The 57671-nt window shown below is 61.0% G+C and carries 49 protein-coding genes and 1 pseudogene (2 of these 50 cut by a window edge); 40 read left to right on the top strand and 10 right to left on the bottom strand.

Features of this window, described 5'->3' with window-relative positions:
• On the bottom strand, positions 1 to 1569 hold the 5' portion of the coding sequence (gspD, locus tag AYM40_RS20265; RefSeq protein WP_063497740.1) for a type II secretion system secretin GspD. The gene continues 777 nt to the left of window position 1, outside the view; 1569 of the gene's 2346 nt are visible here — the first part of the coding sequence; the start codon lies at positions 1567 to 1569; its stop codon lies beyond the left edge, outside the window.
• Between the two features lie 516 nt (positions 1570 to 2085).
• Between gspD and AYM40_RS20260 the strand changes: the two genes are divergently transcribed.
• Positions 2086 to 2532 (top strand): lytic transglycosylase domain-containing protein, encoded by a 447-nt coding sequence (locus AYM40_RS20260; RefSeq protein ID WP_063497739.1) that lies wholly within the window; start codon positions 2086 to 2088, stop codon positions 2530 to 2532.
• 159 nt (positions 2533 to 2691) lie between these two features.
• Entirely contained in the window at positions 2692 to 4008 is a 1317-nt protein-coding gene (locus AYM40_RS20255; protein ID WP_063497738.1) for a GTP-binding protein, read from the top strand.
• Between the two features lie 122 nt (positions 4009 to 4130).
• Here the strand turns inward: AYM40_RS20255 and AYM40_RS20250 are convergent, their stop codons facing one another.
• The gene (locus tag AYM40_RS20250; RefSeq protein ID WP_006050811.1) at positions 4131 to 4409 is read right to left on the bottom strand and encodes an HU family DNA-binding protein; all 279 of its coding nucleotides are present in this window, start codon (positions 4407 to 4409) and stop codon (positions 4131 to 4133) included.
• Between the two features lie 415 nt (positions 4410 to 4824).
• Between AYM40_RS20250 and mnmC the strand changes: the two genes are divergently transcribed.
• The 7 genes from mnmC to AYM40_RS20215 all read left to right on the top strand — a co-directional run bounded on the left by mnmC (position 4825) and on the right by AYM40_RS20215 (position 14042).
• Complete coding sequence (mnmC, locus tag AYM40_RS20245; RefSeq protein ID WP_063497737.1) at positions 4825 to 6792, top strand: bifunctional tRNA (5-methylaminomethyl-2-thiouridine)(34)-methyltransferase MnmD/FAD-dependent 5-carboxymethylaminomethyl-2-thiouridine(34) oxidoreductase MnmC; 1968 nt, start codon at positions 4825 to 4827, stop codon at positions 6790 to 6792.
• 850 nt (positions 6793 to 7642) lie between these two features.
• On the top strand, positions 7643 to 8848 hold the full coding sequence (locus AYM40_RS20240) for a cation:proton antiporter (RefSeq protein ID WP_063497736.1): 1206 nt from the start codon (positions 7643 to 7645) through the stop codon (positions 8846 to 8848).
• Between the two features lie 130 nt (positions 8849 to 8978).
• Positions 8979 to 10094, top strand: a complete 1116-nt coding sequence (locus AYM40_RS20235) for a YbdK family carboxylate-amine ligase (protein ID WP_063497735.1) — start codon at positions 8979 to 8981, stop codon at positions 10092 to 10094.
• 535 nt (positions 10095 to 10629) lie between these two features.
• Positions 10630 to 11268, top strand: coding sequence for a MarR family winged helix-turn-helix transcriptional regulator (locus AYM40_RS20230; RefSeq protein ID WP_063497734.1), 639 nt, complete (start codon positions 10630 to 10632; stop codon positions 11266 to 11268).
• Between the two features lie 130 nt (positions 11269 to 11398).
• On the top strand, positions 11399 to 12112 hold the full coding sequence (locus AYM40_RS20225; RefSeq protein WP_063497733.1) for a glutamine amidotransferase: 714 nt from the start codon (positions 11399 to 11401) through the stop codon (positions 12110 to 12112).
• A 72-nt stretch (positions 12113 to 12184) separates the two neighbouring features.
• Positions 12185 to 13297, top strand: a complete 1113-nt coding sequence (locus AYM40_RS20220) for an NADH:flavin oxidoreductase/NADH oxidase (protein ID WP_063497732.1) — start codon at positions 12185 to 12187, stop codon at positions 13295 to 13297.
• 220 nt (positions 13298 to 13517) lie between these two features.
• Positions 13518 to 14042, top strand: coding sequence for an SET domain-containing protein (locus AYM40_RS20215; protein ID WP_063497731.1), 525 nt, complete (start codon positions 13518 to 13520; stop codon positions 14040 to 14042).
• Positions 14043 to 14124: 82 nt separating this feature from the next.
• Here the strand turns inward: AYM40_RS20215 and AYM40_RS20210 are convergent, their stop codons facing one another.
• Both AYM40_RS20210 and AYM40_RS20205 read right to left on the bottom strand, forming a co-directional pair.
• On the bottom strand, positions 14125 to 15627 hold the full coding sequence (locus AYM40_RS20210) for a sensor histidine kinase (RefSeq protein WP_063498129.1): 1503 nt from the start codon (positions 15625 to 15627) through the stop codon (positions 14125 to 14127).
• Positions 15628 to 15770: 143 nt separating this feature from the next.
• A complete protein-coding gene (locus AYM40_RS20205; protein WP_006050820.1) occupies positions 15771 to 16457 on the bottom strand; it encodes a response regulator transcription factor in 687 nt (228 codons plus the stop codon).
• Positions 16458 to 16651: 194 nt separating this feature from the next.
• Between AYM40_RS20205 and AYM40_RS20200 the strand changes: the two genes are divergently transcribed.
• Positions 16652 to 16876 (top strand): DUF3717 domain-containing protein, encoded by a 225-nt coding sequence (locus tag AYM40_RS20200; protein ID WP_063498128.1) that lies wholly within the window; start codon positions 16652 to 16654, stop codon positions 16874 to 16876.
• 94 nt (positions 16877 to 16970) lie between these two features.
• Here the strand turns inward: AYM40_RS20200 and AYM40_RS20195 are convergent, their stop codons facing one another.
• Together AYM40_RS20195 and phhA are read right to left on the bottom strand one after the other, a co-directional pair.
• Positions 16971 to 17261 carry a 4a-hydroxytetrahydrobiopterin dehydratase gene (locus AYM40_RS20195; protein ID WP_063497730.1) on the bottom strand — a complete coding sequence of 97 codons (291 nt, stop codon included), beginning with the start codon at positions 17259 to 17261 and terminating at the stop codon, positions 16971 to 16973.
• 103 nt (positions 17262 to 17364) lie between these two features.
• Complete coding sequence (phhA, locus tag AYM40_RS20190) at positions 17365 to 18255, bottom strand: phenylalanine 4-monooxygenase (protein ID WP_063497729.1); 891 nt, start codon at positions 18253 to 18255, stop codon at positions 17365 to 17367.
• Between the two features lie 148 nt (positions 18256 to 18403).
• Here phhA and AYM40_RS20185 point away from each other — a divergent pair, with 148 nt between their 5' ends.
• On the top strand, positions 18404 to 18895 hold the full coding sequence (locus tag AYM40_RS20185; protein ID WP_054042727.1) for an Lrp/AsnC family transcriptional regulator: 492 nt from the start codon (positions 18404 to 18406) through the stop codon (positions 18893 to 18895).
• Between the two features lie 92 nt (positions 18896 to 18987).
• Here the strand turns inward: AYM40_RS20185 and AYM40_RS20180 are convergent, their stop codons facing one another.
• Positions 18988 to 19524 carry a class IV adenylate cyclase gene (locus AYM40_RS20180; RefSeq protein WP_063497728.1) on the bottom strand — a complete coding sequence of 179 codons (537 nt, stop codon included), beginning with the start codon at positions 19522 to 19524 and terminating at the stop codon, positions 18988 to 18990.
• 384 nt (positions 19525 to 19908) lie between these two features.
• Positions 19909 to 20808 carry a LysR family transcriptional regulator gene (locus tag AYM40_RS20175; protein ID WP_063497727.1) on the bottom strand — a complete coding sequence of 300 codons (900 nt, stop codon included), beginning with the start codon at positions 20806 to 20808 and terminating at the stop codon, positions 19909 to 19911.
• 132 nt (positions 20809 to 20940) lie between these two features.
• Between AYM40_RS20175 and AYM40_RS20170 the strand changes: the two genes are divergently transcribed.
• From AYM40_RS20170 to AYM40_RS20045, 26 genes and pseudogenes are all read left to right on the top strand, one after another.
• Positions 20941 to 22479, top strand: a complete 1539-nt coding sequence (locus AYM40_RS20170; RefSeq protein ID WP_063497726.1) for a CoA-acylating methylmalonate-semialdehyde dehydrogenase — start codon at positions 20941 to 20943, stop codon at positions 22477 to 22479.
• Between the two features lie 200 nt (positions 22480 to 22679).
• Entirely contained in the window at positions 22680 to 24395 is a 1716-nt protein-coding gene (locus tag AYM40_RS20165) for a GMC family oxidoreductase (RefSeq protein ID WP_063497725.1), read from the top strand.
• Between the two features lie 241 nt (positions 24396 to 24636).
• The gene (locus AYM40_RS20160; RefSeq protein ID WP_063497724.1) at positions 24637 to 25416 is read left to right on the top strand and encodes an ABC transporter ATP-binding protein; all 780 of its coding nucleotides are present in this window, start codon (positions 24637 to 24639) and stop codon (positions 25414 to 25416) included.
• Between the two features lie 85 nt (positions 25417 to 25501).
• The gene (locus AYM40_RS20155; RefSeq protein WP_063497723.1) at positions 25502 to 26260 is read left to right on the top strand and encodes an ABC transporter ATP-binding protein; all 759 of its coding nucleotides are present in this window, start codon (positions 25502 to 25504) and stop codon (positions 26258 to 26260) included.
• 52 nt (positions 26261 to 26312) lie between these two features.
• Positions 26313 to 27527, top strand: coding sequence for an ABC transporter substrate-binding protein (locus tag AYM40_RS20150; protein ID WP_063497722.1), 1215 nt, complete (start codon positions 26313 to 26315; stop codon positions 27525 to 27527).
• A gap of 196 nt (positions 27528 to 27723) precedes the next feature.
• The gene (locus AYM40_RS20145; RefSeq protein ID WP_054038594.1) at positions 27724 to 28608 is read left to right on the top strand and encodes a branched-chain amino acid ABC transporter permease; all 885 of its coding nucleotides are present in this window, start codon (positions 27724 to 27726) and stop codon (positions 28606 to 28608) included.
• Positions 28608 to 29579, top strand: coding sequence for a branched-chain amino acid ABC transporter permease (locus tag AYM40_RS20140; RefSeq protein ID WP_063497721.1), 972 nt, complete (start codon positions 28608 to 28610; stop codon positions 29577 to 29579). Before AYM40_RS20145 ends, AYM40_RS20140 begins: the two co-directional genes overlap by 1 nt.
• A gap of 521 nt (positions 29580 to 30100) precedes the next feature.
• Positions 30101 to 30286, top strand: a pseudogene (locus tag AYM40_RS42550) (branched-chain amino acid ABC transporter substrate-binding protein); the annotation flags it as partial.
• A gap of 579 nt (positions 30287 to 30865) precedes the next feature.
• Positions 30866 to 32026 (top strand): ABC transporter substrate-binding protein, encoded by a 1161-nt coding sequence (locus AYM40_RS20130; protein ID WP_063497719.1) that lies wholly within the window; start codon positions 30866 to 30868, stop codon positions 32024 to 32026.
• 209 nt (positions 32027 to 32235) lie between these two features.
• Entirely contained in the window at positions 32236 to 33291 is a 1056-nt protein-coding gene (locus AYM40_RS20125) for a branched-chain amino acid ABC transporter permease (protein ID WP_063497718.1), read from the top strand.
• A gap of 4 nt (positions 33292 to 33295) precedes the next feature.
• Complete coding sequence (locus AYM40_RS20120; protein WP_063497717.1) at positions 33296 to 35080, top strand: ATP-binding cassette domain-containing protein; 1785 nt, start codon at positions 33296 to 33298, stop codon at positions 35078 to 35080.
• An 11-nt stretch (positions 35081 to 35091) separates the two neighbouring features.
• Positions 35092 to 35844, top strand: a complete 753-nt coding sequence (locus tag AYM40_RS20115; protein ID WP_181448392.1) for an ABC transporter ATP-binding protein — start codon at positions 35092 to 35094, stop codon at positions 35842 to 35844.
• A 176-nt stretch (positions 35845 to 36020) separates the two neighbouring features.
• Positions 36021 to 37979 (top strand): tRNA uridine-5-carboxymethylaminomethyl(34) synthesis enzyme MnmG, encoded by a 1959-nt coding sequence (mnmG, locus tag AYM40_RS20110; RefSeq protein WP_063497715.1) that lies wholly within the window; start codon positions 36021 to 36023, stop codon positions 37977 to 37979.
• Positions 37976 to 38659, top strand: coding sequence for a 16S rRNA (guanine(527)-N(7))-methyltransferase RsmG (rsmG, locus tag AYM40_RS20105; RefSeq protein ID WP_063497714.1), 684 nt, complete (start codon positions 37976 to 37978; stop codon positions 38657 to 38659). The genes mnmG and rsmG overlap by 4 nt, the downstream gene beginning before the upstream one ends.
• A 93-nt stretch (positions 38660 to 38752) precedes the next feature.
• On the top strand, positions 38753 to 39544 hold the full coding sequence (locus AYM40_RS20100) for a ParA family protein (RefSeq protein ID WP_063497713.1): 792 nt from the start codon (positions 38753 to 38755) through the stop codon (positions 39542 to 39544).
• Positions 39545 to 39562: 18 nt separating this feature from the next.
• Positions 39563 to 40450, top strand: a complete 888-nt coding sequence (locus tag AYM40_RS20095) for a ParB/RepB/Spo0J family partition protein (protein ID WP_063497712.1) — start codon at positions 39563 to 39565, stop codon at positions 40448 to 40450.
• 766 nt (positions 40451 to 41216) lie between these two features.
• Complete coding sequence (locus tag AYM40_RS20090; protein WP_063497711.1) at positions 41217 to 41762, top strand: ATP synthase subunit I; 546 nt, start codon at positions 41217 to 41219, stop codon at positions 41760 to 41762.
• A 161-nt stretch (positions 41763 to 41923) separates the two neighbouring features.
• Entirely contained in the window at positions 41924 to 42775 is an 852-nt protein-coding gene (gene atpB / locus AYM40_RS20085) for a F0F1 ATP synthase subunit A (RefSeq protein ID WP_063497710.1), read from the top strand.
• A gap of 93 nt (positions 42776 to 42868) precedes the next feature.
• Complete coding sequence (atpE, locus tag AYM40_RS20080; protein WP_007180033.1) at positions 42869 to 43138, top strand: F0F1 ATP synthase subunit C; 270 nt, start codon at positions 42869 to 42871, stop codon at positions 43136 to 43138.
• Between the two features lie 138 nt (positions 43139 to 43276).
• The gene (locus AYM40_RS20075) at positions 43277 to 43747 is read left to right on the top strand and encodes a F0F1 ATP synthase subunit B (protein ID WP_063497709.1); all 471 of its coding nucleotides are present in this window, start codon (positions 43277 to 43279) and stop codon (positions 43745 to 43747) included.
• A 2-nt stretch (positions 43748 to 43749) separates the two neighbouring features.
• The gene (locus AYM40_RS20070; protein ID WP_054038574.1) at positions 43750 to 44289 is read left to right on the top strand and encodes a F0F1 ATP synthase subunit delta; all 540 of its coding nucleotides are present in this window, start codon (positions 43750 to 43752) and stop codon (positions 44287 to 44289) included.
• A gap of 58 nt (positions 44290 to 44347) precedes the next feature.
• Positions 44348 to 45889 carry a F0F1 ATP synthase subunit alpha gene (atpA, locus tag AYM40_RS20065; protein WP_063497708.1) on the top strand — a complete coding sequence of 514 codons (1542 nt, stop codon included), beginning with the start codon at positions 44348 to 44350 and terminating at the stop codon, positions 45887 to 45889.
• Positions 45890 to 46028: 139 nt separating this feature from the next.
• Positions 46029 to 46913 (top strand): F0F1 ATP synthase subunit gamma, encoded by an 885-nt coding sequence (atpG, locus tag AYM40_RS20060; protein ID WP_054038570.1) that lies wholly within the window; start codon positions 46029 to 46031, stop codon positions 46911 to 46913.
• A gap of 102 nt (positions 46914 to 47015) precedes the next feature.
• Positions 47016 to 48410 carry a F0F1 ATP synthase subunit beta gene (gene atpD, locus AYM40_RS20055; RefSeq protein ID WP_063497707.1) on the top strand — a complete coding sequence of 465 codons (1395 nt, stop codon included), beginning with the start codon at positions 47016 to 47018 and terminating at the stop codon, positions 48408 to 48410.
• A 203-nt stretch (positions 48411 to 48613) separates the two neighbouring features.
• Complete coding sequence (locus AYM40_RS20050) at positions 48614 to 49039, top strand: F0F1 ATP synthase subunit epsilon (RefSeq protein WP_063497706.1); 426 nt, start codon at positions 48614 to 48616, stop codon at positions 49037 to 49039.
• Between the two features lie 238 nt (positions 49040 to 49277).
• Positions 49278 to 51008, top strand: a complete 1731-nt coding sequence (locus tag AYM40_RS20045; RefSeq protein ID WP_063497705.1) for an AMP-binding protein — start codon at positions 49278 to 49280, stop codon at positions 51006 to 51008.
• Positions 51009 to 51883: 875 nt separating this feature from the next.
• Here the strand turns inward: AYM40_RS20045 and AYM40_RS20040 are convergent.
• Positions 51884 to 52681, bottom strand: coding sequence for a transporter substrate-binding domain-containing protein (locus tag AYM40_RS20040; RefSeq protein ID WP_063497704.1), 798 nt, complete (start codon positions 52679 to 52681; stop codon positions 51884 to 51886).
• Between the two features lie 218 nt (positions 52682 to 52899).
• Here AYM40_RS20040 and hemE point away from each other — a divergent pair, with 218 nt between their 5' ends.
• Positions 52900 to 54000, top strand: a complete 1101-nt coding sequence (hemE, locus tag AYM40_RS20035) for a uroporphyrinogen decarboxylase (protein WP_063497703.1) — start codon at positions 52900 to 52902, stop codon at positions 53998 to 54000.
• 464 nt (positions 54001 to 54464) lie between these two features.
• On the top strand, positions 54465 to 56711 hold the full coding sequence (locus tag AYM40_RS20025; RefSeq protein ID WP_181448391.1) for a primosomal protein N': 2247 nt from the start codon (positions 54465 to 54467) through the stop codon (positions 56709 to 56711).
• A 211-nt stretch (positions 56712 to 56922) separates the two neighbouring features.
• On the opposite strand, the gene AYM40_RS41945 is transcribed toward AYM40_RS20025, so the two are convergent.
• Positions 56923 to 57090: a hypothetical protein gene (locus AYM40_RS41945; protein WP_181448390.1), complete on the bottom strand. Its 168-nt coding sequence runs from the start codon at positions 57088 to 57090 to the stop codon at positions 56923 to 56925.
• 313 nt (positions 57091 to 57403) lie between these two features.
• On the opposite strand from AYM40_RS41945, the gene putA reads away from it, so the two are divergent.
• A protein-coding gene (gene putA, locus AYM40_RS20015; RefSeq protein ID WP_063497700.1) for a trifunctional transcriptional regulator/proline dehydrogenase/L-glutamate gamma-semialdehyde dehydrogenase crosses the window boundary here: on the top strand, positions 57404 to 57671 show its beginning. Its footprint extends 3677 nt past the window's final position; only the first 268 of its 3945 coding nucleotides appear in the window; the start codon lies at positions 57404 to 57406; the stop codon falls past the right edge of the window.

The raw sequence follows: 57671 nt of genomic DNA, 5'->3' as shown, positions 1-57671 counted from the left end.
CTTGGCTTCCTCGTTGTCGAGCGTGATGAGGTTAGGCGTCGACAGCACGTTCGCGTCGGCAGTCTGCGACAGCGCCTGCAGCAGCGCGCCGAGCCCCTGCACACCGAAAATGTTATGCACCCACCCGACGTTGAGCCCCTGCTGGAGATTCTGGGTTGCGAGCGCCCCGGCGAGACCGCCAGTGGCCGCACCCGCCGCGGCGGCCGCCGTCAGATTGACGATGCTGTTGCCGGAGCCGGTCGCCAGATTGGTGCCGGCAAAGATCGAACCGTTGGCGACCTGCCATTGAATGCCAAGATTCGCGTTCGTGTTCGAGTTCAGCTCGACGATCAACGCCTCGATATAGACCTGCGCGCGCCGCGCGTCGAGCTGGTCGATCACCGCCCGCAGGTTGCGGTACACCGGCTCGGGTGCCGTGATGATCAGCGAGTTGGTCGCAGCGTCCGCCTGGATCATGCCGCCCGGCTGATTGTCGTCGCTCTTGTCCTTGTCGCCGCCGAGCAGGCCGGCTGAACCCGAACCGCCGCTCGAACCATATCCGCCGCCCCCGCCACCGCCCAATGGTGACGCCCCCGAGCTGCTATTGAGTCCGCCCGACGGCAGCGGCGGCGTACCCGACGTGCCCGTCGAATTGCTGCCCAACCCGCCACCGCCGTTCTGGTTGAACGAATTCGCTTCGCTCGAGCCGCCCGACGAGCCGGTGTCGCCGCCCTTGCCGAGCATCCCGCGCAGGGTCTTTGCGAGCTTCGTCGCGTCCGCGTTGCGCAGCGCCACGACGTGCATGTTGCCGGGCATGGTGGTCGGCGTGTCGAGTTGCTTCGCCAGCTGCCTCGCGGCCGCGAGCCGGCCGCCGTTCGACGCGCGGATCAAAAGCGAGTTGGTGCGCGGGTCCGCGGTGACGAAGACCTTCAGCGTCGCGTCGGTGCTGCCGATCGCGCCGGGATCGAGCATCTTGGTCAGTTGCGCGGCGATGTCGATCGCGTTGGCGTTCTTCAACTGCACCACCGACACCGACTGGCCCGCGGCCGTATCGATACCCGCGATGATCTGGGCAATACGCCGCACGTTGTCGGCGTAATCGGTCACGACAATCGTGTTGTTGGCCGGGTAGGCCGCCACGGTATTGTTCGGCGAGATCAGCGGACGCAAGACCGGCAGCAGGTTATTGGCCGATTCGTTCTTCAGCACGAACACCTGCGTGACCACCTGATCGCCGCGCGCAACAGGCGCATTGCCGACGTAGGTCGGCACGCCTTGCAGCTTGGCATCGGCCTCGGGCACGACCTTCAACACGCCGTGATCCTGCACCAGCGAGAAGCCCTGCATCCGCAAAGCGGATTGCAAGGTCTTCAGCGCCTGATCTTCAGGCACCGCGTTCTCCGACACGAGGTTCAACTGACCTTTCACGCGCGGGTCGACGATGATCGTTTTGCCGGTTGCCGCCCCGATCGCCTTGGCCACCTGGTCGATATCGGCGTTCACGAAGTTGAGTGTCACCTGGGCCTGTGCTGTCTGGGCGGTGATCAATCCAGCCACCAGCAGCGCCGTTGCGACGCGACGCAATGCCATACGATTTCTTCTCATGGAATATGGGATCGATGCCGACGGCCGCAGCCGCCGACGGTCATGCAGTGCGAACATTTGAGCAGGCCGCCGCCCTGTCGGTCTGCCAGCCAGTGCCAAGGGCGATCGAGGCCCCGGATGCCGAACATCTAGTGTCCAAAAAAAATGAACAGTAACAGTTTTTCATGTCGTATTTGTCACAAAACAAACGGCTCCGTGCGATTACTCTAAAGATCGTCACAAACTGTCAAGCTATTGAAAGCAAATGTGCTTCTGTGCGCCGAACCGCAGACACGCTTTGTTTTACGCTCGATTATGTCGATTAGCCAACTTGACGCGTAGGGGCCTGCCGGTATGATACGAGCCGTTCGCGGTACTGGTTGCGACTTACCGACACGGGTTTTCCCCGATGCCCGCCAACGGCGCGGCTTGCGAGCCTCACCGGCTCCGAACGGCTGAAGTATGGCGGATACATTGCCTTACCAAAATTTACTCTTGCGATTTATTTAGTCATCTTGACTGATGAAACGAACCTTTGTCACCGTCGCCGCAGGACTTGCCGTGCTGATCGCAGCAGGGCAGGCACGCGCCGATTGCTTTGACGAAGCGGCGAAGTATCAGAAGGTCAACCCCTTGATTCTGCGCGCAATTGCGTGGCAGGAGTCACACAATCGGCCGGACGCGCAGCATAAGAACGCCAACGGCTCGACCGACTATGGCGTGATGCAGATCAATTCGGTCCATCTGCCCGTACTCGCGCAATATGGCATCTCGCAAGGCACGCTGATGGAGCCTTGCAAGAACGTCTATATCGCGGCGTGGCATCTGCGCCGCCAGATGAACAAGTATGGCAATACCTGGCAGGCGGTCGGCGCGTATCACTCCGAGACGCCGGCACTGCGTGATAAGTACGCAATGCAGATCGCTGCGATCCTTCGCAAGTGGAATCTGATGCCCGCTGGACACTGACTCACGCACTTCCCGATCCGGCCCGTCGCGCGGCCGTCACCCGTTTTGATGCACAATGCGGCTTCGTGCTGCCGTCGGTGCTCGGCCATCTTCTGGCCCCGGAGTCACGCGCCCCCTGGCCCGGCACGCCCTCCAATCCTCTTGTCTTTCCGTACTGCGATGAACCAGCCGCTACTGCCCGTCACCGTGCTCTCCGGTTTTCTGGGCGCCGGCAAGACCACGCTTCTGAACCACATCCTCGCGAATCGTTCCGGTTTGCGCGTCGCCGTGATCGTCAACGATCTGGCCGCCGTCAATATCGATGCCACGCTCGTGCGCGACGCCGCAGCGCTCTCGCATGTCGAAGAGCAGCTTGTCGAACTGTCGAACGGCTGCATCTGCTGCACGTTGCGCGACGACTTGCTGGTCGAGATCAAGCGGCTTGCCGGCGAAAAGCGCTTCGATGCGATCCTGATCGAGTCGACCGGGGTGGCCGAGCCGATGCCGATTGCCGAAACCTTCACCTTCGTCGACGAGGACGGCGCGTCGCTATCCGATCTCGCGCAGCTCGATACGATGGTGACGGTGGTCGACGCGTTCAACTTCCTGCGCGACTACGGTTCAGCCGAGGCGCTCTCCGAACGGGGCATCGCCGCGACGGAAGAGGACGATCGGACGCTGGTGGAATTGCTGATCGAGCAGATTGAATTCTGCGACGTGCTGGTGGTGAACAAGGCCGATCTGGTGAGCGCCGATGAACTCACTCGCCTGCAGCGCATCCTCGCCCGCATCAATCCACGCGCCGTGCAGGTGGTGAGCCGTTTCGGCGAGGTGCCGCTTGCCGACGTGCTGAACACCGGGCGTTTCGATTTCGACGAGGCGTCGAGCGCACCGGGCTGGCTGGCATCGCTTAATCATGAAAATGAGCACGGCCATGCCCATCATGGAGAAGCGGACGAATTCGGCATCGGCAATTTCATTTACCGCGCGCGCCGGCCGTTTCACCCGGAGCGCCTATGGGCGCTGCTGCATCAGGAGTGGAAGGGCGTCTTGCGCAGCAAGGGCTTCTTCTGGCTCGCAACGCGTAACGACATCGCCGGTTCGCTGTCGCAGGCGGGTGGCGCTTGCCGGCATGGTCCGGCCGGGATGTGGTGGGCCGCTCAGGATCGCAGCGAATGGCCGGACGGCGACGACGAGCTAGCCGCCGAAATTGCCGCCGACTGGTACGGCGATCCGGACGATCTGAGCATCGGCGATCGCCGCCAGGAACTGGTGATGATCGGCGTTGGCATCGACCCGGCTGTCTGGAAAGCGAAGTTCGACGCATGCCTCGTGACGGACGAGGAATACGCAGCGGGACCGCAAGCGTGGCAACGATTCGCCGATCCGTTCCCGGCATGGGACTTCGACGAAGACGACCATGACCATGACCACGATCATCATGGCGATGGCCACGACGCCCATGGCCACGGCGAAATCGTGCATCGGCACGATTGAGCCTGGCGGCCCTTGCGCCGCTTGCTGAGTGTTTAGCCGCGACGCCCGTCGCGGCTAAACAAAAATCGCAGACGAAAAAAAACCCGCCGTTGGCGGGTGTCAACTGCCAGGCAGCAATCTGCTTAGCGCTTGTTGACCGCGTCCTTGAACGCCTTGCCAGCCGTAAACTTGACGGTCTTGGCAGCCGGGATCTTGATAGTTTCGCCGGTCTTGGGGTTACGACCCGTACGTGCTGCGCGCTTGCCCGAACCGAAGCTGCCGAAGCCGATCAACTGAACCGCGTCACCCTTCGACACGGACTTCTTGATCACTTCAAGCAACGTGTCCAGCGTCTCACCGGTTTGAGCCTTGCTGGCGCCGGTCTGTCCTGCGACGGCGTCGATCAGTTCCTGTTTGTTCATTAAGGTTCCTTTCTGAGTTTAGGTTGACACGAACAGCGCGAACGCGCCGATTATACGTGCGCGGGCCGCGCCGTCGAGCAGCGGCGGCTCCGGATCCCCTCCGGACAAATAGCGCCGGGCAGTTGACTGCCCGTCTGCCGTGCTGCCGCGCCCTTCGCGGCGCTTGCTATGATAGCGCAGCGCAAACCCAATCAGGATAAGGGTTTCAAAGAATTAAGCGGTTCCGGAGCCGATATCGAGGGGAAACCCTTCTTTTTCCTCTTCGCGGACCTCAATCGAAGGCTGAAACCCAGTATGGACGTGGCTTGGCGTTGGTTTTTGCCAACGTTATGCGCGTCTTTTTCGCCGCCCGGCGAGCTGCGCGCGCTGGCGGTAACGTCTGACCCGCTCTTTCGAGTGTCATTTTCCGCCGCGCATGACCGATCCGCTGATCCCCGCCGTCCTCGCATTCCGCGACAACGGCACGCCTTTTTCGCCGCTCTACGACGACATTTACCACAGCGCCGTCGGCGGTCTCGAACAGGCTGAATACGTCTTCCTCCGCGGTAACGGGCTGCCGGAGCGGTGGCAGGGACGCCGCGTCTTCACCGTGCTCGAAACCGGTTTCGGCATGGGTATCAACTTTCTGATGAGCTGGGCCGCCTGGCGAGCCGATCCGGCGCGTTGCGAGCGGCTGCACTTCGTCTCGACCGAGAAGCATCCGTTTACTCAAGCCGATTTGCGCAGCGTCTATGCGGCGACGATTTCAGATCCGCAGATTGCCGCGCTGGCGGAAACACTGGCCGCCGAATGGCCGATGCTCGTCCCCGGCACGCACCGGCTCGAATTCGAGGGCGGACGGATCACGCTGACGCTCGTGTTCGCCGACGCGGTAGACAGCTTGCCGGCATTGAGGCTGCGCGCCGATGCGTTCTATCTCGACGGTTTCGCACCGGCCAGGAACCCCGAAATGTGGACACCTGCGATCTTCAAAGCGCTGGCTCGGCTGGCCGGCGAGGGCGCTACGTTCGCGACCTACAGCAGCGCCGGCGACATCAAACGTGCGTTGACGCAAAACGGCTTTGTGTACCAAAAAATTGACGGCTTCGGCTGGAAACGCGCGATGCTGGTCGGCCATTTCGCGCCACGCTGGCGCGTACGCCGCTATGAGCCGCCCGCACCGCTTGAAGTCGACGAACGGCATGCGATCGTGATCGGCACCGGGCTCGCCGGCTGCGCGACGATCGAGCGTCTGGCCTCGCGTGGCTGGCGCGTCACATCGCTGGAACGGCACGCGTCGGTGGCCGAGGACGCTTCGGGCAATCCGGCCGGCGTGTTCCATCCCATGATCTCGCGCGACGACAGCGTCGCTTCGCGTGTCACGCGTGCAGGCTTTCTCTACACGCTCAGACGCTGGGCAGCGCTCGAACGGCTGGGTCACCGCCCAATGCGCGGCGCTCCCGGCCTGTTGCAGATCGCCGCAGACGACGAAGAAGCGCGCTCGATGAGCGAAGCAATCGCGGCGTTCGGTTACCCTTCGGACTATGTGACGCCCGTATCGCTTGGCGAAGCGCAAAGACTTGCGGGCATGCCGCTCGCGCGCGGCGGCTGGCTCTTTCCGGAGGGCGGCTGGATCGACCCGGCGTCGCTTTGTGCCGCGCAATGCGCGGCGGCAGGCGGGCTGCTCGACCGCCGCTTCGGCGTGGACGTGGCGCGCCTCGCGCGGTCCGGCAATCAATGGACCGTCTTCGACGCAGCAGGGCAGGCCATCGCGCGCGCGCCGGTGGTCATTGTCGCAAGCGCACACGAGGCCGCGCGCATCGCCGGTTTGCAGCATGCACCGACCCGCAGCATCCGCGGCCAGCTGACTTTGCTGCCGCCAGGCACCGTACCGCCGCTTGGGATGCCGGTGATGGGCGTTGGCTACGCGGTGCCACTCGCCGACGGCGTCACGCTGACCGGCGCGACCTACGAACTCGACGACCCTGATCCCTCGCTGCGACCAGATGGCCATCTGGAAAACCTCGAGCGTGTCGCGCAGATGCTGCCGGCCTTTGACGGCATCGTCGCTCCGGCACGCGCGGCGGCGCTTGCGGGACGCGTCGCGTTTCGCTGCGTGACGAGCGACCGGATGCCGATGATCGGCAACTTTGCCGACGAAGCCGCATCGGCGCGCGATGCCCAGCGCCTGCGTGGCGCATGGCCGCTCGATTTGCCGCGCGTCGACGGCTTGTACGGCGCATTCGCGTACGGGTCGCGCGGTCTGGTATGGGCGGCGCTGGGTGCCGAGTTGATCGCCTCGCAAATCGAAGGTGAGCCGTGGCCGCTCGAACGGGAGTTGGCCGAAGACATCGATCCTGCCCGCTTCCTCTTACGCGCGTTGCGCCATGGCACAGCGAGTTAACCGCGCGCGCGGAACATTGGTGACGAGTGACGAGAAAAGTTATCCACTGAAATGTGTGGATAACCGCGCGGTTTACCGGCGCAACTCATGTGGAACCGTTGTGGACGTAAACGGGGTAACTTTGCTGCAGCCGAAAACCGCCAAAAGTTACCCTTGTATACCCGCCGTTGCCGCACACGCTGTGCATCCTGTTATGCGAGCGGCAACCCGATGAATTGATTCGGTAAACGGGAGTTATCCACAGAAAACAGGGCACCTTGTTAACTGTTACTACGTATACATACAGTAAACCTGTAAACAGCAGAACCATCTCGAGATCGACCGTGATCGTCGGACCCAAACCATCGGCAATGGGTAGAAAAACACCTCGGACAGTGTCCCGAAGAACACATCTGCAACGTGGAATCTGTACCCTATGAGAGCCCGACCCGTTTTTAAAACGGTCGCTTTTTCCTCATCTTGCGAAGATAACGTACGTTTTACCGTTTTACCTGCATGTTCCTGTCTTTTCGGTCGAGTCTGAAAAAGCTATGGCACAATCGCCGTTCTTTTCCGCGTGGTGCCCCGCCTCTGGCGGCACACGCAGCAATGGAACGGTGCCGCTCAATCAGAATCTGATTCAAAGTCGACGGCGTTCTTTCACCGTGCCAGGCCGGCTGCAACGGCCGCACCCCAGAATGCGCCGCGCCCTCCGCGGCTTCGGTGCGTTCAGATCATCCGATCGTTGAAAACTCGCAACGCGGGTCACGCGAAGCGATCGCAACAGTGAGCGCCTCATGCGCCCACCCGCTCGCCGGTGTTTGCGCCGGTTCGTGTCGTCTGCCGTTGCTGCCAAGGAGAACCCATCACGATGAAGTCGGCGTTTTCATTTTTTCCAGCGTGGCCACTCACACCCGACGCCATTTTTTGGGCTGGTCTCGCATTGCTCGCGGCGGGCCTGTGCGGTGAACTTTGCTATCGCGCATGGCGCTTGCCGCGCATTTCCGGGTATGCGGTCATCGGTCTGGTCGCGGGGGCCGCCGGTTTTGGCGTGATCGATGCGGATTCCGCGAGCGCCGCGCGGCCGCTGCTCGATGTGGCGCTCGGTTTGTTGTTATTCGAACTGGGCAGCCGGCTCGATCTGCGCTGGATTCGCCGCAATCCCTGGCTGATTCTGTCGAGCGTTGCCGAAGCCACGCTCACGTTCGCGCTGGTTTTGCCGGTTTTGTTGTTTCTGAAGGTGCCGCTGATGGTGGCAACGGTGCTCGCCGCGATTGCCATGGCAACTTCGCCGGCGATGGTGATCCAGCTCAAAACCGAGCTGCGCGCGGAAGGTCAGGTTACCCAACGGTTGTTGACCCTTACCGCACTGAACAGCATGTACGCGGTGGTGATCGAAAAACTCGTCTCGAGCTGGTTGCATCAGGAGGTTTACGGCAACGTATACGCCACGATTCTGCAGCCGCTGTATCTGCTGGCCGGCTCGCTGGTGCTGGCCTATCTTCTCGCGCGCACCTGCACGTTTTTTTATCGCCGTCTGAACATGCAGGACGAGCATTCGTTCGTCGCGTTGTTCGGCCTCGTGCTGCTGGCGATTGCGGTGGCGCATGTGTTCAAGCTTTCCACCATTCTTGCGTTGCTGGCCGCGGGCATCATCGTGAAGAATCTTGAAGCGCGTCCGCAATTGTGGCCCGAACATTTCGGTACGGCCGGCTGGTTATTGACCGTGATTCTGTTCGTGCTTACGCTGACCTCGTTCGAATGGAAAGACATCGCACTTGGCGGGGTCGCGGCGCTGGGCCTGATTGTTGCGCGCCTGGCTGCGAAACTGGTGGGCGTGATGGCCTTCGCCAAGCCGAGCGGCTTGAACTGGAAGCAGGGCATGGCCCTCGGTTTGTCGCTATCGCCGATGTCGGCGCTGGCGTACCTGCTTGTCGACGATACCTACACCCTCTATCCGAATTTCGATCCGCAACTGCGCGCGATCGTGATGTGTTCGATTTTCGTGCTGCAGATTCTCGGGCCGTGGCTCGTGTATCGCAGCCTGGCGCTGGTGGCCGAACGGCGCGAAGAGTAAACGCAGCACCGCTCTTCGATGCTTCAGGCGCTTGATTCGCGCGCTTTATCCGACTTATTTGCTTCAAAAACGGCCAGGTGTGTGACACAGGTATGTGACGCACACCAGCCGACCTCACTCTGGGGACGCCATGTCACTCGAACCCTTCATCGATTCGAAACCGTTCACTTTCGGCGTCGAACTCGAAATGCAGATCGTGAATACGCACGACTATGATCTGACCAAAGCCGGCTCGGATCTGATGCGCCTCATCAAGGATGAAAAAATCCCCGGCAACATCACGCCGGAAATCACCGAAAGCATGATCGAGTTGTCGACCGGTATCTGCACGACGCACGAACAGGCCGTTACCGATTTGCGCAAGATCCGCGATACGCTGGTTTCCGCGGCTGATCATCTGAACGTCGGCTTGTGCGGCGGCGGCACGCACGCATTCCAGCAATGGAGTGAAAGGCAGATCGTCGATACGCCGCGCTTTCAGTATCTTTCAGAGTTGTACGGCTACCTTGCCAAGCAATTTACGGTGTTCGGCCAGCACGTGCACATCGGCTGTCCTGATCCGAACAGCGCGCTGTATCTGCTCCATTCCATGTCGCGCTTCATTCCGCATTTCATCGCGTTGTCCGCTTCGTCGCCGTTCGTACAAGGTGTCGACACCGGTTTTCATTCGGCACGACTGAATTCCGTGTTCGCGTTTCCGTTGTCGGGCCGCGCGCCGTTCGTGTTGACGTGGGATAGCTTTGAGGAATACTTCTCGAAGATGGTTCATACGGGCGTGGTCAACAGCATGAAGGATTTTTACTGGGACATCCGCCCGAAGCCCGGTTTCGGCACGATCGAAGTGCGCGTGATGGATACGCCGTTTTCAGTGGATCGCGCCGCGGCGATTGCCTGCTACATCCAGACGCTTGCACGGCATCTGTTGCTCGACAAGCCGATCACGCCGAAGGAAGACGATTACCTCGTCTATACCTTCAACCGCTTCGAGGCATGCCGCTTCGGTCTGGCCGGCAACTGCATCGATCCGCAAACGAGCGAACGCAAGACGATTTCCGAAGACATCCTCGAAACGCTGGATCTGATTGCACCGCACGCCGAAGCATTGGGTTCGGGCAAAGCGCTCGCCGAAATCGGGGCGATCGCGCGCGGTCAGGTCAATGACGCGACGTGGTTGCGCGGGGTTTTCGAGCAGGAAAAGTCCTTGCACGAAGCTGTAAGGCAGCAGTGTCTGCAGTGGCGAGCCTAGCTGGATCCAGGATTGTTTACGTTAAACCGTAAGGAAGACCCGCTTCGTGCGGGTTTTTTTCGCAAATAAATTTCCAGCTCGGGGGCCTTCAGATTTTTCTAAAATTTTCGTATACAAACGTAGTAGTAGTTAACAAGCATTGCATCTGCCTGTGGACAACTGAATAATTCCCTGAAAAGTCAAAGCACTATGTAGACTATAAGTGGGCTGATCCGAGGCGCATAGGCGCCGGTATACGGGGACAACTTTGGTAAGGGCTGAGGCGGCTGGCTACTTATCAAGAATCGGCACACACGCCATCCGCGGTGTTTTCCCGTGGTTATCCACAGCTTACGTTGGATAACTTAGCTGTACGATTGGCCGGTCTCGCATAGAATGTCGTTTTCGCCGCTTTGGCTTGCAAGGCGGTAAATTTTTGAGATAGTAGAAACCGTCTCGTCTGCTGTTGGGCGAGGCTACCCCACACAGGCTACGGGCGTGTTCGGCGGCGGTTTGCCGGCATTGCACGCAAGCTTTAATAAACCAAACGAAGATTATGAGCGAAGGCGTATACGGAGAAAAGGCAGCTGGGCGAGTGACCCACAGCCTATTGCGATTGAGCACGGCCATGCGGAGCCAGGCTTGGGAATGGGCGGAGGGCGCAGGCCTTACGCCGACTCAGGGCGAAATCCTGGTCTTGCTGATGCAGCGTAAAGGCCCGATGCGTCTCGGCGAAATTGCCCGTGAAACGGCGTTGACCGCCGCGACCACGAGCGATGCCGTGAGCACGCTCGAGACCAAAGGCCTGGTCGAAAAGCGCCGTGCCCTCGACGACGGCCGCGCCCTCGCGGTCCGTCTGACGGCGCGTGGCCGCACCGCCGCGAAACGCGCTGCGCAATGGCCGGACTTCCTGGCCAAAGCGGTCGGCACGCTGCGCGACGAAGAGCAGACGCTGTTCTATCGCACGCTGCTCAAGACCATCCACCAGCTGGAAGCGCAAGGCACCATTCCGCCGCACCGCATGTGCCTGAGCTGCACGCACTTCGAGCCGAGCAAGAATCCGAAGAAGACGCCGCATCACTGCGCGCTGCTCAATATGAACATGTCGGACACGGATTTGCGTCTCGATTGCTCGGTCTACGAAGCGGCCGACATCGCTACCCAAAAGAAGACCTGGAAGATCTTCGCCCAATAAGGCGGCTTCTTCCCGGACAATCCGCTACACTGCGAAGCCGTGTTCCGGCGGGCGGCGATTGCCGTCCGCCGGCCGGTTCGCGCCGCGCGTAGCGGCAAGTCTTTAGTCAACCTGAAGGTGGGACAGGCTGATGAATCACGAAGTTCTGGCCATTCGCCATGTGCACTTCGAAGATCTGGGCAGTCTTGAACTGGAGCTCGGCGAGCGTAGTCGGCCGGTGCGTTATCTCGATGTCGGCTTTGCCCGTATCGAAGCACCCAACCCTGTTGCCGCGTCGCTCATGGTCGTACTCGGCGGCCCGATCAGTGCAACCGACGACGCCCTTTACCCGACGCTCGTCCCGTTGCTCTCCATGATCGAAAAGCGCATTGCCGCCGGTTTGCCGACGCTCGGCATCTGCCTCGGCGCGCAATTGATCGCCCGTGCGCTCGGCGCGCGCGTTTATCCCGCGGGTCATACCGAACTCGGCTGGACACCGCTTACGCTCACCGATGCCGGCCGTGCTTCGCCGGTGCGTCATCTGGATGGCGCGCACACGTCGATGCTGCATTGGCACGGCGACACCTTCGATCTGCCCGACAACGCCACGCGTCTCGCCTCGACGCCCGCCTGCGAAAACCAGGCGTTCGCCTGGGGCGGCCACGTGCTGGGTCTGCAATGTCATCCGGAGATTCGCGCTGACCGGTTCGAACCCTGGCTGATCGGCAACGCCGGTGAGATAGCCGGACACGGTATCGATGTACGTCAGTTGCGGGCCGAGACTGCGCAGTTCGGTCCGGCGCTGGAAGCCGCCGCGCGCCGGATGTTCGGCGAGTGGCTCGATCAGGTCGAGCCGAAACCCTGATCTGCGCGTGCCTGCAGACAATCACCCGCAGTGCTATGCTCGTTCGCTCCTGGTTTTTAGTGGGCGTAATCCATGAGCGCGCTTTTTTCTCCGCTCACGCTGCGTAGCGTGACGCTTCCCAATCGTATCGTCGTCTCCCCGATGTGCCAGTATTCCGCCGAACGTGGCGAGGCTACGGCGTGGCACATGATCCATCTCGGCAGTCTCGCGTTATCGGGCGCCGGCATGTTGTGCATCGAGGCGACCTCCGTCGAGCCGGACGGCCGGATTACGCCGAACGATCTTGGACTGTGGGACGACGCCACCGAAGCCGCACTGGAGCCGGTCCTGGCCTCGATCCGCAAGCATTCGCAGATTCGCGTTGCCATGCAGTTGTCACATGCAGGGCGCAAGGCGTCGAGTCGTGTGCCTTGGGAAGGCGGTCAACTGATTCCAGTTTCGCAAGGCGGCTGGCTGCCGCATGCACCGTCGGCGTTGCCGCACAAAGCGGGTGAAGAGCCGCCGCTCGCCCTCGACACACCCGCACTGAACCGGATTCGCGAAGCGTTCGCGGCTTCCGCGCGCCGCGCCGCGCGCCTCGGCGTCGATGCGCTGGAAGTGCACGCGGCGCACGGCTATCTGCTGCATCAGTTTCTGTCGCCGATCGCCAATCAACGCAGCGACGACTACGGCGGCTCGATGGAAAACCGTATGCGCTTCCCGCTCGAAATCTTCGATATCGTGCGCGCTGCGTTTCCCGCCGACAAACCGGTTGGCGTGCGGGTCTCGGCGACCGACTGGGTCGAAGGCGGCTGGACGCTAGAGGACACGATTGCGTTTGCGCAGGAGTTGAAAAAGCGCGGCTGCGACTGGATCGACGTGTCGTCCGGAGGTGTCTCGCCGTTGCAGAGGATTCCGCTTGAGCCGGGTTACCAGATTCCTTTCGCACGGGCCGTCAAACAGGCAACCGGCCTCACTACCATCGGCGTGGGCCTGGTTACGGATCCGCTCCATGCCGAACAAATCATCGAAGAAGGGGATGCCGATCTGATCGCGCTGGCCCGCGCGTTGCTGTACAACCCGCGTTGGCCGTGGCACGCCGCGGCGCAACTCGGCGCAACGGTCGAAGCGCCGCCGCAGTACTGGCGTTCGCAACCGCGCGACCAAAAGGCACTGTTTGGCGAGATTTCGTTCGGACAACGGTGAACCTGCCCATGCGCCCCATGCGCACACGTCTTTTTGACGGTTGAACGAAGCCGTCTTGAGCGTGTAGGATGCCGGATGTGGCGCATGAGCGTCGCAGGTCGACGCGGCGCTCGCAAGGCGCCGCGTTTGCTATCCGCGTCAGGAAAAGCAGCGCGTTAGACGTGGGCGTTTCTGCCGGCTGCCGGATCTTCACCCCCAGTTCTTCACAAGGATTCATTCAATGAGTTCACGCAGGATCGCCGTGCGCCGTTCGGGTGTGCACGGCAAAGGCGTGTTTGCCATCGAGCCGATTGCGGCGGGCGAGCGGCTGATCGAATACAAGGGTGAGCGAATCTCCTGGAAAGAAGCGTTGCGCCGTCATCCGCATAATCCGGACGAACCGAATCACACGTTCTATTTCGCGCTCGACAGCGGCAAGGTGATCGACGGCAAAGTGGACGGCAACAGCGCGCGCTGGATCAACCATTCATGTGCGCCGAACTGCGAAGCCGAAGAGATCGACGGTCACGTCTACGTACATGCGCTGCGCGACATCGCCGAGGGGGAGGAAATCTTTTACGACTACGGCCTCGTCATCGACGCGCGTCAGACCAAGAAGCTCAAGAAGGAATACGAATGCCGTTGCGGCACGCGCAAGTGCCGCGGCACGATGCTGGCGCCGCCGGAGAACGCGAAGGGCGCTTCCAGGTCCGACAAGACGGTGAAGAAGGCGAAAACGTCTGCGAAAAAAGCGAAGAAGAAATGAAGCGGGCCGCCTTGGCTGGACCCTGAGTTGAACGCAATTGAACTCAAGGCAGCCCGTGGCAGCGCATTGACCCACTGCAGAGTCACATATCGATCGGCGCCGAGTGCGCCGATTTTTTTGCCGGACGCCGTGTCTCGGGATCGACGTCGTGCCGAACGCTGACTGGTATAAGCGGAATACGCACGATAAAGCGCGCACCGCCTTCCGGCGCATCTTCGTAATGGACGCTGCCGTGATGCAGCACCATGATGTCGTGAACGATCGCGAGACCGAGACCGGCGCCGCTATCCACACCGGCGTCGCTTTGACCGTCGCCGCGGAAGAACCGTTTGAACAGATCGGCTTGCTGCGTGAGCGGCACGCCCGGCCCGTTGTCTTCGACGATGATCTCGGCCATGCGCAGATCGTCGATCACCGTTTGCGACACCGTCACGGTGATGCGGCCGCCATCGAAGCGCGAAGGCGGCACGTACTTGAGCGCGTTATCCAGCAGATTGGCGATCACTTCGTGCAGCAGCACCGGATTGCCGCGCGCCATCAGCGGGTGATCGTTGGCCGGATCGTCGAGGCGCTGGAAGCCGAGGTCGACGTGGAAGGTCAACGCGCGCGGCACCCATTCCGCACCCGTGTCGAACGCGAGTGCGGCCATATCCACGTTGACGAAGCGTGCCGCCTGTTCGCCTGGCTCCGCGCGCGCAAGCGAAAGCAGCTGGTTTGATAGCCGCACGGCGCGGTCGGCCGCCGCGCGCAGTTCACGGACTGCGGCGAGTGTCTGCTGCGGGTCACGCGCGACCGCGGCCTGTTCCGCATGCAGTTTGACGGCAGTGAGCGGCGTGCGCAGCTGGTGCGCGGCGTCGGCGATAAATTTGCGCTGGCCGTCGAGGGCGGTTTTCAGACGATCGAGCAGCGCGTTCAGGGCGCCGGTGAGCGGCCGGATTTCAACTGGTACAAAGGTTTCGTCCACCGGTTCGAGCGACGTGTGGGTCTGCCGGTTCAGTGAGTCCGCCAGGTCGGTGAGCGGATTGAGCTGTTGATTGACGACACGCCACACGATCACCCAGCCCGCCAGCAGCAGCAACAGCAGCGGCATCATGATCGCGACCAGAAACTCGGCGGCGATGCGAAAACGGTGATGCACCGGCTGACCCACTTCGACGACGATTGGATTGCCGGTGGGCTGGTCGACGCGCACCTGCGCCACGCGCACCGTCACACCGCCGTGCTGCGTTTCGAAGACGTACGCGTAATGCATGCGCCGCACGCTGGTGCCCTGCAGCGGCAGATTGTGGTCGCCGGCGATTTCGGTTTCGCCGTTGCTGATCCGATAGACGAGCTGTTCGACCGGATCGGAGAACATGGCCTGCGCGAGCGGCGGCACCGTCACCTTGGCGTCAGGGCCGGCTATCTGGATCTGTTTGGAGATCGCCGTGGCGAGATCGGCGAGCGAGCGGTCGACCACGTGCTGCGTGTACTGCCATGCCAGCCAGTAAGCGATCAGGCCGCTCATCAGCGCGAGCAGCGAAAGGGGAGCAGCGAGGCGCCGCAGCAGCGTGCGGCGCAGACTATTGGCGGCCGGCTGGGGCATGATCGAACGCACGGGAAAGGGGCAACGGCGTAAAGCGCCGTGGCGCCGTGAAAATTCGCTGGGAGCCGGCGAATTGCGCACCGAATGCGCGGCGCCGGCCCGGCGCCGTCAGGCCGCAATGCAGCGTGCGGCCCTTGCGACGATTATGCTGCCTGGCGGATTTCCTGCAACAGGTAACCGAAGCCACGCACCGTGACGATTTCGACGCGGCAGCTTTCGAGCTTTTTACGCACCCGGTGCACGTAGACTTCGATCGCGGTATCGCCGAGATCGCCGCCGAAGTGTGTCAGGTGGTCTTGCAGCTGAGCCTTGCTGACCACACGGCCGTGGCGCAGCAGCAGCATTTCGAGTACCGCGAATTCGCGCGGCGACAGTTCGAGCGGCTTGTCGTCGTTGAAAATGCGACGATCGACGCCCGACAGACGCACACCGCCCAGCGACACTTCCGGACGCGGCATGTCGCCGTGCGGGCCGCTGCGGCGCATCACGGCGCGGATGCGCGCTTCGAGTTCGGTGGGTTCGAACGGCTTCAGCATGTAGTCGTCCGCGCCGGAATTCAGGCCTTGCACGCGGTCGTTCAACTCGTCGCGCGCGGTGAGGATGATCACCGGCGTATGGCGATTGCTCTGACGAAAGCGCGCGAGCAGCGTCATGCCGTCGATGCCGGGCAGGCCCAGATCGAGGATCACCAGCTCGTGGCGGTTTTGGGTGAGGGCCTGTTCGGCGAAAATGCCGTCATGGACCATGTCGACGGTGAAGCCGGCTTGTTCGAGACTACTTTGGATGCCGCGTGCGATGGGGCGGTCATCTTCGATCAGAAGGAGTCGCATGGATTTCGCTCAAGTACAATGGTTTTAGGCGTTTGGGCAAGCGGTTCGCCGGGGCGCCTGCTGCACAGGCAGCGTGCCGCGCGGCCATGCCGAACTGGCACCAGGCTCCCACGAAGCAGCTGTCGAGCAGCCGTGAAGTAGCACAAAGCAGCCACAAAGCAGCCACAAAGCAGCCATCGAGCGATCACGACGTCATGTCCGAGATAACGATTCACGAACTGGAAGCCGCAATCAACTTCTGGCGCGCCCGCTCACCTTCGAGCGGCGACGAACTCGTTCTATGCAAGGAGGCAAGCGCGCTCTCCAAGCCGTATGCGCTGATGATTGTACAGCGTCAGCAGACGCTATCACCGGATCGTTTGGACGGGATCGCGAGGCTTGCGTGGGATTCTTACGTGCGCCTTAATAATAGCCTGTAGAACTGAAGGTTTGGGCGCCGGGTTGCCTGCAATGCCCTTTCATTCCCCTCAAATCGTTCGATTCGGGGTGCATCAAGGCCCTTGATCGCTTGTATTACTCGGTAATACTGTCGATAAATCGTGCCAATTTGATGTCCCGCTCGGTCAAACCATTCGCCTCGTGCGTCGACAGCGTGATCTCCACCTTGCTGTACACGTTGAACCATTCCGGGTGGTGGTCCATCTCCTGTGCCTTGATCGCCACGCGTGTCATGAAGCCGAATGCTTCGTTGAAGTCGGCGAACTTGAAGTGGCGCTGAATCGCGTCGCGGCCCGCCACGGCTTGCCAGCCGTGCAGTTCAGCAACTTGCGTGGCGCGTTCTTCGGAAGTCAGTTTGTGAATCATGGTGCTACCTCGTCGATCTGAACAGGCGCGCCGGTCGGCGTGCGTATCCGCTATTTTTTCACGGATGCAGGCGGTCCGCTGTCGGCCGGGTCAGCTCGTGTTGTCAGATATCGCCGTCGGCCAGCCAGCCTTCCCGCGTGCCGCGCGTGATGACGTGATCGCGCTCGAGCACGTCGCCTGCCGCGAACGCCGGTTCCGCGGCCAGCTTGGCCAGCAATGGCGCGAAGTCGGTTTGCGCGACGCCGAACAATTGCGCGAAGTCGTCGATCACGAAGTAGGTTTTCTGGAACGTGTCGATGCGGTAGCGCGTGCGCATCACACGTTCGAGGTCGAAGCCGAGCCGGTTCGGCGCTGCGCTTTGCTGGCTGTAGAACGTCTCGCCTTTGCTCGACACGATGCCCGCGCCGTAGATTTTCACGCCGTTCGGACTCGCCGCGTCGCGGATCAGGCCGAACTCGACTGTGTACCAATAGAGCCGCGCGAGCAGCGGCAGGGCGCCGGCATCATTAGCGGCGAGCGCAGCGCGGCCGTACGCATGCATGTAGTCCGCGAACACCGGATTGATCAGCAGCGGCACGTGGCCGAACAGATCGTGAAAACAGTCCGGTTCCTGCAGATAATCGAGTTGGTCGGGGCGGCGCATCCACCATGTCACGGGAAAGCGGCGGTTCGCCAGATGCTCGAAGAACACCTGGTCTGGCACGAGTCCGGGCACGGCGACGATTTGCCAGCCCGTCGCGGGCGTCAGCCTGGCGTTGATTTCGTCGAAAGAGGGCACGCGGTCGGACGGCATGCCGATACGGTCGACGCCTGCCAGAAATTCATCGCACACACGCCCCTTGAGCAGCGCGGTCTGGCGCGCATAAAGCTGTTGCCATACAGCGTGGTCGACTGCGCCGTATCGTTCGGTCGGCTGGTCGATGGTGAAATCGGCGCGGGTTTCGAGGCCGGCCTCGAATTGCTCTTGGAGTTTGGCGGTGTTGGCTGGGGACATGATGCTGCGCGCTCTACGGTGACTGCGGGTTGAAACGGTGATGCAAGTGTAGAGCGGTGAGTCTGCGGAATGGGCGCAATGATGGCGTTGTCGCGCCTTACTATGCAATAATCGCGCATCTAATTCAGGTTTAATGCGGATATCGATCATGTTAGAACTCGATCACTTCGATCTCGCGCTGCTGGACGTTCTTCAGCGCTTCGGCCGGGCCACGCATCAGCAATTGGCTGAGCAGGTGCCGCTGTCACCGTCGCAGATCGGGCGGCGCCTGCAGCGCCTGGAGCAGGTGGGTGTGGTGGACGGCTATCGCGTCGTGCTGCGTCCGGAAAAGCTCGGGCTCGGCGTGACGGCTTTTACGAGTCTGAAGTTGAAGCATCACGGCGACTCGATCATCGAGCAATTCCAGCAACAGATCGAGGTGCTGCCGGAAGTACTGGAATGTCACGCGGTGGTCGGCGACGCCGATTATCTGCTGCGCATCGTCGCGCCCGATCTGAATTATCTGTCGACGTTCGTGATGAAGAAGTTGATGCGGGTACCGGGTGTCGACAGCGTGCGGTCCAACATCGTGTTGACCACGTTCAAGCGCAACGGACCGTTGCCGCTCGGCCATCTGTCGCCCGGGGCGGCCGCCGCTTGATACAGCGGCTTCCCGGCCTTTCGGGTGTTTGGGGGGGCGAAGGGAGGCGCGGTTCCAGGATTGATGTCGCCGCGACCCGTGATGCTTAAGTTTTACGCAGCCTGCTTCGGTTCGCTGTCCGGGCTCAGCAAATCGACATAGGCGACCGCTACCAGGTCCGATTCCGGCACGCCGAGGGTTTGGAACATCGCGTGTGCTTCGGCATGGCCGCCTTCTTCGTCGTCGTCCTGAGCCAGCACGACTTCGAGCTCGACGAAGTCGCCGAGACCATCGACGCGGTCCAGATGGATCCGCGTACGCCCCGTCAGATAAACGTGACGTTCCTTCGTGACGATGCCACGCGTGGTCAGCGCCGTGGCGAGCAGCGCGTGCATCGCTTCAGGGTTGGTCACCGGGCTGCGCGTGTAATACGACGCCTTCGGGCCGTCGCGGTCGTCGCGCTGATAGAAGATCAGTTCGGCCGGCGTGCCGTCGTCGAACTGGCGCAGATTCAGGCGGCCACGCGGCACATCGTAGAAAAAGTCCTGCTGGCGGAAGATCAGCGGTGCGTCCGGTGCAAGCTTTGCAGCTCGCTCGCGCAGTTGCTCGAAATGCTGGGCGCGGGCTTTGATTTCAATGTTGCGTGCCATGTCAGGCTCCTGTCGAAGGATGGCGTGGCCGGCGGCTTCCGGTATTGCCGGGGCGAAGCTGCCGGGAAGGACAAAGTCAGACGGAACAAAAGCGAAGTAGGCCGGCGCATGAGCGCGAACCCTCAATCTAACAAAAAGCGCGTGACAGCGTAGTTTCAGATGACGGGGCCGACGAGGATGGCCTGTCAATGTGACCAGCGCTAACGACCGCCAAGGGCGATCCGCATGGCTGCACTGCACGGAACCGCCAGCGGGCATGACCAGCGGCACGATGAACGGATGTCATGAGCGTGACTCATATCGCTCTCGTTTTGCCCTCATGCCTGCCTTCATGCCGCTCTCATGCTGCCTTCATGCCGCTCTCATGCCGCTTTCATGTCGCTCTCATGTCGCCCATTGCCGCTCGATCAGCTTCAACGCGGCAGCGATCGCCGGTTCGTCCTTGCGCTCCGCCAGCGTGATAAAGCTGAGCTGGGTCGGCACCGTGACGCCTTCGACGATGGTCAACGCGTGTGCATGGGCTTCGGCGATCGCGGTGGCGTCGCGCGCGAGCGTCAGACCGACGCCTGACTTGACCAGATCGAGCATCGACGGCTCCTGATCCACTTCCGCCACCTTAACCGGTTTGACGCCGGCCTCGCCAAAGCAGCGCGACAACAATCGATTGTGCGCGGACGCGGGCGGCGTCCAGATCCACGGCAGTGCGGCGAGCGAACGCCAGTCGCGCGCACCCTTCACGCGATCTTTCCAGCCCGCCGGCGCGAGCACGCGGTACTGGAAGTGCGTGAGCGTGACGGCGTGAAAGGTGGCGCCGTCGCGGGGATCGTCATCGGATGGAAGGCCGATGTAATAGCCCACATCCAGTTCCTCTGCGCGAACCTGCTCCAGCACCCAGCCCGACATGCCGTGGCGCAGGGCCGTTTCGATATGCGGCCAGGTTTCCACCAGTTGCTTGAGAAAGCCGCCGAGGCGCAGAAAAGCCGGATCGAGGATCGTGCCGATCCGCAATCGGCCGCGCACTTCGTGGCGCAGCGCCGCCGCCGCGCGCTGCACGTCGCTCGCCGCGCCCAGCGCGCGTTCGGCATGGGGCAGCAGGGCCTGGCCATCGCGCGTCAGCGAAAGCCCGTGCGAGGTCCGCGTGAACAGCGTCACGCCGAGCGTCTCCTGCAAATGCTTGATTTGCAGGCTGACGGCAGGTTGGGTCAGGTGAAGCTGCACCGCGGCACGCGTGAGGTTGCCCTCGCGCGCGACGGTGACGAACGCCCGTAGCAGAGTCAGATCCATATCCTGATATTAGCTCGGCTTATAGCGCAGTTGAGCATTACTCATTGGATTTGTCGCCCCGAAGCGCCGTACGCTTGCGTTCATCCCACCGCTGCGACGGGTGGAAGGCATTCATAGGAAGAGGGCAAGAAGATGAGCGAGACATATCAGAACGAGACCGTCCGGAGCGAGACGCGCGCACGCGCGCTGACCCATTTCATCAACGGCAAGGCGATCGACGGCACGAGCGGCCGCTTTGGCGACGTCTTCAATCCTGCGCTTGGCAGCGTGAGCGCACGCGTGCCGCTGGCGAGCGTCGCTGAAGTAGACGCAGCGGTTGCTGCCGCTAATGCCGCGTTTCCTGCTTGGAGCGAAACCGCGCCGATCAAGCGGGCGCGCGTGCTGTTCAAGTTCAAGGAATTGCTCGACCGTCACCATGACGAACTGGCGGAGCTGATCACGCGTGAGCACGGCAAGGTGTTTTCGGATGCGAAGGGCGAGGTGATGCGCGGCATCGAGATTGTCGAGTTTGCGTGCGGCATTCCGAATCTGCTGAAGACCGACTTCACCGACCAGATCGGCGGCGGCATCGACAACTGGAATCTGCGTCAGCCGCTGGGCGTGGTCGCCGGCATTACGCCATTCAATTTCCCGATGATGGTGCCGTGCTGGATGTTTCCGGTGGCGATCGCATGTGGCAACACGTTCGTGCTGAAGCCGTCAGAGCGTGATCCTTCCGCCTCGAATCGATTGGCCGAACTGCTGAAGGAAGCGGGATTGCCGGATGGCGTGTTTAACGTTGTGCATGGCGACAAGGTGGCGGTGGATGCGCTGCTGGTGCATCCCGAGGTGAGTGCGTTGTCGTTTGTCGGTTCGACGCCGATTGCGGAGTACATCTATACGGAAGGCACGAAGCACGGCAAGCGCGTGCAGGCTTTGGGCGGGGCGAAGAATCACCTCGTGGTGATGCCGGACGCGGATCTCGATCAGGCGGTCGATGCGTTGATCGGTGCGGCGTATGGTTCCGCGGGCGAGCGGTGCATGGCGATTTCGGTGGCGGTTGCGGTGGGGCATATTGCTGACGAATTGATCGAGCGACTGACGCCGCGGGTGAAGAGCCTGAAAATTTTGAATGGCATGGAATCGGAAGCCGAGATGGGGCCGTTGGTGACGGCGGCGCATCGCGAGAAAGTGGCGGGTTATATCGATGCTGGGATTGCGGCTGGTGCGAAGCTGGTTGTCGATGGGCGTGGCCATCAGGTGGCCGGGCATGAGAAGGGGTTTTTTCTCGGCGGAACCTTGTTCGATGATGTCTCGACCGATATGAAGATTTACCGTGAAGAGATTTTCGGTCCGGTGCTGTGTGTTGTGCGGGTGCCGGATTTTGCTTCTGCTGTTGAGCTTGTTAACGCTAACGAGTTTGCTAATGGGGTGGCGTTGTTTACCTCCGATGGCGGCGTGGCTCGGGCTTTTTCGCGGCAGATTGAGATTGGGATGGTGGGGATTAATGTGCCGATTCCTGTGCCGATGGCGTGGCATTCTTTTGGTGGGTGGAAGAGGTCTTTGTTTGGGGATCACCATGCCTATGGGGAAGAAGGGGTGCGGTTTTATACGCGGTACAAGAGCATCATGCAGAGGTGGCCGGATAGCATCGCCAAGGGGGCGGAGTTCACTATGCCGGTGGCTAAATAGGATTGGGTTTTTGCCTGTGCGGCACCTTTTTCTGTGCGCTTGCGGCGGTGGGATTTAGTTGATCTATTTGCCTGTTCGGCGCTTGTTTGGCTGTATGCCCAGGCCAACGCCGCAAGTGCGCAGAAAAAAGCGCCGGGCAGGCAGACAAGCCAAAAAGAAAATGCCAACACCGCAGGCAATAAAGCTTAGGAGACAAAACAATGAACAACTCAGAAAAATCGCCAACAACGACCCGCCGCCTGGAAGGCGAATTCGACTACATCATAGTCGGCGCCGGCACGGCAGGTTGCGTGCTGGCCAACCGCCTATCGGAAGATCCAGAAGTACAAGTCCTCCTGCTAGAAGCCGGCGGCAAAGACGACTATCACTGGATCCACGTGCCGGTAGGCTACCTCTACTGCATTGGCAATCCCCGCACGGACTGGCTCTACAAAACCCAATCGGAACCCGGCCTGAACGGCCGCTCCCTCTCATACCCAAGAGGCAGAGTACTAGGTGGCAGCTCATCAATCAACGGCATGATCTACATGCGCGGCCAGCGCGAGGACTACGACGAATGGGCCCGCGTCACCAACGACGCCTCCTGGTCATGGAACGCCGTCCTCCCCATCTTCAAACGCAGCGAAGACCACCACGCTGGTGCGTCCGAATCGCATGGAGCATGCGGCCCATGGCGCGTCGAAAAGCAACGCCTGAAATGGAAGATCCTCGAAGAGTTTTCACAAGCCGCGCAACAAACCGGCATACCCGCCACCGACGACTTCAATCGTGGTGACAACACCGGCGTCGGCTACTTCGACGTCAATCAGAAACGCGGGGTCCGTTGGAATGCATCGAAAGCATTCTTGCGTCCCGCGCTCAAGCGTCCGAATCTCACCGTCATCACCGGTGCGCACACACAACGCGTCGTATTCGAAGGACGCCGCTGCACCGGTGTCGAATATCGCGGCGACAACACCGACTATCTCGCCAAAGCCCGTTGCGAAGTGATCCTCAGTTCCGGCGCGGTCAACTCTCCGCAATTGCTCGAACTCTCCGGTATCGGCAATGGCACGCGTCTGCAGAATCTCGGCATCGAGGTTGTGAAGGATCTGCGCGCAGTCGGCGAAAATCTGCAGGACCACCTGCAATTGCGAATGGCCTATAAAGTCGACGGCGTACGCACGCTCAATACCGCCTCCGCCCATTGGTGGGGCAAACTGTTGATCGGCATGCAATACGCACTGTTCCAAAGCGGCCCCATGTCGATGTCGCCATCGCAACTCGGCGCGTTCGCCAAATCCGATCCGGACGACCGCTCGCTCACGCGCCCCGACCTCGAGTACCACGTGCAGCCGCTCTCGCTCGATCGCTTCGGTGAACCGCTGCATCGCTTTAATGCCTTTACCGCGTCGGTGTGCCAGTTGCGACCCACCTCGCGTGGCAGCATTCACATCGAATCGGCCGATGCTTCGGCGCCGCCGTTAATCGCGCCCAACTACCTGTCCACCGATTATGACCGGCACGTCGCCGCCAACGCGCTGCGTCTCACGCGCCGCATTGCCGCAGCACCGGCGCTCGCGCCCTATCGGCCGCAAGAGATTCTGCCCGGTGTCCAGTACCAGACCGAAGAAGAACTTCAGCAGGCCGCGGGCGCGGTCGGTACCACGATCTTTCATCCGGTCGGGACCTGTCGCATGGGCACCACCGACGATCCCGGCGCGGTGGTCGACAACCGGCTACGAGTTATCGGTGTTGACGGTTTGCGTGTGGTCGACGCATCAATCATGCCGTCCATCACATCGGGCAACACCAATTCGCCGACGCTGATGATCGCAGAGCGCGCCAGCGACATGATCCGTGAAGACCGTCGCGCACGCGTGGCCGGCAGCGTTACGGTTCAGACGAGCACTGCGCCGCCTGTGTCCGCTGTGTGACACATCGCGCCCGCCTTAGGCCTGCCCCAGGCAGTCTTGATCCACTAAGTGCAAATCCCGATGAATGCGCTGCATCATTGGCGCGACAATGGCAGCCATGCTGCGTGCCGCACTGTGGATTACCGTCCGGATTGGTGCAGCACGCCAATGAGCGGCACGGGCGTGTCGCCGTCATCAAACGTCGCGCAGCCTTTCGCGCGGAAGATCGTAGTGCTTCGCCTTACTCCGTATGGAAGGGAACATGATTCTCGGCGATACGATTCTCGAAACGCGCGGCCTCACCCGCGAGTTCAAAGGCTTCATCGCCGTGAACGGGGTGAACCTGCGCGTGCGCCGTGGTTCGATCCATGCGCTGATCGGCCCTAATGGGGCAGGCAAGACCACCTGCTTCAATCTGCTCACCAAATTCCTCGAACCGTCCGCAGGCCAGATCGTCTTCAACGGAATCGACATCACCAATGAACGCCCGGCGCAAATCGCCCGGCGCGGCATCATCCGCTCGTTTCAGATCTCTGCTGTATTTCCGCATCTGACAGCATTGCAGAACGTGCGCGTCGGTTTGCAGCGCGTGCTCGGCACGGCATTTCATTTCTGGAAGAGCGAACGCACGCTGCGTCAACTTGACGATCGGGCAATGGACCTGCTCACGCAGGTGGGTTTGACTGATTTCGCCGATGTATTGACCGTCGAGCTTTCATACGGCCGCAAACGCGCACTGGAAATTGCCACCACGCTCGCAATGGAGCCCGAGTTGATGCTGCTCGACGAACCGACGCAAGGCATGGGCCATGAAGACGTCGATCGCGTCACCGCCTTGATCAAGAAAGTATCGAGCGGGCGCACGATCCTGATGGTCGAGCACAACATGAACGTGATCGCCGGCATCTCCGACACCATCACCGTCCTGCAACGGGGCGAAGTGCTCGCCGAAGGAAGCTACGCCGAAGTGTCGAAGAATCCGCTCGTGATGCAAGCCTATATGGGCAGCGCCGACGCGGCGCTCGCCGGAGCCCACGCATGAATACGATTGCCGAAATGTCGAAGAACCCGCTCGTAATTCAAGCCTATAGGGAGAGCGTCGATGCGGCGCTTGCCGGAGCCCGCGCATGAATACGATTGCCGAGCGCGAAAGCCTTGAGGTGAGCGGCATGGCTGGCGGTGCCCCTGCGCTGGAGATCGCGGGTTTGCAGGCATGGTACGGGGAGTCCCATATCCTGCATGGCGTCGATTTGACGGTGAACCGCGGCGAAGTCGTCACGCTGCTGGGCCGTAACGGCGCGGGGCGCACCACCACACTGCGCGCGATCATGGGGCTGACCGGCCGGCGCACCGGTTCGATCCGCATCGGCGGACGCGAAACCGTCAACCTGCCCACGCATCGCATCGCTCACTGCGGCATTGGTTATTGCCCGGAGGAGCGCGGGATTTTTTCGAGCCTCTCATGTGAGGAAAACCTGCTGTTGCCGCCGCCCGTCGGCGACAAGGCGCACATGATGTCGCTCGAAGAAATCTATTCGATGTTTCCGAATCTGCAGGAACGCCGCATGAGCCAGGGTACGCGGCTCTCGGGGGGCGAGCAGCAGATGCTGGCCGTCGCGCGTATTCTGCGCACCGGCGCGAGTTTGCTGCTGCTCGACGAAATCTCGGAAGGCCTGGCGCCAGTCATCGTGCAAGCGCTCGCCCGCATGATCATGACGCTCAAGGCGCGCGGCTACACGGTCGTGATGGTCGAACAGAATTTCCGCTTTGCCGCGCCACTTGCCGATCGCTTCTACGTGATGGAACACGGTGCGATCGTCGAGCACTTCGGGGCCAGTGAGCTCGAAAGCAAGATGCCCGTGCTGCATGACCTACTGGGCGTATAAAAAGCGTCCGATTGCCTCTGATAACCACAAGTGAAGAAACCAGGAGACAGGAATGAAAAAGAACCCACTCGCGCGGCTTGCCACACTGTGTTTCGCGGTTGCCGCCGGCGCCGCGTTGACAATGGGCAGCGCGCAAGCGGCTGACGATGCGGTGAAGATCGGCTTCATCACCGATATGTCAGGTCTTTACGCGGATATCGACGGCCAGGGCGGCCTTGAGGCGATCCGTATGGCGGTGGCGGACTTCGGCGGCAAGGTCAACGGCAAGCCGATCACGGTGGTCTATGCCGATCACCAGAATAAGGCGGACATTGCGGCTTCGCGCGCGCGCGAGTGGTTCGACCGTGATGGCGTCGATCTGCTGATCGGCGGCACGAATTCGGCAACCGGCCTCTCGATGAACACCGTGGCCGGTGAAAAGCACAAGGTCTACATCAGCATCGGCGCGGGCGCCGACACCCTGACCAACGAGCAGTGCACGCCGTACACGATTCACTACGCGTACGACACGACGGCGCTCGCCAAGGGCACCGGTTCAGCGGTGACAAAGCAGGGCGGCAAGACGTGGTACTTCCTGACCGCTGACTACGCGTTCGGCAAGGCGCTCGAAAAAAATACGTCGGACGTGGTGAAGGCGAACGGCGGCCAGGTGCTGGGCACCGTGCGTCATCCGCTGTCGGCATCGGATTTCTCGTCGTTCCTGTTGCAGGCGCAGGCGTCGAAGGCGCAGATCCTCGGCCTCGCCAACGCGGGCGGCGACACGATCAACTCGATCAAGGCCGCCAAGGAATTCGGCATCACGAAGACGATGAAACTGGCCGCGCTGCTGATGTTTATCGACGATGTCCACAGTCTGGGTCTGGAAACGACTCAAGGCCTGGTGCTGACGGACAGCTGGTACTGGAACAAGGACGCCGCCACGCGCAAGTGGGCGGAGCGCTACTTCGACAAGATGAAGAAGATGCCGTCGAGCCTGCAGGCCGCCGACTACTCGGCGACCATGACTTACCTGAAGGCCGTGCAGGCGGTCGGCTCGACCGACTCCGACAAGGTGATGGCGCAACTGAAGAAGACCAAGATCGACGACTTCTACGCGAAGGGCTACATCCGTCAGGACGGCAGCATGATCCACGACATGTACCTGATGCAGGTGAAGACGCCGGCCGAATCCAAAGAGCCGTGGGACTACTACAAGATCACTGCGACGATTCCCGGCGAGCAGGCGTTCACGACCAAGGCTGAAACGCGCTGCGCGCTGTGGAAATAAGCGCTGGTTGATAACCAGATGACCGTCTGTCTGCTGTGCCTGGCGGGCAACACATAGTGCCGTGTTGGTACACAGGCTGACGGAAAACCGTTTCATATGCCGCGCGCGATCGGGCGGATGGCTCGCCGATCGCACGCCGGCCGGATCGTACGTAATCGATCTCACCCTGACGATGGCTTAAGGGATTAAGGCTTCAATGGAAATCTTTGGCGTTCCGCTACCGGCGATGCTGAGCCAGTTGCTGCTGGGGCTCGTGAACGGCTCGTTCTACGCGATTCTGAGCCTGGGTCTTGCTGTGATCTTCGGCTTGCTCAACGTGATCAATTTTGCGCACGGCGCATTGTTCATGCTCGGGGCGATGCTCGCGTGGATGGGTCTGTCGTATTTCGGTCTGCCGTACTGGGTGATGCTGGTGCTCGCGCCGCTGATCGTCGGCGTGTTTGGCATCGTGATCGAACGCTCGATGCTGCGCTGGCTCTACAAGCTCGATCACCTGTATGGGCTGCTGCTCACCTTTGGACTCACGCTGGTAGTCGAAGGCGTATTCCGTTCGATTTACGGTTCTTCCGGCCAGCCGTACGATGTGCCGTCGGCACTGTCCGGCGCGACCGATCTCGGCTTCATGTTCCTGCCGAACTATCGGGCGTGGGTGGTGGTGGCGTCGCTCGTGGTCTGCTTCGCGACGTGGTTCGTGATCGAGAAGACGCGCCTTGGCGCCTATCTGCGCGCGGGCACCGAGAACCCGAAACTGGTCGAGGCGTTCGGCGTCAACGTGCCATTGATGATCACGCTCACCTATGGCTTCGGCGTCGCGCTGGCAGCGTTCGCCGGCGTGCTTGCCGCGCCTGTGATTCAGGTCTCGCCGTTGATGGGCCAGCCGATGATCATCACCGTGTTCGCAGTGGTCGTGATCGGCGGGATGGGTTCGATCATGGGCTCGATTCTTACCGGCCTGCTGCTTGGCGTGATCGAAGGGCTGACGCGTGTGTTTTACCCGGAAGCGTCGGCGACCGTCGTCTTCGTGATCATGGCGCTTGTATTGCTGGTGCGCCCGGCGGGTCTCTTCGGCAAGGAAAAATGATGCAGAGAAAAGTACTCTACGGTCTGCTGCTGATCGCGCTTCTCGCGGTGCCCGTGCTCGGCATCTATCCGCTATTCGTCATGAAGGTGCTGTGCTTCGCGTTGTTCGCCGCGGCCTTCAATTTGCTGATCGGCTACACGGGCTTGCTCTCATTCGGTCATGCCATGTTTCTCGCCTCGGCCGGTTACGTCACCGGCTATGCGATGCAAACCCTCGGCTTCTCGCCGGAACTGGGCGTGCTGGCCGGCACCGCCACGGCGACGGTGCTTGGCCTCGTGGTCGGCCTGTTTGCGATCCGTCGGCAGGGCATCTACTTTGCGATGGTGACGCTGGCGCTCGCGCAGATGGTCTACTTCGTATTTCTGCAAGCGCCGTTCACGCACGGTGAGGACGGCCTGCAAGGCGTGCCGCGCGGCAAGCTGTTCGGCTTGCTGGATCTGTCGTCGGATGTGACGCTGTACTTTGTCGTGCTGGCCGTGATGGTGCTGGCATTCCTGCTGATCGTGCGGATCGTGCACTCGCCGTTCGGGCAGGTGCTGGTGGCGATCAAGGAGAACGAGCCGCGCGCCGTGTCGCTCGGTTACGACACCGATCGCTTCAAGCTGCTGGCTTTCATTCTGTCCGCAGGGCTCGCCGGTCTGGCGGGGTCGCTCAAGGTGCTGGTGCAGGGCTTCGAGACACTGAGCGACGCCTACTGGACCATGTCGGGCCTGGTGATTCTGATGACGCTCGTCGGCGGCATGGGCACGCTGTTCGGCCCGCTGCTCGGCGCGGCGCTGATCGTCGCGCTCGAAGACCGGCTCGGCGATATCGGCACGGCGCTGGCAACGACAACCGGGGTTGATTGGTTCCGGTCGCTGGGCGAATCCGTGACCATCGTGACGGGCGTGATTTTCATTGCCTGCGTGCTGGCGTTCCGGCGCGGGATTGTCGGTGAGATCATTGCGCGAGTGCGGCCGTTGCGGGCCTGAACCGGCACAGAATCTTAAATTGCTTCGGCATCCGATATAATTCGGCGATTTTTGAATCAGCCAGGCGGAATCTTGCGTTGCGCGTAGCGGCAGAGCTCGCGGTCAAAGCCACACAAAACGCGCCCCAAATTCGTGCCGCAGTGCACCACTAGGGTAATTGCTAGTTGTAGCAGTCTAAGTGCTCGTTTAATCTTCATGCAGTTCTGTTGCACCACGAATTTTGCAGGTGGAGAACGAGGAGACAATGAGGCACTCAGTGCCCAGACGAAAGCGCTGTTGGATTGATATCCAACAGCGCTTTTTATTTGTACTTTCCATCAAGCGCCATTCAAATCTTCCACTAATTCGGTGCCCCCTTTTTTATTCACCGAATTCCGTCCGATTTCGCCTGCCGCTACCCTGCAAAATGCTTGCGGCGCGGAGCTTTCGTCCGCTAAACTCGCTATTCACCAACCGCTGGGTCGGGCATTTAAATCTGCGTATTTAAATTGAAATGAATAACGGGTAGATCGAGGAGCGGGATGAAGTCGGCATTGCGTTGGATGAGCGCGGCATTGGTCGCCACCGGATTATCCGCAGCATGGAGCGGCCATGCCTTCGCGGACGTGAAAAGCGGCGTGACGGTGTCGGCAACGGGGCCGGCCGCATCGCTGGGTATTCCGGAAAAGAACACGATTGCGGTGTTGCCTAAAGAAGTGGCGGGCCGCTGCTGGTTGCCGGCCAACCGCCCGGTTCGAATCCGGTGATAAAGACATGCCCGCTTCCCACGGCATTTTCAACATGAGCGCGAACGACCACGCTGGTCTCGACCAGCAGGCGCGTGTGATGGTGGAGATCGTCGGCGGCAAGTGGAAGCTGTCCGGCGACTGAGCGAAGGCGAAGCGATACGGAACCCCATATAAAAGACGCGTGCAGTTGACGCGTCTTTTTTATTGCCCGCGTTTGATGAATGGCGGTGCATGAGGTGTGTTGGACAAGCGAGGGATCGGTGATGAACGCGCGGTCGAAACACGGCTGAAGCGGCCGGTTTCAGGACAAGCCCGTATCCGGGCGGCAGTCTATTGACCGTGGATGATACAGAACGCAATACTACTAACATGTTAGTGTTTCGTGCATAAGAAATCGCAGCAGCGGTTCGCAGCGGGGGAGTGGCACCAGAACGGCGAAGGCATTGAGGTTGAGCAGGGAAAACCATGCTTGGCACGCGTGAACCCTATAACTAGATTCAGACACCCGGCCCGTGAGCCGGATTACAGATACGCGCTTCAAAGCGTTTGGAGACTTGCATGAAAAAGACAAAGCAATGGGTACGCACTGGTATCGCGATGGCGTTGATGTGCGGCGCGGGTGCTGCCTTCGCGCAGGTGAAAATCGGCGTCACGTTGTCTACCACCGGGCCGGCCGCATCGCTCGGGATTCCTGAAAAGAACACAATCGCGCTATTGCCGAAAGAGATCGGCGGCAAGACGGTGCAATACATCATCCTCGACGATGCATCGGACACCGGCAAGGCCGTGCAGAACACGCGCAAGCTGATCGACGAAGACCACGTCGATGCGATTATCGGTTCGACCGTCACGCCGAATTCGCTGGCGATGCTCGATCCCGTAGCGGAAGGCAAGACGCCGATGATTTCGCTGGCGGCATCGGCCGCGATCATTGCGCCGATGGACGCGAAGCGCGCATGGGCCTTCAAGACGCCGCAGAACGACGATCTGATGGCCGACGCGATCGCCGACTACATGGAAAAGCACGGTGTTAAGACGGTCGGCTTCATCGGCTTTGCCGACGCCTATGGCGACAACTGGAATAAGGTGTTCGGCGCAGCGGCCGCCGCGCATCACCTGAATATCGTATCGAGCGAGCGCTACAACCGCACCGATGCGTCGGTGACGGGCCAGATCTTGAAGACAATGGGGGCGAATCCGGATGCCGTGCTGATCGCAGGTTCGGGCACGCCGGCGGCGTTGCCGGCCAAGACACTCAAGGAGCGCGGCTATAAGGGCAAGGTCTATCAGACGCACGGCGTCGCGAACAACGACTTCCTGCGCGTGTGCGGCAAGGATTGCGAAGGCGAATTGCTGCCGGCCGGTCCGATCCTGGTGGCCGACCAGTTGCCTGACTCGAATCCGGTGAAGAAGTCATCGGAGGCGTACAAGAACGCCTATGAGAAGGCGTACGGTGCGGGCTCGGTGGCGACCTTCGGCGGTCACGCATGGGACGCCGGTCAGATGCTGCAACGGGCGATTCCTGAAGCGCTGAAGACCGCGCAACCGGGCACGGAAGCGTTCCGCGTGGCGCTGCGTGCGGCACTGGAGAACGTCAAGGAGCTGCCGCTTGCACACGGCATCATGAACACCACGCCGACCGACCATAACGGCCTCGACAAGCGAGCACGCGTGATCGTGCAGATCGTCGACGGCAAGTGGAAGCTGCTGAACGACTAATAACAAAAGCGGTACGCGCCTCTCGCGCGACCTGCGGCGCATGACTGACGCCGCATTGCCATTCTGTTCGATAACAATGGCAACGACCGCCGCGCCGCATTCCGGCGCGGCGGTCGCCTTTTCAGGCATTGCAGGTCGGTGGCCGGCCGTGCGTTTTGCCGCCATGACTGTTTCCCGATTTCGATTTCGACGCTTCAGGACGAGGAAGTATGGATCTATCAATTGCGGCGATCCTCGCGCAGGACGGCATCACCACCGGAGCGATTTACGCGCTGCTCGCGCTTGCGCTGGTGCTGGTGTTCTCCGTGACGCGGGTGATCTTTATCCCGCAGGGGGAGTTTGTTTCGTACGGCGCACTGACGCTCGCCGCGCTGCAGACACAGAAATTTCCGGCGACGTGCTGGCTGCTGATGGCGATGGGCGCGGCATGCTTCGTCGTCGAGATAGCGGGGCTGGTGCGGCATCCGGAAAGACGCCGGCATGCGGCTCGCACGCTGGTGATGCTGGTCGGTAAATACCTGCTGTTTCCGATCGCGGTCTACGCGCTCACGCGGGGCGTTTTCCTACAGCCGCTGCCGATGTTCGCGCAGATCGCGCTGACATTGCTGATCGTGATTCCGATGGGGCCGTTTGTCTACCGGCTCGCGTATGAGCCGATCGCTGAGGCGACTACGCTGCTGCTGCTGATCGTGGCGGTGGCGGTGCACTTTGCGATGGTCGGTCTCGGCCTCGTGATGTTCGGCGCGGAAGGCTCGCGCACCACCGCGTTCTCCGATGCGACTTTCAATATCGGCAGCCTGTCGATCTCCGGACAGAGTGTGTGGGTCGTCGGCACGGCGGTGGTGCTGATCGGCGGGCTGTATCTGTACTTCGATCGCTCCATCTCCGGCAAGGCCTTGCGCGCGACCTCGGTGAACCGGCTCGGCGCGCGGCTCGTCGGCATCGGCACGACGCAGGCAGGGCGCCTCGCGTTCACGCTCGCTGCGGGCCTCGGTGCGCTGTGCGGCATCCTTGTCGCACCCTTGACCACGATCTACTACGACTCGGGCTTCCTGATCGGTTTGAAGGGCTTTGTGGGGGCGATTATCGGCGGGCTGGTCAGCTATCCGCTGGCCGCCGCGGGTTCGATTCTCGTCGGTTTGCTGGAGTCGTATTCGTCGTTCTGGGCGAGCGCTTATAAGGAAGTGATCGTGTTCACGCTGATCATCCCGGTGCTGCTGTGGCGGAGTCTGGCCAGCCCGCACTCGGAAGAGGAAGAGGAGTGACACGATGAAACGGATCATGCAAAACAAGTTCTTCTGGCTGTTCCTCGTGGTGCTGTTCGCGTTGCCGGTGTTGCCGCGGCCAATTCACGTGCCCGAGTACTGGGTGACGCTGCTCAACTACATCGGCCTGTATTCGATCGTCGCGATCGGTCTCGTGCTGCTGACGGGTATCGGTGGGATGACCAGCTTCGGGCAGGCGGCGTTCGTTGGCATCGGCGCCTATGCGACCGCGTATCTGACGACGACGTACGGCGTGTCGCCGTGGCTCGCGCTAATCGCAGGCGTGGTGGTGACAGCGTTGATTGCGCTGATGCTGGGACTTGTGACGATGCGGCTGTCGGGCCACTTTCTGCCGCTCGGCACGATCGCGTGGGGGCTCGCGCTGTTCTATCTGTTCGGCAACATGGAGATGCTCGGTAAGTACGACGGCATCAACGGAATTCCGGTGCTGAATGTTTTTGGCATCAACCTGGAGTCCGGCCGCCATATCTATTACCTGATCTGGGTGGTGGTGCTCGGCGCGGTGATTTCTGTTCAAAATCTGCTTAATAGCCGGCCGGGGCGGGCGATCCGCGCATTGCGCGGCGGCGGCTTGATGGCCGAGGCGATGGGCGTCAACACGGCGTGGATGCGTGTGGTGATCTTCGTCTATGCCGCGGTGTTGGCGTCGATCTCAGGCTTCCTGTACGCACATCTGCAACGCGCGGTGAATCCGACGCCGTTCGGTTTGAACCACGGCATCGAGTTTCTGTTCATGGCGGTGGTGGGTGGTGTGTCGCATGTCTGGGGCGCTGTGCTCGGTGCGGCGATCCTGACCGTGTTGCAGGACTATCTGCAGACGTTGCTGCCAAAACTGCTTGGCGAAAACGGCAACTTCGAAGTGATCGTGTTCGGCATCCTGATGGTGCTGTTGCTGCAATACGCTCGCCAAGGCGTCTGGCCGTTTGTCGCGCGGTTTTTCCCGAAGGGGCCGCGCGCGCATTTGTCGGACCACGCGGAGCCGTTGCCGCAACGCAGCAAGCCGACTACCGGTGAAGATCTGCTGACGGTGAATAAGGCACGCAAGCAGTTCGGCGGGTTGGTCGCGGTGAACGATGTCAGCTTCGAGGTGAAGGCGGGGCAGATCATCGGCTTGATCGGCCCGAATGGCGCCGGCAAGTCGACCACCTTCAATCTGGTCACGGGCGTGCTGCAAGCGACGAGTGGCGAAATTACCTTCCGTGGGGAGCGTATCGATTCGCTGAGTTCACGTGAAATCGTCAAGCGCGGCATTGGTCGCACCTTCCAGCACGTCAAGCTGCTGCCTGGGATGACGGTGCTGGAGAACGTGGCGATCGGCGCGCATCTGCGTGGCCAGGCCGGTGTGTGGCGCAGTGTTGCGCGGCTGAACGGCGCGGAAGAAGCGCGCCTGATGGCCGAAGCGGCTCGCCAGATTCGCCGCGTCGGACTCGAGCAACATATGTACGACGAGGCCGGCAGCCTGGCGTTGGGGCAGCAGCGGATTCTCGAAATTGCTCGCGCCCTGTGCTGTGACCCGACCTTGCTGCTGTTGGACGAACCTGCCGCTGGTCTGCGGTATCAGGAAAAACTGCAATTGGCGGACCTGCTGCGCCGCCTCAAGACTGAAGGCATGAGCGTGCTGCTGGTCGAACACGATATGGATTTCGTGATGAATCTCACCGATCGGCTGGTGGTGATGGAGTTCGGCACGCGGATCGCGGAAGGCCTGCCGCAGGATGTCCAGCAAGATCCGGCCGTGCTTGAGGCTTATCTGGGCGGGGTGGAGTGATGGAGAACACGATGAACTCGGCTGCATCGATTCTTGACGTGAACGGTTTGTCAGTCCGCTATGGCAAGGTCGAAGCGCTGCACGGCGCGGCAATCAAAGTGCGGCCCGGGCAGATCGTCTCAGTGATTGGTCCGAACGGCGCGGGCAAGTCCACGTTGCTGAACGCGATCATGGGCGCATTGCCGACCACGGGCCATGCGAGAGGCTTGGTCCTCTATCAAGGTGAAGACGTCAGCGCGGTGCCGGTCGAAAAGCGAGTTGCGCGGGGCATGTGTCTGGTGCCGGAAAAGCGCGAGCTGTTCGCGTCGATGACCGTTGAAGACAATCTGGTCCTCGGCGCGTATCGGCGCAAGCGGGCAGGGGAGCGCAACTTTCTCGATCAAATCGAGCCGGTCTTTACGCTTTTTCCTCGCTTGAAAGAGCGCCGGAAGCAGGCGGCCGGGACGCTATCGGGTGGGGAACGGCAGATGCTTGCAGTTGGCCGGGCGTTGATGGGCAAACCCGATCTGCTGATGCTCGATGAACCAAGCCTGGGTCTCGCGCCGTTGATCGTGAAGGAAATTTTCCACATCATTAGCGCGCTGCGGCAGACCGGCGTCGCAACGCTGTTGATCGAGCAGAACGCACGTGCTGCGCTGCAGATATCCGACTACGGTTACGTGATTGAAACAGGTGAACTGGCGCTGGAAGGGCCGGCTGTTGATCTGGCGCAGAATCCGCGCGTGATTGAAACCTATCTTGGGTTGGCCAAGAAAGTGGCTTAGTTTTTCATTTTTTGGTCGGTTCGCTGTGGTTCAAAGCGGTGTGTTTCACGTGAAACACACCGCTTTTTTGTTGCCTGGCCATTCGGCCGAAATTCGGGCCTAAACCGAACCCGTTATAATTCGCCCATACATTTTCCTTTGAAAGGCTCACGCGACGATCTGGCGTGAGATCCGCGATGCTTTTTCCCACAGAATTTGACGTAATCGTCGTCGGCGGCGGTCATGCCGGCACCGAAGCCGCTTTGGCTTCGGCACGCATGGGCAATACCACCCTCCTGCTGACGCATAACATCGAAACCCTCGGTCAGATGAGCTGCAACCCGTCCATCGGCGGGATTGGCAAGGGCCATCTGGTGAAGGAAGTCGATGCGCTCGGCGGTGCGATGGCGGCCGCGACGGACGAGGGCGGGATCCAGTTCCGGATCCTCAATTCGTCGAAGGGGCCTGCTGTCCGTGCGACGCGCGCGCAGGCGGACCGTCTGCTGTACAAGCAGGCGATCCGGCATCGGCTGGAGAATCAGCCGAACCTGTGGCTGTTCCAGCAAGCGGTCGACGATCTGATGGTGGAAGGCGACCGGGTGGTCGGGGCCGTGACGCAGGTGGGAATTCGTTTCCGCTCGCGCGCAGTCGTGCTGACGGCTGGGACGTTCCTCGACGGCAAGATTCACGTGGGTTTGAATAACTACACCGGTGGCCGTGCCGGCGATCCGGCGGCGGTGTCGCTGTCTGCCCGTCTCAAGGAATTAAAGCTGCCGCAAGGGCGCCTCAAAACCGGGACGCCGCCGCGCATCGACGGCCGGACGATCGACTTTTCGAAGCTTGAGGAGCAGCCGGGCGATCTGGATCCGGTGCCGGTTTTCTCGTTTCTGGGGCGTGTCGAACAGCATCCGCGACAGGTGCCGTGCTGGGTCACGCATACGAATGAGCGCACGCACGACATTATCCGTGGTGGTCTCGACCGTTCGCCGATGTATACCGGCGTGATCGAAGGGGTGGGGCCGCGGTATTGCCCGTCGATCGAGGACAAGATTCACCGCTTCGCATCTAAGGAATCGCATCAGATCTTCCTCGAGCCGGAAGGACTGACGACGAACGAGTTTTATCCCAATGGGATTTCCACCAGTCTGCCGTTCGACGTGCAACTGGAACTCGTGCGTTCTATGCGTGGTTTGGAGCACGCGCATATTCTGCGGCCGGGCTACGCGATCGAATACGACTACTTCGATCCGCGCGGGCTGAAGGCATCGCTGGAAACCAAGGTGATCCACGGGCTGTTCTTCGCGGGCCAGATCAATGGCACGACCGGCTACGAAGAAGCGGCTGCGCAAGGTTTGCTGGCGGGGATCAATGCCGGCCTGCAGGTGCAGGGCAAGGATGCATGGTGCCCGCGCCGCGATCAGGCGTACTTGGGTGTTCTAGTCGACGATCTGGTGACGCGTGGGGTGTCCGAGCCGTATCGGATGTTCACGAGCCGTGCCGAATACCGTCTGAGCCTACGCGAAGACAACGCCGATATGCGTCTGACGGAGATCGGCCGCGAACTCGGTGTGGTCGACGACGTCCGTTGGGACGCATTCAGCCGCAAGCGCGATGCTGTTTCACGTGAAACAGAGCGCCTGCGCACGACTTGGGTCAATCCTAAGACGTTACCGGCTGAAGAAGCGACCGCATTGCTCGGCAAACCGATCGACCACGAATATAGTTTGGCGGATCTGCTGCGCCGTCCGGGCGTGACGTACGACGGCGTCTGCGGTTTGCGCGCGGGCGCATGCGCTGCCCCTGAAACGCTGGCCGAAGACGATGTTCTGCTCGCTCAGATCAAGGAGCAGATCGAGATCGGCATCAAGTATCAAGGTTACATCGATCGCCAAGCCGATGAGATCGAGCGAAATGAATCGCACGAAAGTACGCGTTTGCCGGAGGGGTTGGACTACGCCGAGGTGAGGGGGCTGTCGTTCGAAGCGCGTCAGAAGCTGACGCAATTCCGCCCCGAGACCATCGGCCAGGCGTCGCGTATCTCCGGCATTACGCCGGCAGCGATCTCCTTGCTGATGGTGCACCTGAAGCGTGGCTTGGGGCGGCGCTCGACGAAACCTGCCGAACCCGGCGCCGACAGCACGCCGGTGACGCAATGACGGTGAGTCAGAAGGGAAGCGGTAACGAGGCTTTGGCGCCGCTGTTGGCAAGCGGCGTTCGCGAACTCGGCCTCGATCTGAGCGACGCGCAACTCGGCAAACTGCTCGACTATGTTGCGCTGCTGTCCAAGTGGAACGCCGTGTACAACCTGACGGCGATTCGTGATCCGCGGCAGATGCTTATCCAGCACATCCTGGATTCGCTTTCGATCGTGCCGCATCTCGCTACGCGCGGCGTTTCCTCTGTGCTGGACGTGGGTTCCGGTGGTGGTCTGCCCGGTATCGTGCTGGCTATCGTACTGCCCGGCTGGACCGTCACCGTGAACGATATCGTTCATAAAAAGACAGCTTTTCAGGCGCAGGCTAAGGCTGAACTCGGCCTTGCGAATCTCTCGGTCGTCACAGGCCGCGTCGAGACTTTGCAGCCGGGCGCCGAAGTACCGGCAAAGTTCGACGTAATCGTGTCGCGCGCATTCGCAGAGCTCGCGGATTTCGTTACACTGGCCCGTCATCTGGTTGCGGAGCAGGGCGCGATCTGGGCGATGAAGGGCGTGCGCCCGGATGGCGAGATCGAACGTTTGCCAGCAGGTGCCCACGTGGAGCAGATCATTCGGCTGAACGTGCCGTCGCTCGACGCAGAACGGCATCTGATCAAGGTTCGGGTGGACGCCGACCACTGACGGCTACCGGCAGATCCAAGGCACGCACCGCGTACCACAGGCGCTTTCTACTTTATTCAAGCAGCTTCAGGCAGCAAAAGGGACACACCAACGATGGCAAAAATTTTCTGCGTTGCAAACCAGAAGGGCGGTGTCGGCAAGACGACGACGGCAGTCAATCTGGCCGCGAGCTTGGCAGCGCAGGGACAGCGAGTCCTTCTCATCGATCTGGACCCGCAGGGCAACGCCACGATGGGCAGCGGTGTAGACAAGGGCGCATGCACGAACACCGTCTACGAAGTGCTCGTGGACGGCGTCTCGGTGGCGGATGCCCGAGTACGCCCAGAAGCCGTCGGCTATGACGTGCTGCCCGCGAACCGCGAATTGGCAGGTGCCGAGGTCGAACTGGTCAGCGTGCAGAACCGCGAGCGCCAAATGAAGATCGCCTTGGCGGCGGTTGAACGTGAATACGACTTCGTGCTGATCGACTGCCCGCCGGCTTTGTCACTGCTGACGCTGAACGGTTTGTGCGCCGCGCATGGCGTGGTGATCCCGATGCAGTGCGAGTACTTCGCGCTCGAGGGTCTATCCGACCTGGTCAACACGATCAAGCAGGTGCACGCGAACCTGAATCGCGATCTGAAGGTGATCGGCCTGCTGCGTGTGATGTTCGATCCGCGCATCACATTGCAACAGCAAGTCTCGGATCAACTGAAAGAGCACTTTGGCGACAAGGTGTTCGATGTGGTGATCCCGCGCAACGTGCGTCTTGCCGAGGCGCCTAGCTATGGGTTGCCCGGTGTTGTGTTCGATAAGGCGTCGCGTGGCGCGCAGGCGTATGTGCAGTTCGGTGCAGAGATGATTGAGCGGGTGCGCGCATTGAATGACGCGCCCCAGGCGTCCTAAGCGGATCGAGGAAGCACAATGAACGCAGTAGCAAGAAAAAAGGGATTGGGCCGTGGCCTGGAAGCATTGCTTGGTGGCAGTGCGGATATTACCGAGGCTGTGGCGATCGAGGGTGCGCCGCACGTGCTGCCGCTCAGCAAGCTGCAGGCCGGCAAGTACCAGCCTCGCACGCGTATGGACGAAGGCGCGTTGCAGGAATTGGCGGCCAGCATCCGTGCCCAAGGGCTGATGCAACCGATCCTCGTGCGGCCGGTCTCGGCGGACAAGTACGAGATTATCGCCGGCGAGCGGCGTTTCCGCGCCGCACGTCTTGCTGGCCTCGACGAGGTGCCGGTGCTGGTGAAGGACGTCCCGGACCAGGCCGCCGCGGCGATGGCGTTGATCGAGAACATCCAGCGCGAAGATCTGAATCCGCTGGAAGAAGCGCAGGGCATTCAGCGCTTGCTCGACGAGTTCAATTTCACGCACGAGCAGGCGGCTGAATCGGTGGGCCGCTCGCGCAGCGCTGTATCGAATCTGCTGCGTTTGCTCAACCTGGCAGCGCCGGTGCAGACGATGTTGCTGGCCGGTGATCTCGATATGGGGCATGCACGCGCGCTGCTAGCCGTCGACGCCGCGACGCAGATCACGATGGCCAACCAGGTCGTCAACAAGCGCATGTCGGTGCGCGAGACCGAAAAGCTGGTGACGGCGACCACCAAGGCTGCGCCCGCAGTGAAGGCGCGGGCGAATCAGGACGGCGGCCGCGACACGCGACGGCTCGAAGAGGAGTTGTCCGATCTGCTCTCCGCAACCGTGAAGATCAAGCTCGGCCGGCGCGGCCGCGGCCAGGTGCTGGTGGACTTCGGCGATCTGGACGCACTGGAAGGCATTCTTGTGCGGCTGCGTGGTAATGCTACCGTCTGATCGTGGCGGGTTGAACGCGGGGGAGTTGAATATGCTTGCGGGTGGGTTGAGTTTCGCTCGCGCTCGCAAGCAGTTTGGTGTGTTTTCGGCGGTAGCGGGCGGCGCAGCGGTCGTATTTGCCGCAAGCGTGGCTCGTTTGACGATCTCTCTGATTGATCGATAACCTAAGTGAATTTCAGTTGGATTCCTGAGTATATGTTGCGGTTAATAATTAGGATTCCGGCATATTGGCGTGCGCTGTCGTTTTCCCGCTGATGCCGGGATGGTCGGGTCGTGCAGAGATTTGAGTTGGTAGTGCGGACGTTGCTGCTTGCGGGGTGGCCTGACCGCTCGCGGCGTCGATCGTCCGGCACGAAGGGCGGCCCCCAATCTTGTTTGGTCGCAATGGAGAGGGCCACGGCCTGCACTTGCCGTCGTGCTCCTACCCGGCGCCGTCCTTTATGTCCACCAAAGCTGGCAAAAACAGTCGTCTGTTGCATATTTGAGACGTCTTCAGCAGCGTCGAAACGACGCATCCGCGCACTTCAACCGCCTCGATTCATCACGCATGTTTTGCCGCCCCCCGACCGCCTTACATTTGTCGTGTACACGTCGCCCGAGATCACGTTCCCGCATCGTGAAGGCCGTTTTCACACTGGTTATTGAGCGGCCTAAAGTCTTGAATTGCCTGCAACTATCGCTTACAATCGCCCGGATTTAATTGCACGGCAACCCCGTAAGCGCAGCGTAAGCACGCGGGCTGGAACAAGACTTTCGGAACACTGCGATGGCGGTTAAAACGTCGAATCAAGCGCCGAAAAATGGGCGTGACGACCTCCGCGCTGAACGCACCGCTTCCGATGCGTCCACCGGTCAGCACGCTACAACTGACGATGCGTGGGATGTCGAGCAACAAGATAACAATATCGTTCCGCTCACCCGGGCCGAGGCTGAAAAGTTGTTTGGCCCCAGTGTGAGTCGTCCATCGCGCGTCACGCCTTTTAAGGTCGTGGCGGCGCAAATGGTTTTGTCCCTGGGTGCTACGCTGGTTTGGTGGCTGTTCTACAAGCCGCCGGGCGCTGCTGCGCTGTCCGCGTTCCTGGGGGGGGCGATCTGCTGGGTGCCGGGCGCGTTGTTCGCGGCACGTCTTAGAACGCTGAGCGGCGCCGAAACAGTGATGAGCTGGATGATCGGCGAAGCGCTCAAGATGGGGACAACGATCGCGATGTTTGTAGCCATCGCCTTCTGGTATCACGACGTACGCTGGGTGCCGCTGCTCGTGACCTACCTCATCGCGCTCAAGACTTACTGGATCGCCCTCGCGTGGCGTTAAGGTAGTAGCAGAGAGTAGCAGCACAAAATTCAGGCTGGCGCGCAGCGCTGGCGTAAGGAGTGCGGATATGACACGATCCGCACCCGGCATGTTCCCGCAATACAGAATTGCGGCGGGACCGGCCTAAGACGATTTTCGACAATTTGGGTGGCATTAACGATATGGCAGCTAGCGAAGGCACGCGCGCTCTGGATCCGTCCGAGTACATCGCGCACCACTTGCAGAACTTTTCCACCGCGCACCAGACGTCGATTTTCGACATTCACGTGTGGAATCTGGACACCCTTTTCTGGTCGATCGTTTGCGGTCTGGCCACGATCGCCATCCTGCATCTCGCAGCCCGCAAGGCGACGTCCGGCGTGCCGGGCCGTTTCCAGTGCGCGATCGAAATGCTGGTCGAGATGGTCGAAGATCAATCGAAGTCGATGATCCACGGCTCGCGCACCTTCATCGCACCGCTGGCACTGACCGTGTTCGTCTGGGTCGCGTTGATGAACTCGCTCGACTTCATCCCCGTCGACCTGCCGGGCCGCGTGATCGGCTGGCTGGGCCTCTCGGAAGTCATCCCCCATCACCGCATCGTGCCGACCGCCGACCTGAACGGCACGCTCGGCATCGCGCTCGGCGTGTTCGCGCTGATGATTTACTACAACTTCAAGATCAAGGGCGCAGGCGGCTTCGTGCATGAACTGCTGTCGGCTCCGTTCGGCGCGCATCCGCTGCTGTGGATCCCGAACCTTGCATTGAACATCATCGAGTTCGTCGCAAAGACGGTTTCGCTCGGCATGCGGCTGTTCGGCAACATGTACGCGGGCGAGCTGTTGTTCCTGCTGATTGCTCTCCTCGGCAGCATGTGGGGTTTCGGCGCGGACGCGTCAGTGCTCGGCTTTATCGGCCACGTCATCGCAGGCACGGTCTGGGCGATCTTCCACATCCTGATCGTTCTGCTGCAAGCGTTCATTTTCATGATGCTGACGCTCGTGTACATCGGACAGGCACACGACACCCACTAATCACGGCGTGTCGAACGACGAATTGTTTTTAGTTTTGTTTTATTAAATCCCAGTTCCAACCAGTTCTAAAAGACTTTTCACAAAGGAGTGATCATGCAAGCTTTCATCGCCAACATCCAGGGTCTGACCGCCATCGGTATCGGCATCATCATCGGCCTGGGTGCAATCGGCGCCTGTATCGGTATCGGCCTGATGGGCGGCAAGTACATCGAAGCATGTGCTCGTCAGCCGGAACTGATGAACCCGCTGCAAACCAAGATGTTCCTGCTGGCTGGTCTGATCGATGCGGCGTTCCTGATTGGCGTTGGTGTGGCAATGCTGTTCGCGTTCGCGAACCCGCTGCTGTCGAAGCTGGCAGGCTGAGGTTCCTCGGAAGTTTGCGCCTGAGCTATAACTGGTAAAGGCGCAGGGCGGAACGGGCACTTGGGCGCTGATCGAATACAGAATCGATGAGCGCCTTGCCGTTTCACTTTCCGAACTAGCAACGTTTAAGGAAACACCGTGAATCTCAACGCAACCCTGTTTGCGCAAATGGTCGTGTTCCTGATCCTCGCGTGGTTCACGATGAAGTTCGTGTGGCCGCCGTTGATCAACGCCCTCGACGAGCGCTCGAAGAAGATCGCTGACGGTTTGTCGGCTGCTGAAAAGGGCAAGGCGGAACTCGAAGCCGCCCACAAGCGCGTCGACCAGGAACTCGCTCAGGCACGCAACGACGGTCAGCAACGTATTGCTGACGCCGAAAAGCGCGCAGTGACAGTCGCTGACGAAATCAAGGCTCAAGCACAAGCTGAAGCCGCTCGCATCATCGCGCAAGCGAAGGCCGACGCGGACCAGCAAGTCGTGAAGGCTCGCGAAGCGCTGCGCGGCGAAGTTGCCGCACTCGCCGTGAAGGGCGCTGAACAGATCCTGAAGCGCGAAGTCGACCAGGCAGCTCACGCTGACCTGCTGAATCAACTGAAAGCCGAGCTCTGATCATGGCCGAACTTGCAACCATCGCCCGTCCGTACGCAGAAGCGCTGTTTGGCGTGGCCGAAGCTGGTGACATCGCCGCCTGGTCCACGCTCGTGCAGGAGTTGGCACAGGTTGCGCGTCTGCCCGAAGTGCTGTCGATCGCCTCGAGTCCGAAAGTGAGCCGCGCACAGGTCAGCGATCTGCTGCTGTCCGCGGTCAAGTCGCCGCTCAAGGACAATGCGCAAGCGAAGAATCTGGTGCAAATGCTGGTCGATAACCATCGCCTGCAATTGCTGCCGGAAATCGCCACGCAGTTCGAAGAGTTGAAGAACGCCCGCGAAGGGGCGGCAGATGTGCTGATCGTCAGCGCATTCCCGCTCGAAGGCGCGCAGTTGAACGAACTCGTCGCAGGTCTCGAACGCAAATTCAAGCGCAAGCTGAAGCCGACGGTCGAAGTCGACTCGTCGCTCATCGGCGGCGTGCGCGTGACGGTTGGCGACGAAGTGCTCGATACCTCGGTCCGCGCGCGGCTTGCCAGCATGCAGACGGCTCTGACGGCCTGAAGCGCCCGAGGCGCTTCAGCGGCTGGCACGCAACAGAATTGACTATCAGGAGCGAATAATGCAACTCAATCCCTCTGAGATCAGCGAGCTGATCAAGAGCCGGATCCAGGGCCTTGAAGCGAGCGCAGACGTTCGCAACCAGGGCACCGTGATCTCCGTGACCGACGGTATCGTGCGTATCCACGGCCTGTCGGAAGTGATGCAGGGCGAAATGCTCGAATTTCCGGGCAACACCTTCGGTCTCGCACTGAACCTCGAGCGCGACTCGGTCGGCGCCGTGATTCTGGGTGAATACGAGCACATTTCGGAAGGCGACATCGTCAAAACGACGGGCCGCATTCTCGAAGTGCCGGTGGGTCCGGAACTGCTCGGCCGCGTGGTCGATGCACTCGGTAACCCGATCGACGGCAAGGGCCCGATCAACGCAAAGAAAACCGACGCAATCGAAAAGATTGCTCCGGGCGTGATCTGGCGTAAGTCGGTTTCGGAACCGGTCCAAACCGGTCTGAAATCGATTGACGCGATGGTGCCGGTTGGCCGTGGCCAGCGCGAGCTGATCATCGGCGACCGCCAGTGCGGCAAGACCGCAGTCGCAGTCGACACGATCATCAACCAGAAGGGCAAGAACCTCTTCTGTATCTACGTCGCGATCGGCCAGAAGGCTTCGTCGATCATGAACGTGGTGCGCAAGCTGGAAGAAACCGGCGCGCTGGAATACACGATCGTCGTGGCCGCTTCGGCTTCGGAATCGGCTGCGATGCAATACCTCGCACCGTACGCTGGCTGCACGATGGGCGAATACTTCCGCGACCGCGGCCAAGACGCCCTGATCGTTTATGACGACTTGACCAAGCAAGCTTGGGCATACCGTCAGATCTCGCTGCTGCTGCGCCGCCCGCCGGGCCGCGAAGCTTACCCGGGCGACGTGTTCTATCTGCACTCGCGTCTGCTGGAGCGTGCTGCTCGCGTCTCGGAAGAGTACGTCGAGAAGTTCACGAACGGCGAAGTGAAGGGTAAGAGCGGTTCGCTGACGGCACTGCCGGTCATTGAAACGCAAGCAGGCGACGTGACCGCATTCGTTCCGACGAACGTGATTTCGATTACCGACGGCCAGATCTTCCTGGAAACCGACCTCTTCAACGCAGGTATCCGCCCGGCAATTAACGCCGGCGTGTCGGTGTCGCGCGTGGGTGGTGCGGCTCAAACCAAGGTTGTGAAGAAGCTGTCGGGCGGTATCCGTACCGACCTGGCTCAGTACCGTGAACTCGCTGCGTTCGCGCAGTTCGCCTCGGACCTCGACGAAGCCACCCGCAAGCAACTGGAGCGCGGCCGCCGCGTGACGGAACTGCTGAAGCAGCCGCAATATCAGCCGCTGCAAGTGTGGGAACTGGCGGTTGCGCTGTTCGCCGCGAACAACGGCTACCTCGACGATCTGGAAGTTGCGCAAGTGCTGCCGTTCGAAAAGGGCCTGCGCGATTACCTGAAGTCGAAGCACGCTGACCTGGTCAAGCGCATCGAAGATACCAAGGAACTCTCGAAGGACGACGAAGCCCTGCTGCATACGGCTCTCAAAGACTTCAAGAAGTCCGGCGCTTATTGATCTGCGAGTGATCCTCAAGGCCTAAACGGACCTTGAAGCGGCGCGGGCCGCAGGCAACTGAACCCGCGCTGCTTCGATCGCTTTGCATGGGACCCGAGTAAGCGCTGAAGCGCCAACTCGGGCCGACAAGGAGCAAGCAATGGCTGGAATGAAGGAAATTCGCGGCAAGATCAAGAGCGTGCAAAACACGCGCAAGATCACGAAAGCGATGGAGATGGTGGCCGCATCGAAGATGCGCCGCGCTCAGGAGCGCATGCGCGCTGCTCGCCCGTATGCCGACAAGGTCCGCGATATCGCTGCGCACATGAGCCGTGCGAACCCGGAGTATCGTCACCCGTTCATGGTGTCGAACGAAGGCGCGAAGGCGGCCGGCATCATCCTCGTGACGACCGATAAAGGTTTGTGCGGTGGTATGAACACCAACGTGCTGCGTGCGTCGCTGCAGAAGTTCAAGGAACTGGAAGGCCAGGGCAAGACGATCGAAGCAACTGCAATCGGCACCAAGGGTCTGGGTTTCCTGAACCGTCTGCGCGCCAAGGTGGTGTCGAATGTCGTCCATCTGGGTGACACGCCGCATCTGGAAAAGCTGATCGGCGCGGTGAAGGTGCAGCTCGACCTGTACTCGGAAGGCAAGGTTTCGGCGGTGTACCTCGCGTACACGCGCTTCGTCAACACGATGAAGCAGGAGCCGGTGATCGAGCAACTGCTGCCGCTGTCGGCAGATCAGTTCGAGCGCAAGGACGAAGACGGCACGACGCCGAGCACGCAGTGGGACTACATCTACGAGCCGGATGCACAGGCCGTGGTGGACGAACTGCTGGTGCGTTATGTCGAAGCGCTGGTCTATCAGGCCGTCGCGGAAAACATGGCATCGGAGCAGTCGGCACGAATGGTCGCAATGAAGGCCGCTTCGGACAACGCGAAGACGGTCATCAACGAACTGCAGCTCGTGTACAACAAGAGCCGTCAGGCCGCGATCACGAAAGAACTGTCGGAAATCGTCGGTGGCGCAGCAGCAGTCTGATCTTGACGGTCAGGCACGCCGCTTCGTGTGCGCCTTTGTGGCGCACCCCACCGAAACTGCGCCTTTGCGCGAGTGAAGAATTGAGTATCTAAAGGAAAAGCGATGAGTACTACTGCTTTGGTAGAAGGCAAGATCGTACAGTGCATCGGCGCGGTGATCGACGTGGAATTCCCGCGTGACCACATGCCGAAGATTTACGACGCGCTCATTCTCGAAGGTTCGGAACTGACCCTCGAAGTCCAGCAGCAGCTGGGCGACGGCGTTGTCCGTACCATCTGTCTGGGTGCATCGGACGGTCTGCGCCGTGGCACGGTCGTGAAGAACACGGGCAAGCCGATCAGCGTGCCGGTTGGCAAGCCGACCCTCGGCCGGATCATGGACGTGCTGGGTCGCCCGATCGACGAAGCCGGCCCGATCAACTCGGACGTGGTTCGCGGTATTCACCAGAAGGCTCCTGCGTTCGACGAACTGTCGCCGTCGACGGAACTGCTAGAAACCGGCATCAAGGTTATCGACCTGATCTGCCCGTTCGCCAAGGGCGGTAAGGTTGGCCTGTTCGGTGGCGCCGGTGTGGGCAAGACCGTGAACATGATGGAACTGATCAACAACATCGCCAAGGAACACGGTGGTTACTCCGTGTTCGCCGGTGTTGGCGAGCGTACCCGCGAAGGGAACGACTTCTATCACGAAATGAAGGACTCGAACGTTCTCGACAAGGTCGCGCTGGTGTACGGCCAGATGAACGAGCCGCCGGGCAACCGTCTGCGCGTTGCGCTGACCGGCCTGACGATGGCTGAGCACTTCCGTGACGAAGGCCTCGACGTGCTGTTCTTCGTCGACAACATCTACCGTTTCACGCTGGCAGGCACGGAAGTGTCGGCACTGCTCGGCCGTATGCCGTCGGCAGTGGGCTATCAGCCGACGCTGGCTGAAGAAATGGGTAAGCTGCAAGAGCGTATTACGTCGACCAAGACCGGCTCGATCACGTCGGTGCAGGCCGTGTACGTCCCTGCGGATGACTTGACCGACCCGTCGCCGGCTACGACTTTCGGCCACCTGGACGCAACCGTCGTGTTGTCGCGTGACATCGCTTCGCTGGGTATCTACCCGGCAGTGGACCCGCTCGATTCGACCTCGCGTCAGATCGACCCGAACGTGATCGGCGAAGAGCACTACGCAATCACGCGCGGCGTGCAGCAAACGCTGCAGCGCTACAAGGAACTGCGCGACATTATCGCGATTCTGGGCATGGACGAACTGGCGCCGGAAGACAAGCTCGCCGTGGCGCGCGCTCGTAAGATCCAGCGTTTCCTGTCTCAGCCGTTCCACGTCGCTGAAGTGTTCACGGGCTCGCCGGGCAAGTACGTACCGCTGAAGGAAACGATCCGTGGTTTCAAGATGATCGTTGAAGGCGAGTGCGACCACCTGCCGGAACAAGCGTTCTACATGGTCGGCACGATTGACGAAGCCTTCGAAAAGGCCAAGAAGATCCAGTAAAGGTCGGGTGTAACGAAGCGGGCGCCGGCCTCGCGCGGATCGATACCTGCACGGTATCGGAACGCCAAGCCGGCGCCTCTTACTACGCTCAACCCAGCCTTGCATGGGACCCGAGTAAGCGCGAAAGCGCCAACTCTGGTCGAGCTTTGCATGGGGCCAGAGTAAGCGCTAAAGCGCTAACTCTGGTCGACACAGGAGTCGATATGGCAACTATTAAAGTAGACGTCGTCAGCGCGGAAGAGCAGATCTTCTCGGGCCAGGCGAAGTTCGTCGCGCTGCCGGGCGAAGCGGGTGAACTCGGCATTTTGCCGGGCCACACGCCGCTTATCACGCGGATTCGTCCGGGCGCGGTGCGCATCGAAGTTGAAAACGGCGAAGAAGAGTTTGTGTTCGTCGCCGGCGGCATTCTCGAAGTCCAGCCGGGCGCAGTGACGGTTCTCGCCGACACGGCCATTCGCGGCAAGGATCTCGACGAAGCCAAGGCCGAAGATGCACGCAAGCGTGCGGAAGAAGCGCTGCAAAACACGGGTTCGAACCTCGAATACGCCACCGCGCAAGCGGAACTGGCGTACGCGACGGCTCAGCTCGCTGCGATCCAGCGTTTGCGCAAGCTGCGCGGTCAGAAATAAGCCGTACGTATCAGAGAAAAAGCAGCCTTCGCGGCTGCTTTTTTTTGACCTCTACTTGACGTTTACGGAAAGGTGAGCAGAATCGTAGGCTCGGATCAGGCCTTGAACAAGCGCAGCAGCCAGGGCTGCTGCAGAGGGCGGGTAACACTTGATGCCGGACGGACATACGCCGGTGGCACAATCGGTTTCAAATCCATTTCAATCGGCTGGGCGAGCTTCCGCTCACGGAGACAACACCATGGCAACCCACCTGTCAGGCGAAGGCGCACTCATCGAACCCAAGGACAACCTGTCGTATGTTCGCGGGTCCACCGAGATCCCGTTGAGCGAAGCACCGGTAGGCCAGTTTCTGCGCGACACCGCGGCGCGTTTCCCTGAGCGCCCGGCCGTGGTGTTTCGTGAGCAAGGAATCAGCTGGACATGGAAGGAGTTCGCCGAAGAAATCGACGTGCTGGCGGCCGGTCTTCTCGCACTCGGCATCGTGAAGGGCGACCGCGTCGGCATCTGGTCGCCGAACCGGGTGGAATGGCTGCTTACGCAGTTCGCGACGGCACGCATCGGCGCCGTGCTCGTCAACATCAACCCGGCTTACCGGCTCGCGGAACTCGAGTACGCCTTGAACAAGGTGGGCTGCAAGGCGATCATCGCGGCCGAGCGTTTCAAGACGTCGATGTATCTCGAGATGCTGCAGGAGCTCGCGCCGGAGCTGGCGACGCAAAATCCGGGCGAACTGCGCGCCGCTCGCCTGCCCGATCTGCGCTACGTGATCCGCATGTGCGACACGGAAACGCCCGGCATGCTGACCTTCTCCGACGTGATCGAGCAGGGCCGCGCAACACTCGACGTCGCAAAACTCGACACCATCGGCGCGACGCTGTCCTGCCACGATCCAATCAACATTCAGTTCACCAGCGGCACGACAGGCAATCCGAAGGGTGCGACGTTGACGCATAGGAATGTCGTCAACAATGCGCGCTATATCGCGATGGCGATGCGTCTAACGGAGCAGGACGGCTTGTGCATTCCCGTCCCGCTTTATCACTGCTTCGGCATGGTGCTGGCGGTGCTTGCGTGCGTATCGGTCGGCGCGAATATGGTGTTCCCGGGCGAGGGCTTCGACCCGGCTGCAACGCTCGCGGCCGTCGCCGAAGAGCAGTGCACCGCGCTGCACGGTGTGCCGACCATGTTCATCGCCGAACTCGATCATCCGGATTTCGCCACCTACGATTTCTCGCGTTTGCGCACGGGCATCATGGCCGGCTCGCCGTGCCCGATCGAGACGATGAAGAAGGTTGTCGCGAAGATGCATCTGAGCGAGATCACCATCGCTTATGGCATGACGGAAACGAGCCCGGTGTCCTTCCAGAGTTCGACCACCGACCCGCTCGACAAGCGCACCACGACGGTCGGCCGTATCCAGCCGCATCTGGAAGTGAAGATCGTCGATCCGCTCGGCAACATCGTGCCGGTGGGGGAAACGGGCGAACTGTGCACCAAGGGCTATTCGGTGATGCAAGGCTACTGGGGGGACGAAGCGAAGACGCGGGAAAGCATCGTCGAAGGCTGGATGCATACCGGCGATCTGGCGACGCTCGACGCCGACGGCTACTGCAACATCGTCGGCCGCCTGAAGGACATGCTGATTCGCGGCGGCGAAAACATCTACCCGCGTGAGATCGAAGAATTTCTGTTCCGCCATCCGAAAATCCAGACCGTGCAGGTGTTTGGCGTGCCCGACGCGAAATACGGTGAGGAAGTGTGTGCGTGGATCGTATTGCGTTCAGGAGAGCAGGCCACAGCCGAGGAAATCCAGCAGTTCTGCCAGGGCCAAATCGCCCACTACAAGGTGCCGAAGTACATCCGCTTCGTCGACGAATTACCCATGACGGTGACCGGCAAAGTGCAAAAATTCGTCATGCGCGAACGGATGATCAGTGAATTGAAGGTGCAGGAAGACAAAACGGCCTGATGGTCATGCTGGTTCGGCGCCGCACGAAGACTCGCGTGGCGCCGGCCGACATTTTGAGGGAAACCGTTTGCTGTGACAGGGCGCCGTGAGCGGGGGAACGCGCGGTTTGAAAACCGCAAATCGGCCCGCTGAAAAGCTCGCAAACGTTTGACCAGACGAAAAAAAAGCGGGCCTGGAGCCCGCTAAAAACCACACGCTACGGGGTTAGCGCGAGGAGACCAATGATGGAACCAACTGAGACGACGACCCTGCGTCGACTACGGCCCCAGCAGGGATGCCCCTTCACAGGGCTTCGGCATACGCCGACCGGCAAGTGCATCGTATCCGCTCACACCACGCACCCCGCCACATCCGTGTTGAAACCGTTGAGGGCATTGTGGGCGAATTAACCTACCAGCACGGTAACAAAGTGTTTCAGGTTGTAACGCCCGCCAGATAAGGCGTTGAGGGATTTATTTCCAATCCGAAACGTTTTAAACGTATTTTTTACCTATGACTGTTGGGCTATTTCATACGATTGATTGATGCTATTCGCGATGCATATCGCGGCGTAATCCATTCAGTCGATTCCGCATGAACTAGTTGCATGCTCATCCTTTTCTGGACGAATCGGCTGTAATACTGCCGCTTTTCCAGCCTTGCGAAGCCCGTCCGTTCGCGGACAAATGCGCGCGCTGCACTGCAACACCCCACGCGTGCGCTAAAGACGCCCAAGTGGCCGGTTCGTTGACCCCTCTGTTCAACCGGATCGTTCAGATTTTTGCTTAACACCTTGGCGTCTGGTTACATGATTGTGTCAACCATGCGGACCTATTAATCAATCAAGCCGCATGGTTTTTCCGATTGGGCAGGATGCGGGCGGCACCCCGCAACCTTTACTTCAGCCATTTATCCGAGATCGCCTGGTACTCGCCGGTTGCTCGCGCAAGGTGCAACCACTGATCGACGTACTGCTGGAATGTCACATCGCCGCGCGGCAGCAACCAGGCCTTCTCGCCATACTGAAACGGTTTGTCCGGATGCACCGAGCAGAGACCCGGATTCAGCTTTTGCTGCAACAAGGTCTCCGACGCATCCGTCACCATCACGTCGGCCTTGCCGGCGAGGATCTGTTTGAAGATCGTGACGTTGTCGGGATAGACGGTCAGGTTCGCGTGCGGGAAATACTGCTTGGCGAAACGCTCGTTGGTGCCGCCCGGATTGACGATCACGCGGGTCTCCGGCTGATCGATATGCGCTACCGTTTGATATTTGCTGACGTCGTCACACCGGACGATCGGCGTTTTGCCGTCGATCATGTACGCCTGCGTGAAAAATGCGCGCTTCTGCCGCTCGAGCGTCGGCGAAACACCGCCCACGCCGATATCGCATTTTGCGACGAAGTCGTTCATCAGGTTCGGCCATGACGTTTTGACGAATTCCGCCTTTACGCCGAGCGATTTGGCGAGCGACTCGGTCATGTCGATATCGATGCCTTCGAACTGGCCGTCTGCCTTGTAAAACGAATACGGCTTGTAGTCGCCGGTCGTACAGGCACGCAGCGTGCCGCGCGTGAGGATTTCGTCGAGCCGTGAGGGCGCCGCGGCGGTGGCGCTGGTCTGCGCCTGGGCCACGCCTGCGTGCATCAAAACACTGGCCAAAATGCCGAGCAGTGCGAGTGCTGCCTTGTTCATCGAGTCTCCTTGGTTGTGCGTAATTGTTTGGTAAGGCCGTCGGATGATAGCCCGGTAATTCGCGCTTGAACATTGGCCGTTCAGCTGGGCCATGGCGCCGCACGGGGCAGCAAAAAAGCTGGCCGCAAGCAAGGTGCGCCACAGTTATTGCCCGCATCAAGCGCGATGCGGCCAGCCGGGTCCGGTAAAATGCTTCTTTGCCTTCAGTCGTATGCAACGTGGCCCATAAACTCCTGAACGACACTTTCCTGCGCGCGCTGCTGCGCCAGCCGACCGAGTACACGCCGATCTGGCTGATGCGGCAGGCTGGCCGCTACCTGCCGGAATACAACGCCACGCGGGGTCGCGCGGGCAGTTTTCTCGGCCTGGCGAAGAACCCGGCGTACGCAACGGAGGTCACGCTGCAGCCGCTCGAGCGCTATCCGCTCGACGCCGCGATCCTGTTCTCCGACATCCTGACGGTGCCGGACGCCATGGGTCTGGGTCTCGAGTTCGTCACCGGCGAGGGCCCAAAATTCGCCCGGCCGGTGCGCACGGAAGATGATGTGGCGCGCCTCGCGGTGCCGGATATCGACGCCACGCTGCGCTACGTGACCGACGCGGTGCGCGAAATCCGCACCGCGCTGACCGACGCGCAAGGCCGTCAACGCGTGCCGCTGATCGGTTTTTCGGGTAGCCCGTGGACGTTGGCGTGTTACATGGTCGAAGGCGGCGGGTCGGCGGACTTCCGCACGGTCAAATCAATGTTGTACGCGCGCCCGGACCTGATGCACCGAATTCTGGACGTCAACGCGAAGTCGGTTGCGGCGTACCTGAATGCGCAGATCGAAGCCGGCGCGCAAGCCGTGATGATTTTCGACACGTGGGGTGGGGCGCTCGCTGACGGCGTCTACCAGCGCTTCTCGTTGCAGTACATCCAGCAGGTCGTGAGCCAGTTGAAGCGCGATCACGACGGTGAAAAAGTGCCGGTGATCACCTTCACGAAGGGCGGTGGCTTGTGGCTCGACGAGATCGCCGATAGCGGCGTGGATGCGGTCGGTCTCGACTGGACCGTGAACCTGAGCAAGGCGCGCGAGCGCGTGGGTAGCAAGGTGGCGCTGCAAGGCAATATCGACCCTTCAGTGCTGTTTGCGCCGCCGGCTTCGATCCGCATGGAGGCGCGCGCCGTGCTCGACAGCTTCGGGAATCATCCCGGCCACGTTTTCAATCTCGGCCACGGCATTTCGCAGTTCACGCCGCCGGAGCACGTTGCCGAACTCGTGGACGAAGTCCATCGTCATAGCCGCGCAATTCGCAGCGGCGCGCATGCACCAACCTGACGCCGTAATCGCTGCCACTTTGGCTGCGGCGCAGCGAATTGGGCTCTCGGTCTAAGGGAATAATTGTAGTCAGCGGGCCGTCAGGTGGCGGTCCTGTGAAAGTCAAGACTTGACTTATGCACATTGAGCGCATTGCGGCGCGGTAGAGGCTTTTGTCGTACCCCGGCCCTTGCACATTGCTGGCGCATTTGATCTAAGCCTTGTCTGGCAAGGGTTTCAAGGGTTCACGACAAAATGTGCGGAATCCCACAGAAGGCCGCTGCGGCGCGGTTCTTGGCTCTTCTGAACGAAGTTCTCAACAAAGTTATCCACAGGCAAGCGGGCCGATTGCAATTGTTCAGCCGAATCCAAAACTTAGCGCGGAAATTGAAGTTTTACTTTAACTTCGATGGGTTCGCGGTTTGCTCAATGTGTACCGTGATGCGGCCTCGTGCCGCATCCATCTACCTGATCCACACCGCCGCGTGAGTGACGTGTTCGTCCGCGTCGCGCTGGATCACCCGCTGCCGACTTTGTTCGACTACCGCTGTGATACGCCCGAGCGCGTCGCGCCGGGCATGCTGGTGAGCGTGCCGTTCGGCAAGCGTCACGTGGTGGGTCTCGTATGCGAAGTGACCACTCACAGTGACGTGCCCGCTGAGCGCCTGCGGGCGGTCAACAATGTCTGTACCGCCTGTCCGCCGGTGTCGGGCGAATGGCTGGCTTTGGCAACCTTCGCTGCCGATTACTATCAGCGCGGCCTCGGGGAAGTGGCCCTACCCGCTTTGCCGCAAGCCCTGCGTGACGCCTCGCGCTGGTCGCGCCTGTTCGCACCGGAGGAGCGTTACAGCCTGACGGCCGAGGGCCGCGCCGCGTTGCCGCAAACATTGCCTGTGCGTGCCAGCGCATTGCGCAAGCTTGCCTCGGCCCTCGCCGAGGCCGAATTTCTGATTGCCGCCGACGCGCGCGCACTCCACCCCAAAGCCATTGCAACCCTCGACGCATGGCAGGCCGAAGGCTGGGTTGCGCTGGAGGTGATCGAAGCCGCTGAGGTGCTCGCCCCCGCCGCATCGCCGGATCTACCCGCACCGGCTCTACCCACCCTTACTGGCGAACAGGCGAGCGCAGTCGAAGCGATCCGCGACGCGAACGGTTTCGCGCCGTTCCTGCTGCACGGCGTGACCGGCAGCGGCAAGACCGAGGTGTATCTGCGTGCGCTCGCCGAGATTCTGGCGGCGAGGCCCGACGCGCAGGCACTCGTCCTCGTTCCTGAAATCAATCTGACGCCGCAGTTCGAGTCGGCCTTCCGTGCGCGCTTTGCCGTGCTCGAAGGCACGTCGATCGTCACGCTGCACAGCGGTCTCGCGGAAGGCGAACGGGCCCGCAACTGGTTCGCGGCGCACACCGGGCGCGCCCGCATTGTGCTCGGCACGCGGCTGGCGGTGCTTGCATCGCTGCCAAAACTCGCGATCATCGTCGTCGACGAGGAACACGATCCGGCCTACAAGCAGCAGGAAGGGCTGCGCTATTCGGCGCGCGATCTGGCGATCTATCGCGCCAAGCAACTCGGTTTGCCGGTTGTGCTCGGCTCAGCCACGCCGTCGCTGGAAAGCTGGTGGCAGGCGGATCAAGGGCGCTATAAGCGCCTTACCCTGTCGCGCCGTGCAGTCGCCGAGGCGGTTCTGCCGACCGTCAAGCTGATCGATCTGGAAGAAGAGCGGCGGCGTGGGCGGGCCTCGGTGGAGGGTTTGTCCGGGCCGTTGATCGCGGCGTTGAAAGCGCGGCTCGAGCGCGGCGAGCAGAGCCTCGTGTTCCTGAACCGGCGCGGCTACGCGCCGCAGCTCGCCTGCGATGCCTGCGGCTGGGTCGCGGGTTGTCCGCGTTGCAGCGCCTACGTCGTGTTGCATAAACCCGAACGTGCGCTGCGCTGCCACCACTGCGGCTGGGAATCGCGCATTCCGCGCTCGTGCCCGGACTGCGGCAATATCGACATCGCGCCGATGGGACGCGGCACGCAACGCGTCGAAGAAACGCTGGCGAGCGCGGTGCCCGGCGCCCGCGTGCTGCGTATCGACGCCGACAGCACGCGCCGCAAAGGCAGCGCGCAGGCGCTGTTCTCGGATGTCCATGCAGGCGAGGTCGACATCCTCGTCGGCACGCAGATGATTGCGAAGGGCCACGACTTCCAGCGGGTGTCGCTGGTCGGTGTGCTGAACGCCGACACCGCCTTGTTTTCACACGACTTCCGCGCGAGCGAACGCCTCTTCGCGCAATTGATGCAAGTGAGTGGCCGCGCCGGCCGCGCCGGTTTGCCGGGCGAAGTGCTGGTACAGACGCGCTACCCGCGCCATGCGCTGTATCACGCGCTGGGGCGGCATGACTACGTCGGCTTTGCCAGTTCGACGCTGGCCGAGCGGCGCGATGCCCATCTGCCGCCGTTTGTCTATCAGGCTTTGCTGCGCGCTGAAGGCCGCACGCTCGAAGCCGCGCTCGCCTTCCTGCAGCAGGCCGCTGCCGCGCTCACGGAGATCCCGGCCGCTGAGCGCGTGACGGTCTATGACGCCGTGCCGCTCACCATCGTCAAGGTGATGCACGTGCATCGCGCGCAATTGCTGATCGAGAGCGCGTCGCGGGCCGCGTTGCAGGCTACTTTGCGCGCGTGGCAACCGATGCTGCGCGGCCTGAAAGGCGTGTTGCGCTGGAATCTCGAAGTCGACCCGCTCGACATCTGACGCCTATCGTCGCGCGGATAGCCGGCTATGCCGTCTGCACAACCAGCTCGTTTCGCCCGACGACACCTGCACTCAGTTCGAGCCGATCCCGCAACACTGACGCGCGCGTTTGCCGCGCCGCTGGTCGAACCGGGCGGCGCTGCTTCACTGCTCGCTGTGTCAGTCGAGACCGGCGTCGCGATGCCTATCGCGAGTCGCCGGGTTCAGCCATTCAATCGTTCAACGCGGCTCGCGCGTCGCCGGCCGATGCGCACGATGCCGGCCGCGCGCGTTTATCTGCTGCACGTTTGCTCGAACCACCCGTCGCGCCACGAATGAACAGCACGGCGCACGTTGCACACATGGCCCAGATGCCCAATACCACCAACCACTTTTCCATTTCGCCAGTCCTCTAAAACCCCGTACCGTTTTTATGTGCGTGCCTTGCGGCCGCGACCATCCATGTTCTATATAACGGCGCGTCGAGCAATCTGATAAGGGTAAAAGCGAAAAGAATCACGCCAGGGAAAGTACTGAGCGCAACCGCCATCGCCTCGTGCGGCGCCATCCGGCGCGAACCCCCGTCGTATCGGGCTTTCACGAGGGTGCAACCATGCGGGGCGCATGGTTGCACCTTTTTATTGGGAGGCGTACGATTCGCTCAACTTTTAGTCTTTCGCCAGCGAATTAGTCTGGTATCCGAAGAAGGAAACATGGCTAGCACCACCCTTGGCGTCAAGGTCGACGACCTCCTGCGTTCCCGGCTGAAAGATGCCGCCACTCGCCTCGAACGCACTCCGCACTGGCTGATCAAGCAGGCGATCTTCGCCTACCTCGAAAAGATCGAGCACGGCCAATTACCTCCTGAATTGTCGGGCCACACCGGCTCGGCCGATCTGGCTGACGGCGCCGCGGTGGAACAGGAGGAAGACGGTGCGTCGCATCCATTCCTCGAATTTGCGCAGAACGTGCAACCGCAAT

Source organism: Paraburkholderia phytofirmans OLGA172, from assembly GCF_001634365.1.
GTDB lineage: Bacteria > Pseudomonadota > Gammaproteobacteria > Burkholderiales > Burkholderiaceae > Paraburkholderia.
Note: the sequence above shows the minus strand (reverse complement) of the source record. Positions and strands in the feature narration are given on the sequence as shown.

What these genes read in the sequence shown, in the direction of transcription:
- AYM40_RS20260 (WP_063497739.1), top strand. Translation starts at nt 2,086, where the DNA reads ATGAAACGAACCTTTGTCACCGTCGCCGCAGGACTTGCCGTGCTGATC.
- AYM40_RS20255 (WP_063497738.1), top strand. Translation starts at nt 2,692, where the DNA reads ATGAACCAGCCGCTACTGCCCGTCACCGTGCTCTCCGGTTTTCTGGGC.
- AYM40_RS20250 (WP_006050811.1), bottom strand. Translation starts at nt 4,409, where the DNA reads ATGAACAAACAGGAACTGATCGACGCCGTCGCAGGACAGACCGGCGCC.
- mnmC (WP_063497737.1), top strand. Translation starts at nt 4,825, where the DNA reads ATGACCGATCCGCTGATCCCCGCCGTCCTCGCATTCCGCGACAACGGC.
- AYM40_RS20240 (WP_063497736.1), top strand. Translation starts at nt 7,643, where the DNA reads ATGAAGTCGGCGTTTTCATTTTTTCCAGCGTGGCCACTCACACCCGAC.
- AYM40_RS20235 (WP_063497735.1), top strand. Translation starts at nt 8,979, where the DNA reads ATGTCACTCGAACCCTTCATCGATTCGAAACCGTTCACTTTCGGCGTC.
- AYM40_RS20230 (WP_063497734.1), top strand. Translation starts at nt 10,630, where the DNA reads ATGAGCGAAGGCGTATACGGAGAAAAGGCAGCTGGGCGAGTGACCCAC.
- AYM40_RS20225 (WP_063497733.1), top strand. Translation starts at nt 11,399, where the DNA reads ATGAATCACGAAGTTCTGGCCATTCGCCATGTGCACTTCGAAGATCTG.
- AYM40_RS20220 (WP_063497732.1), top strand. Translation starts at nt 12,185, where the DNA reads ATGAGCGCGCTTTTTTCTCCGCTCACGCTGCGTAGCGTGACGCTTCCC.
- AYM40_RS20215 (WP_063497731.1), top strand. Translation starts at nt 13,518, where the DNA reads ATGAGTTCACGCAGGATCGCCGTGCGCCGTTCGGGTGTGCACGGCAAA.
- AYM40_RS20210 (WP_063498129.1), bottom strand. Translation starts at nt 15,627, where the DNA reads ATGCCCCAGCCGGCCGCCAATAGTCTGCGCCGCACGCTGCTGCGGCGC.
- AYM40_RS20205 (WP_006050820.1), bottom strand. Translation starts at nt 16,457, where the DNA reads ATGCGACTCCTTCTGATCGAAGATGACCGCCCCATCGCACGCGGCATC.
- AYM40_RS20200 (WP_063498128.1), top strand. Translation starts at nt 16,652, where the DNA reads ATGTCCGAGATAACGATTCACGAACTGGAAGCCGCAATCAACTTCTGG.
- AYM40_RS20195 (WP_063497730.1), bottom strand. Translation starts at nt 17,261, where the DNA reads ATGATTCACAAACTGACTTCCGAAGAACGCGCCACGCAAGTTGCTGAA.
- phhA (WP_063497729.1), bottom strand. Translation starts at nt 18,255, where the DNA reads ATGTCCCCAGCCAACACCGCCAAACTCCAAGAGCAATTCGAGGCCGGC.
- AYM40_RS20185 (WP_054042727.1), top strand. Translation starts at nt 18,404, where the DNA reads ATGTTAGAACTCGATCACTTCGATCTCGCGCTGCTGGACGTTCTTCAG.
- AYM40_RS20180 (WP_063497728.1), bottom strand. Translation starts at nt 19,524, where the DNA reads ATGGCACGCAACATTGAAATCAAAGCCCGCGCCCAGCATTTCGAGCAA.
- AYM40_RS20175 (WP_063497727.1), bottom strand. Translation starts at nt 20,808, where the DNA reads ATGGATCTGACTCTGCTACGGGCGTTCGTCACCGTCGCGCGCGAGGGC.
- AYM40_RS20170 (WP_063497726.1), top strand. Translation starts at nt 20,941, where the DNA reads ATGAGCGAGACATATCAGAACGAGACCGTCCGGAGCGAGACGCGCGCA.
- AYM40_RS20165 (WP_063497725.1), top strand. Translation starts at nt 22,680, where the DNA reads ATGAACAACTCAGAAAAATCGCCAACAACGACCCGCCGCCTGGAAGGC.
- AYM40_RS20160 (WP_063497724.1), top strand. Translation starts at nt 24,637, where the DNA reads ATGATTCTCGGCGATACGATTCTCGAAACGCGCGGCCTCACCCGCGAG.
- AYM40_RS20155 (WP_063497723.1), top strand. Translation starts at nt 25,502, where the DNA reads ATGAATACGATTGCCGAGCGCGAAAGCCTTGAGGTGAGCGGCATGGCT.
- AYM40_RS20150 (WP_063497722.1), top strand. Translation starts at nt 26,313, where the DNA reads ATGAAAAAGAACCCACTCGCGCGGCTTGCCACACTGTGTTTCGCGGTT.
- AYM40_RS20145 (WP_054038594.1), top strand. Translation starts at nt 27,724, where the DNA reads ATGGAAATCTTTGGCGTTCCGCTACCGGCGATGCTGAGCCAGTTGCTG.
- AYM40_RS20140 (WP_063497721.1), top strand. Translation starts at nt 28,608, where the DNA reads ATGCAGAGAAAAGTACTCTACGGTCTGCTGCTGATCGCGCTTCTCGCG.
- AYM40_RS20130 (WP_063497719.1), top strand. Translation starts at nt 30,866, where the DNA reads ATGAAAAAGACAAAGCAATGGGTACGCACTGGTATCGCGATGGCGTTG.
- AYM40_RS20125 (WP_063497718.1), top strand. Translation starts at nt 32,236, where the DNA reads ATGGATCTATCAATTGCGGCGATCCTCGCGCAGGACGGCATCACCACC.
- AYM40_RS20120 (WP_063497717.1), top strand. Translation starts at nt 33,296, where the DNA reads ATGAAACGGATCATGCAAAACAAGTTCTTCTGGCTGTTCCTCGTGGTG.
- AYM40_RS20115 (WP_181448392.1), top strand. Translation starts at nt 35,092, where the DNA reads ATGAACTCGGCTGCATCGATTCTTGACGTGAACGGTTTGTCAGTCCGC.
- mnmG (WP_063497715.1), top strand. Translation starts at nt 36,021, where the DNA reads ATGCTTTTTCCCACAGAATTTGACGTAATCGTCGTCGGCGGCGGTCAT.
- rsmG (WP_063497714.1), top strand. Translation starts at nt 37,976, where the DNA reads ATGACGGTGAGTCAGAAGGGAAGCGGTAACGAGGCTTTGGCGCCGCTG.
- AYM40_RS20100 (WP_063497713.1), top strand. Translation starts at nt 38,753, where the DNA reads ATGGCAAAAATTTTCTGCGTTGCAAACCAGAAGGGCGGTGTCGGCAAG.
- AYM40_RS20095 (WP_063497712.1), top strand. Translation starts at nt 39,563, where the DNA reads ATGAACGCAGTAGCAAGAAAAAAGGGATTGGGCCGTGGCCTGGAAGCA.
- AYM40_RS20090 (WP_063497711.1), top strand. Translation starts at nt 41,217, where the DNA reads ATGGCGGTTAAAACGTCGAATCAAGCGCCGAAAAATGGGCGTGACGAC.
- atpB (WP_063497710.1), top strand. Translation starts at nt 41,924, where the DNA reads ATGGCAGCTAGCGAAGGCACGCGCGCTCTGGATCCGTCCGAGTACATC.
- atpE (WP_007180033.1), top strand. Translation starts at nt 42,869, where the DNA reads ATGCAAGCTTTCATCGCCAACATCCAGGGTCTGACCGCCATCGGTATC.
- AYM40_RS20070 (WP_054038574.1), top strand. Translation starts at nt 43,750, where the DNA reads ATGGCCGAACTTGCAACCATCGCCCGTCCGTACGCAGAAGCGCTGTTT.
- atpA (WP_063497708.1), top strand. Translation starts at nt 44,348, where the DNA reads ATGCAACTCAATCCCTCTGAGATCAGCGAGCTGATCAAGAGCCGGATC.
- atpG (WP_054038570.1), top strand. Translation starts at nt 46,029, where the DNA reads ATGGCTGGAATGAAGGAAATTCGCGGCAAGATCAAGAGCGTGCAAAAC.
- atpD (WP_063497707.1), top strand. Translation starts at nt 47,016, where the DNA reads ATGAGTACTACTGCTTTGGTAGAAGGCAAGATCGTACAGTGCATCGGC.
- AYM40_RS20050 (WP_063497706.1), top strand. Translation starts at nt 48,614, where the DNA reads ATGGCAACTATTAAAGTAGACGTCGTCAGCGCGGAAGAGCAGATCTTC.
- AYM40_RS20045 (WP_063497705.1), top strand. Translation starts at nt 49,278, where the DNA reads ATGGCAACCCACCTGTCAGGCGAAGGCGCACTCATCGAACCCAAGGAC.
- AYM40_RS20040 (WP_063497704.1), bottom strand. Translation starts at nt 52,681, where the DNA reads ATGAACAAGGCAGCACTCGCACTGCTCGGCATTTTGGCCAGTGTTTTG.
- AYM40_RS41945 (WP_181448390.1), bottom strand. Translation starts at nt 57,090, where the DNA reads ATGGAAAAGTGGTTGGTGGTATTGGGCATCTGGGCCATGTGTGCAACG.